52 protein-coding genes and 1 riboswitch (1 of these 53 running past the window's edge) are annotated in these 57671 nt (G+C 42.7%); of the genes, 27 read left to right on the forward strand and 25 right to left on the reverse strand.

What is annotated here, in order from left to right; all coding sequences use genetic code 11:
• The first annotated feature begins 229 nt into the window (after nucleotides 1-229).
• The 4 genes from ACKI5J_RS04790 to ACKI5J_RS04805 all read left to right on the forward strand — a co-directional run bounded on the left by ACKI5J_RS04790 (nucleotide 230) and on the right by ACKI5J_RS04805 (nucleotide 4888).
• The gene (locus ACKI5J_RS04790) at nucleotides 230-577 is read left to right on the forward strand and encodes a DUF3024 domain-containing protein (RefSeq protein ID WP_407427051.1); all 348 of its coding nucleotides are present in this window, start codon (nucleotides 230-232) and stop codon (nucleotides 575-577) included.
• Nucleotides 578-646: 69 nt separating this feature from the next.
• Nucleotides 647-3256, forward strand: a complete 2610-nt coding sequence (gene mutS, locus ACKI5J_RS04795; protein WP_407427053.1) for a DNA mismatch repair protein MutS — start codon at nucleotides 647-649, stop codon at nucleotides 3254-3256.
• Between the two features lie 8 nt (nucleotides 3257-3264).
• Complete coding sequence (locus tag ACKI5J_RS04800) at nucleotides 3265-3798, forward strand: C40 family peptidase (protein WP_407427055.1); 534 nt, start codon at nucleotides 3265-3267, stop codon at nucleotides 3796-3798.
• A gap of 118 nt (nucleotides 3799-3916) precedes the next feature.
• Entirely contained in the window at nucleotides 3917-4888 is a 972-nt protein-coding gene (locus ACKI5J_RS04805; RefSeq protein WP_407427057.1) for an exonuclease domain-containing protein, read from the forward strand.
• Nucleotides 4889-4916: 28 nt separating this feature from the next.
• Here the strand turns inward: ACKI5J_RS04805 and queG are convergent, their stop codons facing one another.
• A complete protein-coding gene (queG, locus tag ACKI5J_RS04810; RefSeq protein ID WP_407427059.1) occupies nucleotides 4917-5855 on the reverse strand; it encodes a tRNA epoxyqueuosine(34) reductase QueG in 939 nt (312 codons plus the stop codon).
• A 69-nt stretch (nucleotides 5856-5924) separates the two neighbouring features.
• On the opposite strand from queG, the gene ACKI5J_RS04815 reads away from it, so the two are divergent.
• Nucleotides 5925-7097, forward strand: coding sequence for an MFS transporter (locus ACKI5J_RS04815; RefSeq protein WP_407427061.1), 1173 nt, complete (start codon nucleotides 5925-5927; stop codon nucleotides 7095-7097).
• A 72-nt stretch (nucleotides 7098-7169) separates the two neighbouring features.
• On the opposite strand, the gene ACKI5J_RS04820 is transcribed toward ACKI5J_RS04815, so the two are convergent.
• The 3 genes from ACKI5J_RS04820 to ACKI5J_RS04830 all read right to left on the reverse strand — a co-directional run bounded on the left by ACKI5J_RS04820 (nucleotide 7170) and on the right by ACKI5J_RS04830 (nucleotide 12511).
• Complete coding sequence (locus ACKI5J_RS04820; protein WP_407427063.1) at nucleotides 7170-8708, reverse strand: malate:quinone oxidoreductase; 1539 nt, start codon at nucleotides 8706-8708, stop codon at nucleotides 7170-7172.
• 331 nt (nucleotides 8709-9039) lie between these two features.
• Entirely contained in the window at nucleotides 9040-10872 is a 1833-nt protein-coding gene (gene yidC / locus ACKI5J_RS04825; protein WP_407427065.1) for a membrane protein insertase YidC, read from the reverse strand.
• A 19-nt stretch (nucleotides 10873-10891) separates the two neighbouring features.
• Nucleotides 10892-12511: a CTP synthase gene (locus tag ACKI5J_RS04830; RefSeq protein ID WP_407427067.1), complete on the reverse strand. Its 1620-nt coding sequence runs from the start codon at nucleotides 12509-12511 to the stop codon at nucleotides 10892-10894.
• 186 nt (nucleotides 12512-12697) lie between these two features.
• Between ACKI5J_RS04830 and ACKI5J_RS04835 the strand changes: the two genes are divergently transcribed.
• Genes ACKI5J_RS04835 through ACKI5J_RS04855 form a run of 5 tightly spaced genes read left to right on the forward strand, consistent with a single transcriptional unit; the run spans nucleotide 12698 to nucleotide 18211 of the window.
• Nucleotides 12698-13936 (forward strand): M16 family metallopeptidase, encoded by a 1239-nt coding sequence (locus ACKI5J_RS04835; RefSeq protein WP_407427069.1) that lies wholly within the window; start codon nucleotides 12698-12700, stop codon nucleotides 13934-13936.
• Nucleotides 13933-15207: a M16 family metallopeptidase gene (locus ACKI5J_RS04840; RefSeq protein WP_407427071.1), complete on the forward strand. Its 1275-nt coding sequence runs from the start codon at nucleotides 13933-13935 to the stop codon at nucleotides 15205-15207. The genes ACKI5J_RS04835 and ACKI5J_RS04840 overlap by 4 nt, the downstream gene beginning before the upstream one ends.
• 24 nt (nucleotides 15208-15231) lie before the next feature.
• Nucleotides 15232-15459 carry a hypothetical protein gene (locus tag ACKI5J_RS04845; protein ID WP_407427073.1) on the forward strand — a complete coding sequence of 76 codons (228 nt, stop codon included), beginning with the start codon at nucleotides 15232-15234 and terminating at the stop codon, nucleotides 15457-15459.
• A 43-nt stretch (nucleotides 15460-15502) separates the two neighbouring features.
• A complete protein-coding gene (gene guaA / locus ACKI5J_RS04850; protein ID WP_407427075.1) occupies nucleotides 15503-17032 on the forward strand; it encodes a glutamine-hydrolyzing GMP synthase in 1530 nt (509 codons plus the stop codon).
• A 3-nt stretch (nucleotides 17033-17035) separates the two neighbouring features.
• Nucleotides 17036-18211 (forward strand): RsmB/NOP family class I SAM-dependent RNA methyltransferase, encoded by a 1176-nt coding sequence (locus tag ACKI5J_RS04855; RefSeq protein ID WP_407427077.1) that lies wholly within the window; start codon nucleotides 17036-17038, stop codon nucleotides 18209-18211.
• 8 nt (nucleotides 18212-18219) lie between these two features.
• Here the strand turns inward: ACKI5J_RS04855 and ACKI5J_RS04860 are convergent, their stop codons facing one another.
• Genes ACKI5J_RS04860 through cmoA form a run of 5 tightly spaced genes read right to left on the reverse strand, consistent with a single transcriptional unit; the run spans nucleotide 18220 to nucleotide 24122 of the window.
• Nucleotides 18220-18798: a MarC family protein gene (locus ACKI5J_RS04860; RefSeq protein WP_407427079.1), complete on the reverse strand. Its 579-nt coding sequence runs from the start codon at nucleotides 18796-18798 to the stop codon at nucleotides 18220-18222.
• Between the two features lie 46 nt (nucleotides 18799-18844).
• The gene (locus tag ACKI5J_RS04865; RefSeq protein WP_407427081.1) at nucleotides 18845-20305 is read right to left on the reverse strand and encodes an amino acid permease; all 1461 of its coding nucleotides are present in this window, start codon (nucleotides 20303-20305) and stop codon (nucleotides 18845-18847) included.
• Nucleotides 20306-20349: 44 nt separating this feature from the next.
• Nucleotides 20350-22590: a sodium-translocating pyrophosphatase gene (locus ACKI5J_RS04870; RefSeq protein WP_407427083.1), complete on the reverse strand. Its 2241-nt coding sequence runs from the start codon at nucleotides 22588-22590 to the stop codon at nucleotides 20350-20352.
• A 46-nt stretch (nucleotides 22591-22636) separates the two neighbouring features.
• Entirely contained in the window at nucleotides 22637-23359 is a 723-nt protein-coding gene (locus ACKI5J_RS04875) for a methyltransferase family protein (protein ID WP_407427085.1), read from the reverse strand.
• Nucleotide 23360: 1 nt separating this feature from the next.
• Nucleotides 23361-24122 (reverse strand): carboxy-S-adenosyl-L-methionine synthase CmoA, encoded by a 762-nt coding sequence (cmoA, locus tag ACKI5J_RS04880; protein ID WP_407427087.1) that lies wholly within the window; start codon nucleotides 24120-24122, stop codon nucleotides 23361-23363.
• A 136-nt stretch (nucleotides 24123-24258) separates the two neighbouring features.
• Here cmoA and ACKI5J_RS04885 point away from each other — a divergent pair, with 136 nt between their 5' ends.
• Together ACKI5J_RS04885 and ACKI5J_RS04890 are read left to right on the forward strand one after the other, a co-directional pair.
• Entirely contained in the window at nucleotides 24259-25131 is an 873-nt protein-coding gene (locus tag ACKI5J_RS04885) for a carbon-nitrogen hydrolase (protein WP_407427089.1), read from the forward strand.
• Nucleotides 25121-26206, forward strand: coding sequence for an agmatine/peptidylarginine deiminase (locus tag ACKI5J_RS04890; RefSeq protein ID WP_407427091.1), 1086 nt, complete (start codon nucleotides 25121-25123; stop codon nucleotides 26204-26206). The genes ACKI5J_RS04885 and ACKI5J_RS04890 overlap by 11 nt, the downstream gene beginning before the upstream one ends.
• Before the next feature lie 65 nt (nucleotides 26207-26271).
• Here the strand turns inward: ACKI5J_RS04890 and ACKI5J_RS04895 are convergent, their stop codons facing one another.
• Entirely contained in the window at nucleotides 26272-28455 is a 2184-nt protein-coding gene (locus ACKI5J_RS04895) for a S46 family peptidase (protein ID WP_407427093.1), read from the reverse strand.
• Between the two features lie 51 nt (nucleotides 28456-28506).
• Between ACKI5J_RS04895 and ACKI5J_RS04900 the strand changes: the two genes are divergently transcribed.
• Together ACKI5J_RS04900 and ACKI5J_RS04905 are read left to right on the forward strand one after the other, a co-directional pair.
• Nucleotides 28507-28980, forward strand: a complete 474-nt coding sequence (locus ACKI5J_RS04900) for a GAF domain-containing protein (protein WP_407427095.1) — start codon at nucleotides 28507-28509, stop codon at nucleotides 28978-28980.
• A gap of 3 nt (nucleotides 28981-28983) precedes the next feature.
• Complete coding sequence (locus ACKI5J_RS04905; protein WP_407427097.1) at nucleotides 28984-29586, forward strand: DNA-3-methyladenine glycosylase; 603 nt, start codon at nucleotides 28984-28986, stop codon at nucleotides 29584-29586.
• A gap of 43 nt (nucleotides 29587-29629) precedes the next feature.
• Here the strand turns inward: ACKI5J_RS04905 and ACKI5J_RS04910 are convergent, their stop codons facing one another.
• The 4 genes from ACKI5J_RS04910 to ACKI5J_RS04925 all read right to left on the reverse strand — a co-directional run bounded on the left by ACKI5J_RS04910 (nucleotide 29630) and on the right by ACKI5J_RS04925 (nucleotide 34828).
• Entirely contained in the window at nucleotides 29630-30832 is a 1203-nt protein-coding gene (locus ACKI5J_RS04910; protein WP_407427099.1) for a homoserine dehydrogenase, read from the reverse strand.
• Nucleotides 30832-31893: a homoserine O-acetyltransferase gene (metX, locus tag ACKI5J_RS04915; RefSeq protein ID WP_407427101.1), complete on the reverse strand. Its 1062-nt coding sequence runs from the start codon at nucleotides 31891-31893 to the stop codon at nucleotides 30832-30834. Before metX ends, ACKI5J_RS04910 begins: the two co-directional genes overlap by 1 nt.
• 63 nt (nucleotides 31894-31956) lie before the next feature.
• On the reverse strand, nucleotides 31957-33264 hold the full coding sequence (locus ACKI5J_RS04920; RefSeq protein ID WP_407427103.1) for an O-acetylhomoserine aminocarboxypropyltransferase/cysteine synthase family protein: 1308 nt from the start codon (nucleotides 33262-33264) through the stop codon (nucleotides 31957-31959).
• Nucleotides 33265-33497: 233 nt separating this feature from the next.
• A riboswitch (SAM riboswitch) is annotated at nucleotides 33498-33608 on the reverse strand.
• A 98-nt stretch (nucleotides 33609-33706) separates the two neighbouring features.
• Entirely contained in the window at nucleotides 33707-34828 is a 1122-nt protein-coding gene (locus ACKI5J_RS04925) for a trans-sulfuration enzyme family protein (RefSeq protein WP_407427105.1), read from the reverse strand.
• A gap of 128 nt (nucleotides 34829-34956) precedes the next feature.
• Between ACKI5J_RS04925 and mqnE the strand changes: the two genes are divergently transcribed.
• The 5 genes from mqnE (at nucleotide 34957) to ACKI5J_RS04950 (ending at nucleotide 38916) form a co-directional block, all read left to right on the forward strand.
• A complete protein-coding gene (mqnE, locus tag ACKI5J_RS04930; protein ID WP_407427179.1) occupies nucleotides 34957-36177 on the forward strand; it encodes an aminofutalosine synthase MqnE in 1221 nt (406 codons plus the stop codon).
• A gap of 2 nt (nucleotides 36178-36179) precedes the next feature.
• Nucleotides 36180-36797, forward strand: a complete 618-nt coding sequence (locus ACKI5J_RS04935) for a histidine phosphatase family protein (RefSeq protein WP_407427107.1) — start codon at nucleotides 36180-36182, stop codon at nucleotides 36795-36797.
• Nucleotides 36794-37513 (forward strand): menaquinone biosynthetic enzyme MqnA/MqnD family protein, encoded by a 720-nt coding sequence (locus tag ACKI5J_RS04940; RefSeq protein ID WP_407427109.1) that lies wholly within the window; start codon nucleotides 36794-36796, stop codon nucleotides 37511-37513. Before ACKI5J_RS04935 ends, ACKI5J_RS04940 begins: the two co-directional genes overlap by 4 nt.
• Nucleotides 37514-37652: 139 nt before the next feature.
• Nucleotides 37653-38123 carry a ferritin-like domain-containing protein gene (locus ACKI5J_RS04945; RefSeq protein ID WP_407427111.1) on the forward strand — a complete coding sequence of 157 codons (471 nt, stop codon included), beginning with the start codon at nucleotides 37653-37655 and terminating at the stop codon, nucleotides 38121-38123.
• 13 nt (nucleotides 38124-38136) lie between these two features.
• Nucleotides 38137-38916, forward strand: a complete 780-nt coding sequence (locus ACKI5J_RS04950) for a Ku protein (RefSeq protein WP_407427113.1) — start codon at nucleotides 38137-38139, stop codon at nucleotides 38914-38916.
• Nucleotides 38917-38986: 70 nt separating this feature from the next.
• Here the strand turns inward: ACKI5J_RS04950 and ACKI5J_RS04955 are convergent, their stop codons facing one another.
• From ACKI5J_RS04955 to ACKI5J_RS04975, 5 genes are all read right to left on the reverse strand, one after another.
• Nucleotides 38987-40156, reverse strand: a complete 1170-nt coding sequence (locus ACKI5J_RS04955; protein ID WP_407427115.1) for a tetratricopeptide repeat protein — start codon at nucleotides 40154-40156, stop codon at nucleotides 38987-38989.
• A gap of 5 nt (nucleotides 40157-40161) precedes the next feature.
• Nucleotides 40162-41190, reverse strand: a complete 1029-nt coding sequence (locus ACKI5J_RS04960) for a tetratricopeptide repeat protein (protein WP_407427117.1) — start codon at nucleotides 41188-41190, stop codon at nucleotides 40162-40164.
• 89 nt (nucleotides 41191-41279) lie between these two features.
• Entirely contained in the window at nucleotides 41280-43910 is a 2631-nt protein-coding gene (gene gyrA, locus ACKI5J_RS04965; RefSeq protein WP_407427119.1) for a DNA gyrase subunit A, read from the reverse strand.
• A 162-nt stretch (nucleotides 43911-44072) separates the two neighbouring features.
• The gene (hemF, locus tag ACKI5J_RS04970) at nucleotides 44073-44969 is read right to left on the reverse strand and encodes an oxygen-dependent coproporphyrinogen oxidase (RefSeq protein WP_407427121.1); all 897 of its coding nucleotides are present in this window, start codon (nucleotides 44967-44969) and stop codon (nucleotides 44073-44075) included.
• Between the two features lie 73 nt (nucleotides 44970-45042).
• On the reverse strand, nucleotides 45043-45564 hold the full coding sequence (locus tag ACKI5J_RS04975) for a DUF2911 domain-containing protein (protein ID WP_407427123.1): 522 nt from the start codon (nucleotides 45562-45564) through the stop codon (nucleotides 45043-45045).
• Between the two features lie 142 nt (nucleotides 45565-45706).
• On the opposite strand from ACKI5J_RS04975, the gene ACKI5J_RS04980 reads away from it, so the two are divergent.
• Both ACKI5J_RS04980 and ACKI5J_RS04985 read left to right on the forward strand, forming a co-directional pair.
• Nucleotides 45707-46186 (forward strand): DUF4442 domain-containing protein, encoded by a 480-nt coding sequence (locus ACKI5J_RS04980; protein ID WP_407427125.1) that lies wholly within the window; start codon nucleotides 45707-45709, stop codon nucleotides 46184-46186.
• A complete protein-coding gene (locus ACKI5J_RS04985; RefSeq protein WP_407427127.1) occupies nucleotides 46183-46824 on the forward strand; it encodes a helix-turn-helix domain-containing protein in 642 nt (213 codons plus the stop codon). Before ACKI5J_RS04980 ends, ACKI5J_RS04985 begins: the two co-directional genes overlap by 4 nt.
• A gap of 1 nt (nucleotide 46825) precedes the next feature.
• Here the strand turns inward: ACKI5J_RS04985 and ACKI5J_RS04990 are convergent, their stop codons facing one another.
• Together ACKI5J_RS04990 and surE are read right to left on the reverse strand one after the other, a co-directional pair.
• Nucleotides 46826-47191 (reverse strand): PleD family two-component system response regulator, encoded by a 366-nt coding sequence (locus tag ACKI5J_RS04990; RefSeq protein ID WP_407427129.1) that lies wholly within the window; start codon nucleotides 47189-47191, stop codon nucleotides 46826-46828.
• Nucleotides 47192-47368: 177 nt separating this feature from the next.
• Nucleotides 47369-48109, reverse strand: a complete 741-nt coding sequence (surE, locus tag ACKI5J_RS04995) for a 5'/3'-nucleotidase SurE (protein WP_407427131.1) — start codon at nucleotides 48107-48109, stop codon at nucleotides 47369-47371.
• Nucleotides 48110-48188: 79 nt separating this feature from the next.
• Here surE and ACKI5J_RS05000 point away from each other — a divergent pair, with 79 nt between their 5' ends.
• Entirely contained in the window at nucleotides 48189-49094 is a 906-nt protein-coding gene (locus tag ACKI5J_RS05000) for a diacylglycerol/lipid kinase family protein (RefSeq protein ID WP_407427133.1), read from the forward strand.
• 39 nt (nucleotides 49095-49133) lie between these two features.
• On the opposite strand, the gene pnp is transcribed toward ACKI5J_RS05000, so the two are convergent.
• Nucleotides 49134-51293, reverse strand: a complete 2160-nt coding sequence (gene pnp / locus ACKI5J_RS05005) for a polyribonucleotide nucleotidyltransferase (RefSeq protein ID WP_407427135.1) — start codon at nucleotides 51291-51293, stop codon at nucleotides 49134-49136.
• A 129-nt stretch (nucleotides 51294-51422) separates the two neighbouring features.
• Nucleotides 51423-51701 carry a 30S ribosomal protein S15 gene (rpsO, locus tag ACKI5J_RS05010; protein WP_106294410.1) on the reverse strand — a complete coding sequence of 93 codons (279 nt, stop codon included), beginning with the start codon at nucleotides 51699-51701 and terminating at the stop codon, nucleotides 51423-51425.
• Between the two features lie 114 nt (nucleotides 51702-51815).
• Between rpsO and ACKI5J_RS05015 the strand changes: the two genes are divergently transcribed.
• Complete coding sequence (locus ACKI5J_RS05015) at nucleotides 51816-52238, forward strand: acyl-CoA thioesterase (RefSeq protein WP_407427137.1); 423 nt, start codon at nucleotides 51816-51818, stop codon at nucleotides 52236-52238.
• Here ACKI5J_RS05015 and ACKI5J_RS05020 read toward each other — a convergent pair.
• The gene (locus ACKI5J_RS05020; protein ID WP_407427139.1) at nucleotides 52231-53226 is read right to left on the reverse strand and encodes a D-alanine--D-alanine ligase; all 996 of its coding nucleotides are present in this window, start codon (nucleotides 53224-53226) and stop codon (nucleotides 52231-52233) included. The genes ACKI5J_RS05015 and ACKI5J_RS05020 overlap by 8 nt on opposite strands.
• Nucleotides 53227-53294: 68 nt before the next feature.
• Here ACKI5J_RS05020 and ACKI5J_RS05025 point away from each other — a divergent pair, with 68 nt between their 5' ends.
• The 4 genes from ACKI5J_RS05025 to ACKI5J_RS05040 are packed head-to-tail and all read left to right on the forward strand — an operon-like array spanning nucleotide 53295 to nucleotide 56584.
• A complete protein-coding gene (locus ACKI5J_RS05025; RefSeq protein WP_407427141.1) occupies nucleotides 53295-54074 on the forward strand; it encodes a PASTA domain-containing protein in 780 nt (259 codons plus the stop codon).
• 37 nt (nucleotides 54075-54111) lie between these two features.
• Nucleotides 54112-55167: an endolytic transglycosylase MltG gene (mltG, locus tag ACKI5J_RS05030; RefSeq protein WP_407427143.1), complete on the forward strand. Its 1056-nt coding sequence runs from the start codon at nucleotides 54112-54114 to the stop codon at nucleotides 55165-55167.
• Nucleotides 55167-55574, forward strand: a complete 408-nt coding sequence (locus tag ACKI5J_RS05035; RefSeq protein ID WP_407427145.1) for an acyl-CoA thioesterase — start codon at nucleotides 55167-55169, stop codon at nucleotides 55572-55574. Before mltG ends, ACKI5J_RS05035 begins: the two co-directional genes overlap by 1 nt.
• A 5-nt stretch (nucleotides 55575-55579) precedes the next feature.
• The gene (locus tag ACKI5J_RS05040; protein ID WP_407427147.1) at nucleotides 55580-56584 is read left to right on the forward strand and encodes a YihY/virulence factor BrkB family protein; all 1005 of its coding nucleotides are present in this window, start codon (nucleotides 55580-55582) and stop codon (nucleotides 56582-56584) included.
• Between the two features lie 22 nt (nucleotides 56585-56606).
• On the opposite strand, the gene ACKI5J_RS05045 is transcribed toward ACKI5J_RS05040, so the two are convergent.
• Nucleotides 56607-57671, reverse strand: partial view of an alkaline phosphatase gene (locus tag ACKI5J_RS05045; protein WP_407427149.1) — the 3' portion only. 348 nt of this gene lie beyond the right edge of the window; the window shows 1065 of its 1413 coding nt (coding positions 349-1413); the start codon falls outside the window, past its right edge; its stop codon occupies nucleotides 56607-56609.

Raw genomic sequence — 57671 nt, forward strand, 5'->3', positions numbered from 1 at the left:
GTTCTACCGGTCTTTTTTGTGGGTTATGCTTTTGTTATTTTTGTATTTTTAACCAATATATGTGCAGAGACCGGGGCGGGGGGAAGGCTTCAATACCTCTAAAACGGTGTTCAGAGCCTAGCTCGGAACCATCGGGCTTGAATCGAAATATTATAGTTTTAATTAATTTTAACTAATTATTTCATATTGTAGGATATTTTTCCATATTTGAGCAGAAACCTATGGCAAAATGGCAATTGAAACATTACATACTCTGGAAATAATTGAGGCGATGGAGAATTTCCTCGAACGCAAAAGACCTAAGGAAGAACTTAGATCGAAGATAGATCTTTCCTATGTTATCGAAAAGCAAAGTGTCATCATTCGAGAGGTACGCCCCCGATGGGATAGACCTGAAGAGATTGTAGAGATACCAGTAGCTAAAGCGACCTATGTCACTTCAAAAAAGATGTGGAAAGTGTTTTGGAAGCAGGGAGATCTCAAGTGGCATGCCTATACGCCCGAACCCCTCGTCCCCAATATTCAGGATTTCGTCGTATTGGTGGAACAGGACGAGTATTATTGCTTCTGGGGCTAATGTATCATTTTTCAACATATACTATAAAGCTGGGGAATCTGATTAATTTAGCGGCTAAAACGAGAGGTATTGGCTAAGAGTACTACGAAAGAAACCCCGCTAATGCAGCAATACAACACGATCAAGGCGAAATATCCTGGTGCTTTATTGCTGTTCCGCGTCGGAGATTTTTATGAAACATTCGGAGAGGATGCCGTTAAGGCTGCCGGAATTTTAGGTATTGTGCTTACCAAAAGGGCTAATGGCTCGGCTTCGCATATCGAACTGGCAGGTTTCCCTCACCATTCGATAGAGACCTACCTCCCCAAATTGGTTAGGGCAGGTCAACGGGTTGCCATATGCGATCAGCTGGAAGATCCAAAAACAGTCAAAACTATAGTAAAACGTGGTGTGACCGAACTGGTAACGCCGGGAGTAGCATATAGCGATAATATACTTCAGCAGAAGTCCAACAATTACCTTGCTTCGGTATACTTTGATAAGAATGTAACGGGTATTGCATTTATAGACATCTCCACTGGTGAGTTCTTAGTTGCTCAGGGAACGAACGAATACATAGACAAGCTCTTGCAGAGCCTGAAACCGAGCGAAGTGATCTTTCCAAAAAGCCGGGCACGGGAGTTCACAGAGGCTTTCGGCGACCGTTTTTATACCTATACGCTGGATGAGTGGGCATACTCCGGCGACTTCGCACACGAAAATTTGCTTAAGCATTTTGAGGTAAGGTCTCTGAAAGGTTTTGGTATCGATAGATTGGCTGTAGCCAACACAGCCGCGGGTGTTGCCTTGCATTATCTTAATGAGACTGAGCATCGAAACCTTCAGCATATATCATCGATTGCACGCATTGAAGAAGACCGTTATATGTGGCTCGATAGGTTTACCATTCGGAACCTGGAGCTTATCGGGTCTGCCAATGAGAATGCTGTAACGTTGGTTGATGTTTTGGACCAAACACGTTCTCCAATGGGCGCCAGGATGCTGCGTCGCTGGATCGTCATGCCGTTGAAGGAGCGCAGACCGATTGAGGAGCGACTGAATGTTGTTGAATTTCTAGTCAATAATGAGGCTTTGCGCGAATCTTTGCTTCATGAAATAGCTCAGATCGGCGATCTGGAACGGCTGATATCTAAGGTGGGGCTTCAGAAAGCAAATCCAAGGGAAATCTGTCAGTTAAAGAGAGCGCTAATAGCCATTGAAAAGATTAAAGGCCATTGTGATATCGCTGAAAGCGAAGCTTTGAATCGTATCGCCGAGCAACTCAACCCCTGTCTTCTGATCAGGGAGAGGATTGAAAAGGAACTCCATCCTGAACCTCCGGCTTTGGTTCTGAAAGGTGGTGTTATCGCAGACGGTATCAACGAGGAACTTGATCGTCTTCGTAAAATTGCATTTGGAGGTAAGGGCTACCTGGTGGAGATCCAAAAACGCGAAGCAGAGCTAACGGGGATACCGTCACTGAAAGTCGCCTTTAACAACGTCTTTGGATACTATCTTGAAGTGACTAATTCTCATAAGGACAAGGTGCCTGCTGAATGGATAAGAAAACAGACGCTTGTGAATGCAGAGCGTTATATCACTCCGGAACTGAAGGAGTATGAAGAACAAATTTTAGGAGCTGAAGAGAAAATACATGCGCTTGAGAGCCGTCTTTATGCAGAACTTGTTTATTCTCTTTCAGACTATATACGTCCGATTCAACTGAATGCGCAACTGACCGCTCAACTGGACGTACTTCTTTGCTTTTCAACGCTTGCCATTAAAAATTTTTATGTGAAACCAGTTATCACCGATGACCATGTTTTAGATATCAAAGGTGGACGGCATCCGGTGATAGAGAAAAATCTTCCCTTGGGAGAGGACTATATTACAAACGATGTCCATCTCGACAATGAATCGCAACAGATCATCATTATAACGGGGCCTAATATGGCTGGTAAGTCGGCACTCCTTCGACAGTGTGGTTTAATAGTGCTAATGGCGCAGATTGGTTGTTTTGTTCCAGCGAAGGCAGCCCGTATCGGGATTGTTGATAAGATTTTTACCAGGGTAGGAGCGTCTGATAATTTATCTTCTGGTGAGTCTACCTTTATGGTCGAGATGAATGAAACGGCTAGTATTATGAATAACCTTTCAGAACGAAGCCTTATTCTTTTAGACGAGATTGGTCGCGGTACATCTACCTACGATGGAATTTCCATTGCATGGGCGATTGCTGAGTTTTTGCATAATCACCCGACGGCTAAGGCGAAAACGCTTTTTGCCACGCATTACCATGAATTGAACGAGCTATCAAACTCATTCAGCAGGATCAAAAATTTCAACGTGACGGTTAAAGAGGTAGGAAATAAAGTTATATTCCTACGCAAGCTTGTTCCTGGTGGAAGTGAACATAGCTTTGGTATTCATGTAGCGAAGATGGCTGGGATGCCCCCGAAACTTATTTCGAGAGCAAATGAAATCCTTAAAAGGCTCGAGCAGGAGAGAACAGGGGGCGAACATATTAAAGACAGCATAAAAAAGGTACAGCAACAAGCCTATCAGCTTCAGATGTTTTCCATAGATGATCCTGTGCTGGTTAAAATACGCGATATGCTGAACAATCTAGATGTGAATACACTGACGCCGGTAGAGGCGCTGATGAAGCTGGACGATATTCAACGTATTTTAAAAGGATGAAAGTGGCTATGTTGAGTTTAAGATCCCTATTCTTTTTTTTGATCGCTTGCCTGGTTTTCACATCCTGTAAGTCGAGGAAGATTATCACTGATGCTTCCAGCGCACGGGGGAAGGAATTGAGCGGCACCCTAGAACAACGTTATTCTACGTTGTTGGGCGTTCGTGAGAAAGATATCAAGGATCAACGTTTATACAAGTTTATTGATAGTTGGATGGGCGCTCCTCACCGCTTGGGTGGTATGGACAAGGGTGGAATAGATTGTTCAGGCTTCACCACGATCTTGCAAAAAGAAGTGTTCAGTAGGAGTGTCGCCCGGACAGCACGGGAAATGGCAGACCAGGTTAAGCGCCTGTATGAAGAGGATCTGAAAGAAGGGGATCTCGTCTTCTTTAATTTCGGAGGCCAGCCTTTTAATCACGTTGGCGTGTATCTCCATAATAACAAATTTGTGCATGTTTCTACAAGTAAAGGGGTAATTATCAGTGACCTTAAGGATCCATGGTACTATAAATACTTTTCACGTTGCGGTTCCGTTAAATAGACAGTCTTTGCCATAATAATCGCTTCTTTAACGGATACCAAACATAATAGATTATTTTTACGACTTTTGCGGTAGTGGCGGAGAAAGATTAAACTCTAAGCCTTTAATGATTTAATAAATGAAACTTAATCTGAAACGCCCTCTTGCTTTCTTTGACCTTGAAGCTACAGGTACAATTATTGGCTTTGACAGAATCGTCGAAATTGCTGTGCTGAAGGTTTTCCCTGATGGTTCAAAGGAGATGAAAAATGCTCGTATCAACCCGGAAATGCCGATCCCTTTGGAGACCTCATTGATTCATGGAATATATGATGAAGATATAAAGGACGCCCCAACTTTTAAGCAGGCAGGTCCTGAGTTCGCAGCGTTTCTTGATGATTGTGACCTGGCAGGATACAATTCAAATAAATTTGATATACCGATGCTGATGGACGAGTTCCTTCGCGCGGGTGTTCCTTTTGATATCGACAACAGGAAGTTCGTTGATGTACAGAACATCTTTCATCAGATGGAGCAGCGTACACTTAAAGCTGCATACAAGTTCTACTGCGGAAAGTCACTTGAGAATGCACATAACGCCGATGCTGATACCTTGGCGACGTATGAGGTTCTTCTGGGTCAGTTGGAACGGTATAAAGATGTGGAGTTCGTTGATAAGAAGGGTAATGTCTCTGTTCCGGTGAAGAATGATGTGGATGCGCTCCACGAGTTTACGAACCTGCACAATCCGGTCGACTTTGCTGGTCGGTTAGTTTTTAATGACCAAGGTGTGGAGGTTTTCAATTTCGGAAAACATAAAGGGAAGTGCGTGGAGGAAGTATTCCAGGCGGAGCCTAGTTATTACGCATGGATGCAGAATGGCGATTTTCCTTTATACACGAAGAAATGTCTGGAGAAGATCTGGGTGAGATGGAATGAGAAAAAGGTTCTTGTTAAGAAGACTACAGAAACCAAAATTGAGGTAGATAGCCCGCGGACGATTACCCCTAAAAAGGATACTGATTCGAGGCCTATGTTTAAAAAGAAAGAGCCAGTGGCTCCTGTTACAGATTCCATGCTGGATGAATTAAAAAAGAAGTTTGGCAAATAGCTTAAAAGGTCGGTTTAACCGACCTTTTTTATTTAATAGGCTTTAGGAAGTTTATATTTCGCTTAAGTCCCGCAAATTTTGTACGCTTAACTGCGGAGCCTTTAAAGAGCTGTTTAAAAACATCCTCTGTAATTTCTTCCCAATCAGTTGCAGACATTTTGAGTAAATTTGATGAAGGTTCCAATGAAGGTTCATCATGACGTCTGGAAAATCGGTTCCACGGGCAGACATCCTGACAAATATCACATCCAAACATCCAATTATCCATTTTACCACGAAATTCAGTCGGTAAATCATCTTTCAGCTCGATGGTGAGATAAGAGATACACCTGGAGCCATCCACCACTTGTGGGGATATTATAGCGTCTGTGGGGCAGGCATCTAAACACCTTGTACATGTACCGCAGTAATCCTTATCTGAGGCAATGTCAAATTCGAGGTCAAGGTCTACAATGAGTTCGGCGAGAAAGAAGAACGAGCCTGCTTTTGTATTTATCAGATTACCATTTTTTCCTATCCATCCGAACCCGGACTGCATAGCCCAGGCGCGGTCGAGCACAGGTGCAGAATCTACAAACGCTCTTCCAGAGACGTCGCCTATCTGCTCTCTCATGAATTGGAGGAGATCTTTTAGCTTTGATTTAATTACATCATGATAATCGGCACCATAAGCATATTTTGAGATGCGGGGAGCAGATGGATCGTCCTGTTTCTGATCTGTATAATAGTTTAAGGCCAAAGAAATCACTGAACGCGATCCCTCAACTAATTTAGTTGGATCGAGTCGCTTGTCGAAGTGGTTTTCCATATAGGACATTTTTCCGTGATATCCGCTTTTTAGCCAGGTCTCAAGCCTGGGTGCTTCCTTCTCGAGAAATCCGGCTTTTGCTATACCACAGAACATAAAGCCCAGCCTACGTGCTTCTTCTTTAATGAGTTGACTGTATCTCCGGGCATTATTGTGCATCGTGCAAAGATATAGAATAACGAATTAGGGCTCCGAGCTATATTATGACTATTTTTGCGTCGATTTTATATGTCGGATTCTAATACTCGCCTTTATACATGGCCGTTTGGCCTTCTATGCGTAAGTTCTTTACTTTTCTCCGCTAGCTTCAATATGTTGATACCCGAGTTGCCTGCCTATTTGAGTGGCCTGGGAGGTGCTGAATATAAAGGGTTGATAATCGCATTATTCACATTAACCGCTGGTATTTCGAGGCCTTTCAGCGGAAAGCTGACTGATACTGTAGGGCGTATTCCGGTGATGGCTGTCGGTTCAATTGTCTGCTTTGTTTGCGGTTTCTTATACCCGGTTCTTGGCACGATAAACGGCTTTTTATTTCTAAGGCTTCTGCACGGTTTTTCTACGGGATTTAAGCCCACTGCAACTGCCGCTTACGTAGCAGACATCGTTCCTGTAAAAAGGTGGGGAGAAGCTCTTGGCATTCATGGCTTATGCTTTAGTACTGGTATGGCCATCGGTCCTGCGATTGGTAGTCTTATTACGAGCCACTATTCGATCAATGTTTTGTTCTACAGTTCTTCCGTCTTCGCAATGCTTTCTATCCTGATATTGCTCAATATGAAAGAAACCTTAAAGTTGAGAGAGTCGTTTAAACTGTCTCATCTGAAGATCTCAAGAAGTGAAATCATTGAGTGGCGCGTCATCCCGGCGGCATTGATTATTCTTCTTTCCTATCTTGGTTATGGTGTGTTGCTGACGCTTATCCCAGATTGGGGCGAACATTTGGGTATAACAAACAAAGGTTTGTTTTTTATGACGTTTACCATTTCATCGCTTATGATTCGTTTTGTTGCGGGCAAGGTATCCGATCGCTTTGGTCGTGTAGCTGTAATAAAAGTTGCGCTCATAATGCTTTGTATCTCATTCTACCTGATAGGACACGCCCAATCAGTCGCTGATCTGTTGGTTGGTTCAGTCGCTTATGGAATTGCCGGGGGAATATTTTCTCCAGCAACCAATGCCTGGACAGTTGATCTAAGTCATCCTGACCACAGAGGAAAGGCTATGGCAACGATGTATATTGCGCTTGAAATCGGTATTGGTGCGGGCGCACTTTTGGCCGGTGCATTGTATAAAGATAAGATAGGGATGATACCAATCATCTTTTACATTTCTTCGGGTGCATGTGTGGTAGCGCTCTTATATATACTACTGCGGGAAAGGTTTCAAGGCGCTTATTAAATCGGCCTTATAAAAATGATAGGCTGTCCCTGCAAGGGACAGCCTATCATTTTTATAAGGGAATAGGGCTATTTAGTGCGTAATCTCGTTGCTTTCGGGAGCAGCAACCACATTTTTCAGGTTAAGAACCTGGCTGGTCCATGATCTGAGTTCAGCACATAGTTCCGGATCTTCGTTCAACGATTTACCAAAAGAAGGAATCATCTCTTTCAACTTTGCTTGCCATTCGGCGGAATTGTATTTTTCCGGAAAGCAGGTTTTAATTAAACCGAGCATGATAGAGACTGCAGTGGAAGCACCCGGAGAAGCTCCTAAGAGAGCTGCGATACTGCCCTCAGATCCAGTTACAACTTCAGTCCCAAATTCAAGAATACCGCCCTTTTTAGCGTCTTTCTTAATAACCTGAACTCGTTGACCGGCAACCTCAAGTTTCCAATCTTCCATTTTAGCATCGGGAAAATAGCCCCTTAAAGCGTCCATTCTTTCGTCTCTGGACTGTCGTACCTGATCAATCAAATACTTAGTCAGGGGGATGTTCTGGATACCAGCTGCCAGCATGGGAACTATATTACTAATGCGAAGAGATGACAGTAAATCAAAGAATGAACCTTGTTTGAGGAACTTGGTTGAAAACCCCGCGTATGGACCGAATAGTAGGGCTTTCTTACCATTTATGACCCTTGAATCGAGATGCGGCACGGACATTGGTGGTGAGCCGACCTCAGCCTTTCCGTAGACTTTTGCTTCGTGCCTTCTGATGACATCAGGATTTGTACAAACCAGCCACTGCCCACTCACCGGGAAACCGCCGAAGCCTTTTCCTTCCTTGATTCCTGACTTTAATAGTAAATGTAATGAACCTCCTCCTGCACCAATAAATACGAATCGTGCCCTGACTTTCCGCTTCTTGCCTGTTTTATCGTCCCTGAGTGATACAGTCCAACGGGAGCTGTCATCTTTTTTTAGTTTCGTCACTTCCTGACAGAAATGCATATTAACTCCGTCTAATGCCTTAACAGCTCCGAACATACACTTGGTAAGGGAACCAAAGTTAACATCGGTTCCGATCGACATCCGGGTAGCAGCTACTTTCTGATTCTCAGGACGGCCTTCCATAACAAGAGGAATCCACTCCCTTAATTTGGCAGTGTCTTCAGAGTATTCCATTCCCTGAAACAATGGAAGCTGGCTAAGTGCTTCATAGCGCTTGCGAAGGAACTCGACGTTTTCTTCGCCCCATACGAAGCTCATATGCGGTATGCTTTTGATGAAGTTCTTTGGCGGACAGATAAATCCTGTCTCAACAAGATGCGCCCAGAACTGGCGGGATATTTCAAATGACTCACCTATTTTGACAGCTTTAGATGTTTCAATCGTGCCGTCTGCTAACTGAGGAGTGTAATTTAATTCGCAGAATGCAGCGTGTCCCGTACCTGCATTGTTCCATGCGTCTGAACTCTCGGCAGCAACGGCATCCAAGCGTTCAAATATCTCAATCGTCAGATTAGGCTCTAACTTTTTAAGCAGCACTGCAAGAGTGGCGCTCATTATCCCGGCACCAATCAATACGACGTCGGGTTCGTTCTGCAAAGAATTTTTATTCGTATCCATTATAATGTTTGCTTTGGGTAAAGGCTAAACACTAATACAGTGTGTTTACCTTATGCTTCCTTCTCTCGGTTGATGTATTTCGTTGAGAATGATTGTATAAAATTACGTATAAATTGAAAATATGTCAAATTATCGGATGTTCTTTTGATTAAATTAAAATGCTATGACTCTTCTTCTCTTTAGTCTACAAACTTACTGTGTCTCTGCTAGAGCGGTTTATGTATTCAAGAGACCTTACCGGCTCATTTACATATATTTAGAAAGTTTCTGCAGCGAAATTGTTTGCACAAAAAAAAGGCCGGATTAACCGGCCTTTCACATAAATTTGAGATTATTTATTCTTCTTTTTAGCTGCTTGCTGCTGTTGTCTCATATAATCGTCCATTCGTTGCTGAAACTTAGATTTTTTCTTCTCCGTTTCAGGCTTCTTTTTGTTTTCCTGTATGCGAGCATGAATTTTTTCATCATTCACAAGCTGTCTGATGATTAACTGTTGAACGAATGTGAGTACGTTGGCACAGAAGTAGTAATAATTTAAACCAGAAGGATAACTGTTCAAGACCGTCAGGAAAATAATCGGAGTGATGTAACCGATATATTTCATTTGTCCTGTTACCCCAGATGTCTGATTGTTTATGTAAGTAGTTGCTAGTGTGGATATCGTCATCAGCAAACACATCAGACTGATGTGGTTTACATTCAATAAAGGTATTGTTGGGAAATTGATGACTGAGTCATAAGTTGACAGGTCTTTCATCCAGAGGAAGCTCTCCTGTCGCAGTTCGAACAAGTTTGGAAAGAAGAAGAAGAATGCCATTACGATAGGTAGTTGTAACAGCATTGGGATACATCCTCCGAGCGGGTTGACTCCAGCTTTCTTATAAAGCTTCAAATATTCTTGCTGCAGCAATGTGGGGTTATCTTCACCAACTTTACCTTTGATCTCGTCCATCTCTGGTTTTAGAACTCTCATCTTTGCCATTGAAAGATAAGACTTATAGGTAAGTGGGGTGAGGACCACCTTCAAGATGATTGTCAGGATGAGAATGATCAGTCCATAGTTCCATCCCATTCCTTCGAGGCCATTGAAGATCGGCAATACCGCAACGCGGTTTATCCACTTCAAAGGGCCCCAACCCAGATCGACCTGTTTTTCTATATTGTAACCTTGATCTTTTAATGTGTTAAATCTATTAGGGCCAAAATAAAATTCAAGTGGATAGGAGTTTGCATCTTTTCCTTTAGCCAGTTGCATATTGGCGGAAAACGATTTTACCAGGCCTAACTGAGCCGGAACTTTTACATCCAGCGTGCCTTTCTCAAAGCCGTTTTTCGCAATCAGAACATTAGAGAAAAAGTGTTGCTTAAATGAAATCCACTGAATTTTGCCATCCTCGCCCAGTTCTTTCTTTTCATCTTCACTTACCCCTATGTGGTCTACTTCATTTTCGCCGTGATTGAAATATGCGCTTGAATAGCGTTGTTCACTTGCCAGGTCCTTTTCTTTCTGCTTAAGCGTAGCCTGCCAGTTAACGGTAATCGGTTTAGACCCGATAATGTTGTCTAAGCCATGCGTTACAATGGTCAGTCCTAAATTATAGCTATTTCCCTTAAGTGAATAGATGTAATCGACATACTGATTATCGGAATAGCTAAGACGCATTGTAAGGCTTGATGAATCACTTTGGGCAACTGTTAGCGCTCTGGCTGAAGGTGTAAAATAGAAATTCTCCGTATTGACGTCCTGGTTGGAAGCTGATAGACTCAAGCTGAATTTATTGTCAGCACTATCGAGCATAACCAAGGGCTTACCATCAAAAGTCTTCATCCCTTTTAACTCGACTGAAGCTATGCGGCCACCCTTTGTACTCAGGTTGATTTTTAGCAATTCGTTCTGTAGTACTATCGTTTCACTTACTCCGGTAAGCGCAGTTCCAAAAGGCCCCCGAAATGCATTGGAGTCTATGGCTACAGCTTTGGCTGCTTCTTCTTTCGCTTTGTCAGCTGTTTTGGCAGGAGCAGGGCTACCTGCTTTTGCACGGGCTATAGAGTCTTGTAATATTCTCTCTCTTTTAAGTTCTGCTTCTGACGGGTTCATCAGATACATAGAACCTATGAAAATGATTAAGATTAAAAAGAGTCCCGTGAATGTATTTCTATCCATTTATTCTTGATATCTGTTCTTATTTTTTACTGTTTTTCCTTGAATGTGCTAAAGAAGCGGCGACAAAGTTAACAAAAAGCGGATGTGGATTGGCAACTGTTGATTTTAATTCGGGGTGAAACTGCCCGGCAACGAAAAAGGGATGGCTTTTGAGCTCTACTATTTCAACAAGGCCATTGTCTGGATTGATACCAGATGCTATCATTCCCGCTTCTTCAAATTGCTTAAGGTATTCATTATTAAACTCGTATCGATGCCTGTGTCTCTCTGTAATTTGAGATTTTCCATAGATGTGGTACGCTTTAGTTCCTTTCTTGAGATCACAGATATAAGATCCGAGGCGCATTGTACCTCCTTTATTTTTTATTTTTTTCTGTTCTTCCATCATTGAAATTACAGGATCAGGAGTATTTTCGTCCATTTCACTGCTATTGGCATCTTTTAACCCCAATACGTTACGCGCAAATTCCACTACTGCGCACTGCATGCCAAGGCAGATACCGAAGAAAGGAATGTTATTCTCACGGACATGCTGAATGGCTATAATTTTCCCTTCGATTCCACGGCTTCCGAAGCCCGGTGCAACGAGTACACCATTTAATCCTCCCAGACGTTCCGCAACATTTTCGGCTGTAATGCTTTCTGAGTGTATGGATACAACCTTTACTTTACATTCATTACTAGCTCCCGCATGAATAAATGCTTCGGTTATGGATTTGTAGGCGTCAGGAAGTTCAACATATTTTCCTACCAAACCTATTTTAATCTCCGAAGTAGGGTTTTTAAGTCTGCCGAGGAAGTTTTTCCAATTATCCAAATTTGGATCACTTTTTAAGGGAAGCTTTAATTTCGAAAGAACCGTTTTATCAAGCTGTTCTTTAAGCATCATCAATGGAACGTCATAGATAGTAGAAGCGTCAATTGACTCAATTACAGCATTGATGTTCACATTGCAAAACAGGGCGACTTTTCTTCTTATGTCAGCAGATAGCTGGTGCTCTGTGCGGCAGACGAGAATGTCGGGTTGAATCCCATATTCAAGCAGCATTTTCACGGAGTGCTGAGTTGGTTTCGTTTTTAACTCTCCTGCAGCAGCCAGGAAAGGCACGAGTGTAAGGTGTATAACAAGTGAGTTGCTGCTACCCAATTCCCAACGTAGCTGGCGAACTGCTTCAATGAATGGTAGAGATTCAATATCACCAACGGTTCCGCCGAGTTCAGTTATCACAATGTCAAAATCTTCACCCTGGCCAAGAAGGACCATGTTGCGCTTAATTTCATCAGTGATATGAGGAACAACCTGAACTGTTTTGCCAAGATAAGCACCCTCACGTTCTTTATTTATCACGTTTTGGTAAATCCGCCCAGTGGTGATATTATTGGCCTGGGATGTCGGTACGTTTAAGAATCGTTCATAATGACCCAAATCCAGGTCGGTCTCTGCACCATCCTCAGTTACATAACACTCGCCATGTTCATAAGGGTTGAGAGTTCCTGGATCAATGTTGATATAGGGATCGAATTTCTGAATTGTGACACGATAGCCACGGGCTTGTAACAGTTTTGCTAATGAAGCGGAAATAATGCCTTTTCCTAACGACGAAGTAACGCCGCCCGTAACAAATATGTATTTGGTCATGAGTGTGATGGATTTAAACGTAAAGCACGAGTATAAATGCGTGTTTCTACGTTCTTTTGTACGGGTTACAAAACTACGAAAAAAAGGACGATCTAAAAGAATTGATTACATTTCTAATCGGTGATTTTGTTACACCACTTAATTTAAATCGTTTACCTTTGCTGCCTTAACCTGAAATTGACCTTAATGGTAAAATTTGACAGATTCACACTAGATAACGGATTAACGGTTCTCGTTCATGAGGATCCAACTACACCGATGGCGGTAGTTAATATATTATATGATGTAGGAGCGAGGGATGAAGACCCTTCTCAGACCGGCTTTGCTCATCTTTTTGAGCATCTGATGTTTGGGGGATCTGTGAATATTCCATCGTATGATGAGCCACTGCAGCGCGTCGGAGGGGAGAATAACGCATTTACCAGTAACGATATCACCAATTATTATGTGACTCTGCCTGCCGTAAATCTCGAGACAGCATTTTGGTTAGAAAGCGACAGGATGCTTAGTCTGGCGTTTTCGGATAAAAGTCTCGAAGTGCAGCGTAATGTTGTTTGCGAGGAATTTAAACAACGTTATCTCAACCAGCCCTATGGCGATGTGATGCTTAAATTACGGCCGCTTGCGTATACAAAACATCCCTATTCCTGGCCAACAATAGGAAAGGAGCTTTCCCATATTGAAAATGCCAGAATGGAGGACGTTAAGGCTTTTTTCAAGAAACATTACAGTCCGGTTAACGCAATAATGGTGGTAGGCGGTGCCGTGAAAACCGAAGAGGTTGAAAGGCTGGCAAAAAAGTGGTTTGGCGACATTCCTTCAGGCCAAAAATACAACAGAAATCTTCCGGTGGAGCCGGTACAGGTTGAACCCAGACGTCTTGTTCACTACGCGGATGTACCTGTGAATGCCATATATATCGCCTTCCATGTTCCCGCCAAGAACGACCAGGGATATTACGAAGCTGATCTAATTGGTGATTTGCTATCACGAGGGAACTCCTCGCGTCTGTATAATAGTCTGATTAAGGACCGCAAATTATTTACGGATATAAATGCCTCATTAACCGGAAGTTCTGATCCAGGTCTTATGATCATAGATGGACGCCCATCAGAAGGTGTCAGTATTGAAAAGGCCGAAGCGGCGATCTGGGAGGTACTAAATCGCCTATCCAATGAGCGTGTTTCTGAGGCTGAACTTAACAAGGTCAAGAATAAGATTGAATCAACCATGGTTTTTGCTGAGATGAGCCTATTGGATAAAGCTATGAACTTAGCCTATTTCGAAGTGCTTGGCGACGCAGACGACTTAAATAAAGAGACTGATCGTTATCTGGGGGTTACGTCAGAAGACATTCAACACCGTGCCAAGTCTATTTTTAGAAAAGAAAATTCTTCTACCTTATTATATCTGTCCAATTTATGATTAACAGAACCATAGCACCGGAATTTAAGCAGATAGAAGAGATAAGCCTCATTCAGGCTTCTCCGAAGCTTCTTGATAATGGGATAAAACTTTATGTTGTCGATGCAGGAGAGCAGGATCTTGTTCGCATAGAGTTTCTTTTTCGTAACATTAACTGGGACGTATTACGCCCACTTCAGGCCTATGCCACTAACGCACTGCTAATAGAGGGTACATCCACACTATCTTCATACCAAATCTCGGAAAGTATCGACAGCTATGGCGCTTTCGTGCAACCCGAATATAGCTTTGATTATTCATCATTTACGCTATATACATTAAGTAAACATTTGGATGCGGTTTTTCCCATCATCAAGGATATCCTTACTGACGCGGTGTTTCCACAGGAAGAACTGGATACTTTGATCCGGAACCAGAAACAAAAGTTGCTTGTGAGCCTGGAGAAAAATGATGTCGTTACCCGGCGCGTATTTAACCATTCATTATTTGGGAACTCCATTTATGGTTATCTTGTAGAAGCTGAAGATTACGACAGAATAGATCGGGATCAGTTACTTAATTATTATAAAAAAGCCTATCAACCGAATAATTGCACCATTATCGCTTCTGGAAAAGTCGATAATAATACTGTGGCAAAGATTAATTCCTTCTTTGGATCGAATTGGAACGCTGACGATGATTTTGTCGTGAACTCTTTTCAGTTCCCTGAGACGACAGGAGGCATCTTTTATACCGAGAAACCTGATTCCCTGCAGTCCGCAATCAGGCTAGGTCAGATTTCAGTATCCAGAACGCATCCTGATTTCCCAGCTCTCCAGTTTCTTAATACTGTGTTGGGTGGGTATTTTGGATCGAGACTGATGGCCAATATTCGCGAAGAAAAAGGGTATACCTATGGTATTGGCTCTGCACAGGTATCACTTTTGAATGCAGGATACTTCTTGATCGCGTCGGAAGTGGGTGCAGAGGTGTGCTCTTCCACAATGACCGAAATTGAGAAGGAAATTAATGTACTCAGAACGGAACTTATACCGCCTGATGAGCTTGAGCTCGTTAGAAACTATATGCTCGGCTCGTTTCTTGGAAGCCTCGAAAATGCATTTTCACATGCAGAAAAGTTTAAAAGTATCTTTCTTTCCGGGTTAGACTATGACTACTATACGCGTTATATTCAGATCATTAAAGGAATAAGTTCGGAAGAACTTCTCGATCTGGCAAACAGGTATTGGCACTTTGATCGTTTTAACAAAGTTATTACCGGGAAAAAATAGGTAATTTTATATTTTAGCGCTCCTATGGAAAGACCTGTTAACTTCATTCTTGCTGATAAGTTTGTAAATACGAAGATCTATTATGTTAAGTCATTTGAAGATTTTCCGCTCGGTATTATCCGGTATTCACTTTCCCAGAAAGAATATGTTTTTAATCCGGATGGTGCCTATCTGAACTTCGAAGTGATGATTCAGATAGGGTCATTTCTGAAGAACTTAATGGACGATCACAATCGTAGTTCAGTGTCCTAAGCCTAATATTTGTGTATTTTATTGATATTTTGTAGTTTCGCCCATGCAAGAGAAAATTATCATTCTTGACTTCGGTTCGCAATATACTCAGCTTATTGCTCGCCGGGTTAGAGAACTAAACGTTTACTGTGAAATCCATCCGTACAACCACCTTCCACCGGTTGATGAAAGTGTTAAAGGTATTATCTTTTCAGGTAGCCCTGCGTCGGTAAGACAACCTGACGCTCCACAGATTGACTTCAGTTTGTTTCATAAAAAATTTCCTCTCTTAGGAGTTTGTTATGGCGCACAGTATCTGGCCTATAAATTAGGTGGCGATGTAGTTCCCTCGACTATACGGGAATACGGACGTGCACATTTACACTATGTAAATGATAATAATCCTCTTTTAAAGAATATAAGTCCCAACTCGCAGGTATGGATGTCTCACGGGGATACTATCGCAGAGATCGCCGATGATTTTGAGGTAATCGCAAGTACTGATACCGTGAGGGTTGCTGCGTATCAGATCAAAGGAACTCAAACTTTCGGTATACAGTTTCATCCGGAGGTTACCCATAGCACAGATGGGAAGCAGCTATTGGAAAATTTCCTTGTGGACATTTGTGGCTGTTCTCAGAACTGGAATCCTGATTCATTTATTGATAGCACTATAAGCAGCCTCAAAGAAAAGCTCGGTGATGATAAAGTAGTACTCGGTCTTTCCGGCGGGGTTGACTCATCTGTAGCAGCTGTTTTATTACATAAGGCCATCGGCAAGAATCTGCATTGTATTTTTGTTGACAACGGATTATTGAGAAAGGGTGAATTTGAAGAAGTGCTCGATTCTTACCAGCATATGGGTCTTAATGTTCGTGGGATCAATGCCCGGGAGCTGTTTGTCGGACAGCTAACAGGCGTTAAAGATCCCGAACAAAAGAGGAAAATTATAGGTGCAGCGTTTATTGAAGTATTTGACAATGCCGCACATGAGGTTCAGGATGTTAAATGGTTAGGACAAGGTACAATATATCCGGACGTAATAGAGTCGGTATCTGTTAATGGACCATCAGCTACTATTAAGTCACATCATAATGTTGGTGGCTTGCCTGATTTTATGAAACTTAAAGTTGTCGAGCCTTTGAATACTCTCTTCAAAGACGAAGTCAGGAGAGTTGGTAAAGCTTTAGGACTTGACCAGGCACTTTTAGGCCGCCATCCGTTCCCTGGACCGGGCCTGGCTATTAGAATACTGGGTGAGATCACTCCGGAGCGTATCGCCATCCTTCAAGAGGCCGATGCGATTTATATTAATAACCTCAAAAGTTCCGGATGGTACGACAAGGTATGGCAAGCAGGTGCAATCTTTCTTCCGGTTCAGTCTGTGGGTGTGATGGGTGATGAGCGAACATATGAACACGTTATCTGTCTGAGGGCTGTAGGTTCAATGGATGGGATGACGGCTGATTGGAGCCATCTTCCCTATGACCTGCTTGGTAAAATATCTAATGAAATAATCAATAATGTAAAAGGGATCAATAGAGTCGTTTACGACATATCGTCGAAACCGCCTGCAACTATTGAGTGGGAATAAAAAATGTCAAACAAATACGAAAACCAGCTTAGAACTTTTCTTAGGATTTTGGAAGCTTACCCCGGCGCGATACAACTTTCGCGATTTCTTCCGGGATATTTTCGTGAACATAGACAAATGGGATCAGGCGACAGGCGTACAGCCAGTCGCCTTCTTTATAATTACTATAGGCTGGGAAAGGCATGTAGCTCTCTTCCGCCGGAAGAGCGACTCATGCTTGCAGAGTTTCTTTGTGAAGGTAAACAAAGTGTCTTTCTGCAGTCCCTGCGCCCTGCGCTTTATGCTCAGGCAGGTGATTCTCTCGCGGATCGCATATCATTTCTAGAGGCCTCCGAACCTGATTTTCTTCTGGCGGATATCTATCCCTTTGCCAATCACCTTTCTGACGGCATACAGCATCGTGACTTCCTTAGCTCCTTCTTTCAGCAACCGGATCTATTTATCCGTGTACATCCTGGAAAATTGCCTCTGGTTATAGCGAAGCTTCGTGAAAGCGGAGTACTATATAAAGAAATTGCCGACCATTGTCTCGCCATGCCAAATGGAACAAAACTGGATCAGTTGTTTCCAGACTCAGTGATGAAACGGCCATTCGAAGTGCAGGACCTGGCATCGCAACGTTCAGGTGATTTTTTTAAGCCTTCAAAATACGACTATTGGTGGGATGCATGTGCGGCATCAGGGGGGAAATCATTGCATTTGTTCCATCAACAAAAGGATATCAAACTTCTGGTTTCTGACGTTCGGGAAGGCATCCTCGAAAATCTCGATGAACGCTTCGCGAATGCTGGGTTTAAAACATACCAAAAGAAGGTTTTAGATCTTACAAAAGATCCCTCGCTGTTCATGCATAGTTATCAGTTTGATGGAATTATTCTGGATGCACCGTGTACGGGTTCGGGAACGTGGGGCAGAAGCCCCGAGCTCATTAGCCAGTTTGAAGAAAGGCAAATTTTGACCTTTCAGCGTCTGCAGCGCATAATTGCGGGTAATGTTATAAAGTTTCTAAAAGAGGGTAAGCCACTTGTTTACATTACGTGCTCGGTTTTCGCGGAAGAAAACGAAGCTAATGTAGACCACTTTGTAAAGACTTACAATCTGAAAGTCGAAGATATGGAGCTGATCAAAGGTTACGATAGGCGAGCAGACAGTATGTTTGTGGCCAGACTCATCCGGTAGTTTTACACCTACAATCCTGTATTGTTTTTGAACAGCTTGATTGCGATTGCGAGCAAAATAATACCGAATGCTTTACGCAATACGTTCAGCCCTGATTTTCCTAACAAGCGCTCTAGCCATATAACTTTTTTCAGAACGAAGTACACAAAAACCATGTTTAGGACGATACCAACGAGAATGTTTTGAGTATCGTACTCTGACTTCAATGATAGAAGTGTAGTCATCGTTCCGGCGCCAGCGATAAGAGGAAAAGCCAGCGGAACTATCGATACACTTTCGGGTACATCCTCCTTAAAGAGGTTAATCCCTAGAATCATTTCCATCGCAATAAAGAAAATAACAAACGAACCGGCTATTGCAAAGGATGCAACGTCAAGCCCGATTATATTTAATAGTTCCGTTCCTAGAAAAAGGAACAGAATCATTAATATCATAGACACGAACGTCGCTTTCTCCGATTGTATATGCCCTGCTTTTTTTCTTAGTTCAATTACTACTGGAATGGAGCCAATTATATCGATGATGGCAAACAAGATCATCGTTACAGATATAATCTGTTTGTGGTCGAAATCGAAGTATTCTGTCATTCTTTGTGGACTGATATGTCCGCAAAGATATTAAGTTTACAGAGTTTTATATATTCTTTTCTTCGCGCAGCTGTCTTATTTTGCTATGGCGCTTCCCATAACTAAAATACAGTACTATCCCGAGGAACATCCATCCGGCCAATCTGATCCAACTTTCTGATGGTAGCGAATACATCAGATAAACACAGACCAGTATACCCAGAACAGGTACAACAGGAACCCAGGGGGTTCTGAACGGACGCTCAGCATTCGGCAGTCTTTTTCGAAGCACAAGAATACCGAAGCATACTAGTGCAAAAGCAAACAAGGTACCTATACTTACCATGTGACCGAGATCAGATACGGGAACAAATCCGGCGAACAGGCTCACGAAAACCATAAAGAAGATGTTCGTTTTCCAGGGTGTGTGAAACTTCCTGTGTATCGAGCTGAAAAACCGTGGTAGTAAGCCGTCTTTCGCCATTGTATAAAATACGCGTGACTGACCCATAAGCATTACCAAAAGCACAGACGTATATCCTGCGAGAATTGCTACTATCAATCCATCCTGTAAGAAGGTATAGCCCGTCATGGCAAATGCTGTGGCTGCTGGCTTAGCATCACCCGCAAAGTCCTTGTAATTTACTAAGCCTGTCATCACATGGGCGAATAGAACATACAGAACCACACACACCAATAGTGAACCAATAATCCCTATTGGCATACCTTTTTGGGGGTCTTTAGCCTCCTGAGCCGCAGTTGATACAGCATCGAAGCCAATAAACGCAAAGAAGACGACGGCAGCTCCGGTGGATATACCTGTCCAGCCGAAATTCTCAAATGCTCCAGTGTTTTCAGGAATATATGGGACATAGTTTTCAGGGTTGATATGACTCCATCCGAGGGTTATAAATAACACTACTACAGCTATTTTAACTACTACCAGAACGTTGTTTATGGCTGCTGATTCGCGGGTTCCTCGCATTAAAACAAAAGACAGGAGGAAAACTATCAATACAGCGGGCAGGTTGATCAATCCTCCGGCTATCACCGTTCCATCTCCAAGACGCACCGTCTCCCAAGGTGAGACAGCAAGCTGATGAGGAATTGTAATATTATACTTATGGAGGATTTCTAACAAGTATCTTGACCAACTAACCGATACGGTAGCGGCTCCGAGCGCATATTCCAGAACGAGGTCCCACCCTATAATCCATGCCATGAACTCTCCTAGTGTGGCATAAGAATACGTGTAGGCACTTCCGGCTACTGGAATCATTGATGCGAACTCCGCATAGCATAATCCAGCAAAAGCGCAGGCTATAGCTGCAAGGACAAAGGATATTGTTACAGCCGGCCCTGCATTTTCTGCAGCTGCAATGCCCGTGAGGGAAAACAATCCGGCACCTATTATAGCGCCAACACCCAGGGCTATCAGGTTGAAACTCGAAAGGGTTCGCTTAAGATGACCTTCGCCACTCGCACCTGCTTCTAACAGTAGCTGTTCAATAGACTTTTTATGGAACATAGATAGTAAAATAGAAATCAAACCTAATGCTTTTTCCTTTTAAATCACAAGTGAATTGTAATCAAGTCGCTTTTTTCGCTGTCAGGAATTACATATACAGGCGATGTTGCAGAGCGGAGGTGGATCTTTTTATCTTGCACTTGACGTGATCTGGATGTATGAGTGTTTTGTGAATCAGCTATATGTGGAGCAATAATTAAAGAGACAATCGACATAAGCTTGATAAGAATATTCATTGAAGGACCGGACGTGTCTTTGAAGGGATCTCCGACAGTATCGCCGGTTATTGAGGCCTTATGTGGTTCTGAATTTTTGTAGAACGTCTCGTCGTTGATCAAGGCTCCCTTTTCGAATGATTTCTTTGCATTGTCCCAGGCTCCACCGGCGTTGGATTGGAACATACCCATAAGCACTCCCGAAACAGTGACTCCAGCCAGCACTCCACCCAGGACTTCAGGCCCAAGGGTGAAGCCAACAAGCACAGGAACCACCAGAGCAATAGCTCCGGGAAGCATCATTTCTCTAAGGGAAGCTTTAGTAGATATCGCAATACATTTTTCATATTCGGGTCTTGCCTCGTATTCCATTATACCGGGGATGTCACGGAACTGCCTGCGAACCTCTTGTACCATGTCCATGGCAGCCCTACCAACAGCGGCGATGGCGAGGGAGGAAAAAATATAGGGGATCATACCGCCCACAAATAGCCCTGCAAGAACATCCGCTTTATAGATATCAATAGAATCGATCCCCGCAATGCCGACAAATGCAGCAAAGAGTGCGAGCGATGTAAGTGCAGCGGATGCTATTGCAAAACCTTTTCCCGTAGCCGCAGTTGTATTTCCGACTGCGTCGAGATTATCTGTCCGCTCCCTTACTTCTGCTGGTAATTTGCTCATCTCTGCGATTCCACCGGCATTGTCTGCGATCGGTCCAAATGCATCAATAGCCAATTGCATTGCTGTAGTAGCCATCATTCCTGCTGCTGCTATTGCAACGCCATAGAGTCCTGCGAAATGGTATGATCCGTAAATTCCACATGCAAGAACCAGTATTGGAAGTAAGGTGGATTCCATCCCAACCGATAGTCCGCCAATGATATTTGTAGCATGTCCTGTTGATGACTGATTAACAATTGACTGGACTGGTCTTTTGCCCATAGCGGTGTAATATTCAGTAATCAAACTCATGAGCGTTCCTACTAGAAGACCAACCAAAATAGAATAAAAGACATCCTCTTTGGTAAATGAGAAGCCTCTTATGAGCATGGTGTCTGGTAGCATCCAGATAACTGCGAAGTAAGAGGCCAGCGCTGTTAATATTATCGAAGACCAGTTTCCCAGATTAAGAGCAGCGAGAACACTATCCGATTCATTTTTTATCCTTACAAAAAAGGTAGATACGATCGAAAAGATCAGCCCTAACCCGGCAATCAGCATGGGAAGCAAGATAGGAGCAATTCCACCGAAATTATCTACCGAAATAATCTCGCGGCCCAATACCATTGTTGCGAGTATTGTAGCTACGTAAGACCCGAAAAGATCAGCTCCCATACCCGCTACATCGCCTACGTTATCACCTACATTGTCGGCAATGGTAGCTGGATTTCTTACATCGTCTTCCGGAATACCGGCTTCCACCTTGCCAACGAGATCGGCTCCAACATCTGCAGCTTTGGTATATATCCCGCCCCCTACACGCGCAAAAAGTGCTATTGACTCGGCACCCAGTGAAAATCCCGCGAGCACTTCAAGGGCTTTCTCCATACTCTTCCCATTAACCTCGGCACCAGTCTGAACCACATACATTTGATAAAAAACAATGAAAAGAGAACCCAAGCCGAGAACCGCGAGGCCAGCGACACCGAGTCCCATCACACTTCCTCCGTTGAATGCTACCCTGAAAGCCTTCGAAAGGCTCGTTTTGGCCGCCTGAGCGGTGCGGACATTTGCTTTGGTGGCAATATTCATTCCGATATATCCGGCAAGCGCTGATGTAAAAGCACCAATCAGAAAAGAGACGGAAATCATCCAGCTTGAAGTCTCCACAAGCGTACCCGACCAACACAATATTGCACCAGTAACAAGCGCAAAATAACTGAGGACCTTCCATTCTGCTTTTAAAAAAGCCATAGCACCGGCAGCGATGTATCCGGAAAGTGTTTGCATTTCAGCATCTCCGGGATCTTGGCTGATTACCCATTTTGATTTCGAGAACATTACAATGATCCCAAGAATACCCATCAATGGGATGAGATAGATTAAGTTTGCGTACAGAAAGTTCATATTGGTAGCTGGTTAGTTTATGCATGTTCATAGGTGCTGCTTATAGCTAATCGACCATCTTACCTGATTTTTTAAGATATCTTACAAATAGGTATAGGAGAGTTAGCGCTGCGAGGAAAACTGCGATTAAAATATTCCTTAAGTCGTTGTCATTGCTGGTGATCTGCGGATAGTAGAGAAGAAGGATAAGGGTGATTCCCACCAACCAAATAAACTGCGTATTGTATTCCTTTAAAATCCATCTCCTTACATTAAAGTGCATACCATGGAGTGTAGAGCCTATACCTTTCCAATTAATCCACCATCGATCAACTCGATCACAGTACATTTCAAAGTCCTTCCCGAATTTGTTTCTCAGAAAGTTTTCTTCAGCAAGGACGATGGCTTGGTATATAAAGAGAAAGACAGGCATGAACAGACCTACGAACAAAGCAGAATTGGAGAGAATCCCCACACCTAGAAGCATTAAAATATTACCCACGTAAAGTGGATTTCTGCAATGACGAAAGACGCCTTCTGTGACCAGATTGTCCGCATAGACTTTCTTATTTTGCCCTCCACGAACTATATAGGCGAGCCCGATTGTGAGGCCTCTGATAAGTTGTCCGCTAACAGTGATTATCAATCCCAATACAATCGGCCAGATATAATAATTTTGTCCAAATGCGTCTTCGGTAAAAATCCGGGGAGAAGGAATAAAGAGAGCCAGATACAGAAAAATGAAAAGCACATTTCTGTACCTGAAGAAAAAGTTGCCAATAGAAACCATGTTAATTTTTTACTGCTACGATGCCTGAAAAATTATACCATTTGAAAAAAACTTCGCATTGAGAAAAGCCAGCCTCTTTAAGCAGGAGGATATTTTCCGACAGCTTATAAGGAATTAATACATTTTCCAGTGCTTCACGCTTCTGGGATATTTCCATCTCGCTATAATGATTCCGTCTCTTGTAGTCGTAATAGTATTGGATAAAGCTGCGGTTAAAAGAGCTTTCCTCTGCTAAAATTTTTTCGACCAGAATAAGTACACCGCCAGGCACCAAGCCCTCTACAATTTTCCTTAGTACTTTTTCGCGACATATGGGTCTTATAAATTGTAAGGTCAGGCATAATACAACAACCGATGCATTCTTTATTTCAAAATCCTGCTGAATGTTTGCTTCAATCAATTCGTAGGGGCGCTGAAAACCCGCCTCTTTAAGTTTACCATCGCATTTCTTCAGCATCTCTGATGCGTCATCAATACCTACGAATTTGATATCTTCCGAAACGGTCTCATTCATTCCTATCAGAGTAGTTCCCGTGGAGCAGCCAAGATCATAGACTACTGTTTCGGGAAGTGCATGTTCGGCTGCGAGTTCTGAGATCATCCTTTGCATTTCGTCATAAAAAGGTACCGAGCGACTTACCATGTCATCGAAGACGCTGACAACCTTGGTGCCGAACTTAAAGTCTGAGACCCGATTGATCTGGTCTCGGAAAACCTCGTCTCTTGGAGGCTCCGCGTTGGTGTTTTTAATATCGGTTTTCAAGTTTATAAAGTTGGTATGCAGTAAACGGATATTCAGGTGGATAGTTTTTTATCTAATATATTAAATTGCTTTGGTTTAATACTATAGACGATTATTATACAAGTTTGATTATTTTTGTGGAACATACAAATATTAGATGGATCAGAAAGTCAAAGTAGGACTGGTGCAGATGAGCTGCACTTCGGGTAAGGAAGATAATCTTAAAAAAACTATTTCAAAGATCAGAGAGGTTGCAGGCCAGGGTGCTCAAATAGTTTGCTTACAGGAATTATTTACTTCGTTATATTTTTGTGATGTTGAAGATTATGACAACTTTTTGTTAGCAGAAACGATTCCTGGTCCTTCAACCGATTCACTTTCGGAAGTGGCAAAGGAGCTCAACGTCGTAATTATAGCTTCATTATTCGAAAAAAGAGCTCAGGGTTTGTATCATAATACAACAGCAGTTTTGGATGCAGATGGTACTTATTTAGGTAAATATCGAAAGATGCATATCCCTGATGACCCAGGTTATTATGAGAAGTTCTATTTTACGCCAGGGGATATGGGGTATAAGGTATTTGATACCAAATATGCCAAAATCGGTGTGCTTATTTGTTGGGATCAATGGTATCCTGAAGCGGCACGTATCACTGCCCTGATGGGTGCAGAAATATTGTTTTTTCCTACAGCAATTGGCTGGGCGTCTTCTCAGGAAGTAAATACAAATACGGAGCAATATAATGCATGGCAGACCATACAGCGTAGCCACGCGGTCGCAAACGGAGTTCATGTGGTTTCTGTTAATCGGACTGGTGATGAGGGCCATATGAAGTTCTGGGGTGGATCTTTTATTGCAAATCCATTTGGAACAGTATTATACCAGGCACCTCATACTGAGGAAGAAAACCATGTGCATGAATTAGACTTAAGTAAGTCTGACCGTTATCGCACGCATTGGCCATTTCTTCGCGATAGAAGGATCGACTCTTATACACCTATAACCAAACGTTATATCGATGAAGGGTAATTTTATTTCAGCAGGATTTCCTCCCTTTGCAAATGGCTCTACCCCGAAATCGCTAGGCTACACTTTCCCCGCAGAATGGGCGCGGCATGAAGCTACCTGGCTGAGCTGGCCACATAAAGAAGCGAGCTGGCCTGGGAAGTTAGATGCGATATTCACTCCGTACGCGCAGTTTATCAAAATATTATCTTTAGGTGAGAAGGTACGGATCAACGTTTTAGATGAAGCAATGAAGAACTTCGCACTGAAACATATTGAACCGACCGGTGCTGACCTTACTAAAATTGAGTTCTTTTATCATAAGACTGACGACGCCTGGTGTCGCGATCATGGTCCGGCATTTCTAATTAACCCCCATGCGGAGAACAAAAAAGTTATCGTTGATTGGGGATATAATGCTTGGGGAGGCAAGTATCCACCTTATGACCAGGATGATATTATTCCGACGCTCATCGGCCAATCGTTCGACCTACCAGTTTTTCATCCGGGAATTGTAATGGAAGGTGGATCCGTTGAATTTAATGGAGCTGGTACCATACTTACTTCAACATGCTGCCTTCTTAACGAGAATCGTAATCCCCACCTTAATCAGGGACAAATCGAGGAGTATTTATGTGAGTTTTATGGTGCAGATCAAATTTTATGGGTCAATGAAGGAATTGAAGGTGATGATACTGATGGACATATTGATGATACCATTCGTTTCGTGAACCGAGATACAGTGCTCTCAGTCGTGGAAACCAATATTTATGACGACAATTATTCGCTGCTGCAACAAAACCTGTCATCATTAAGTAAGATGCGTCTTCTGGACGGCAAACAACTTAACGTGGTTGAACTTCCTATGCCTGATCCGGTGGTTTATGATGATATGCGTTTGCCTGCGTCTTATGCCAATTACTATATCAGCAATGAACATGTTATTGTGCCTACATATCGTTGTGACAATGATGATAAGGCACTTGACATCATTGGTGCCTGTTATCCGGAGCGTAAGATAGTGGGTATTGATTCAACTGAGATTATTTGGGGATTGGGCAGCTTTCACTGCCTTAGCCAACAAGAGCCGAGTATTTAAACTATCCTATAAACAGAAAAGGGGTCCAAAGTTGGACCCCTTTTCTGTTTATAGGATAGTTTAAATTAAGGTTTCACTCCGATCTCTTCAAGAAGGAAATTTGCATTATCTACCTTGGAAGCGACCCATAGTACATATCTGATGTCTACACCGATTGAACGGCTGTAATTCTCATTCCATGCATAGTCATTAATGGTAGCTTCGTAGGCTCTATCGAAATTAACACCGATGAGTTCACCTTTGCTATTCATCACAGGTGACCCCGAGTTTCCGCCTGTAGTGTCAAGATTATACAAGAAAGAAACAGGGACATCGTTCAAGTCTTTCTTGGCAAATGGGCCGAAATCCTTAGCGAGCCATAGCTGCCTAATCTTAGGAGGATAATTAAACTCTGGATTGTCCGTACTGCCTTTTTCCAACAGTCCTTTAATTGTCGTAAAAGGCTTCATATAAGTGGCGTCTGCTGGTGAGAAGCCTCTAACGTATCCGAATGTAAGACGTAAAGTGCTGTTAGCATCCGGGATAAAATCCTGCTGTTTGAACCTTTCTTTGACAGCAACATAGTCTCCCATCAATTTGTTAAGTTGGCCCTCTCGGCGTTCTTTTTCGGGTCTTAGGATCTCTATCTGATCATGGATCTCTCTTTCAAACAATAATAGCGGGTCGATATATTCCGTCAACGACTTAGGCGATTTCAGAAGCACATTCATCACGTAGTTCTGATCTTTCAGCCGCGTGTATTGGTAACGACTATTTACAAATTTATCAATTTGTTCTTCGGCATTGAATCCTTTTATCACCTGCTTGTCTACAACAGCAATTCTCTGGTTTTTAGGAAGCTTGGCGGCATCCTCCAGCATTCGTGCGAATAGCTCTTTGTCCACGTCAATGTCGAAGCTATCATAGCGGTCGAGGAGTGACTTTTTCAGGCTGCCAATATTATCTGAGAAATACTTAGCTTTCTCAGCAACCGGCTTGGATGTAAGGTCAGTTTTAAAATCGTTTAACCGCTTGGCTATTTCTAACAGACTGGTGCTACTATAGATCTGTGTAAGCCACATATCACGATAGGCATCATTAAAGATCAGTTTGTATAAGTTGTCAATGTCAGACATCAAGTTACCATATTTGGCCTTAAGCTCAACGTTCTCATTGATATATGAAGCCAAAGCTTCATCTTCCTGTTTCTTTTCTTTAACGAGGTCTAAGCCTTTCAGCCCTTTTAACTTACCGTTATAATTTTTCATTACATTAGCATTTCGCTTTATACGCGTAGCCAGTTTTATGTCTATAGCCCTGCTTTTCTTTCCGGCTTCAGTCATCGCTTTGTTTTGGAACTCATAAAGGTTCGAGACGTATGGGAGAAGGAAGTTTTGCTGATGCATTATGAATTGCGAAGGGCGATGTCTGAAGGTCCTGCCTGGGTATCCGAGGATGAATACAAAGTCGTCTTCGCTAACGCCATCTGCATTTACCTTCAGAAATTTCTTTGGCTTGTAAGGAACATTGTTTTTAGAATAAGTAGCGGGTGAGCCGTCTGGTGCTACGTATGCACGCATAAACGAAAAATCGCCTGTGTGTCGAGGCCAGACCCAATTATCAGTCTCGCCGCCAAACTCGCCTACATTACGGGATGGGACATATACGAGCCGAACGTCTTTTATAGTCTTGTAACGAAAAAGGACATAGGTTTTACCAATGAACATTTCGGAAACCTCGGCTTCAATCGTTGAATCCTGCGCCTCAGCTTCAGCCGCTAATTTTTTCATTTCTGAATTGATCACCCTGATACGCGATGCAGGATCCGACACATTGGCTACCGAGGACAAGATTTTATCTGATACATCTTCATAGCTGTCTGTAATCCGGCAAGTCATGCCTTTAGCCTCAATCTCAGATGTTTTGTCTTCCGCTACAAATCCGTTTTCCAGATAATCATGTTCAGGAGTACTGGCGAGTTGCACAGCACTGAATGCGCAATGGTGATTGGTAATAATGAGGCCGGCGTCAGAAATGAATGAGCCAGTACAACCACCTACGCGTACAAGAGCATCAACAAGGCTTGCAGTTTGGGTCTCGGTATTATAAATTTCCTTTTGGTCGATCTTCAAGCCTGCTTTGTTCAAGTTGACATTTTTAAGTTCGCTTAATGGGAACATTCCCTCGTCAGGCGGGACGTAAGCTGAGCCTGAAATCAGTAGAACGAGTAATGATGTAATCAAAATCCTCTTCTTTTTGTTGGTCATCATATATGTGTTTATCAATTCACAAAAATAAATTTAATAAAGTACTTTTACGGCATGGCAGAGGATCTGAATATAAATACGGGTAGTAAGGAAGAGCAGTACAGGTCACTTATCCCACAAATAAGCGCTTTGTTGGAAGGAGAGAACGACCTCATAGCAAACCTCGCTAATGTAAGTGCTGCTTTAAAAGAGCAGTTCAATTTCTTCTGGGTAGGCTTCTATCTCGTTAAAGAGGAGGAGTTAGTTCTCGGGCCTTTTCAAGGGCCGGTTGCCTGCACACGTATCGCCAAAGGGAGAGGTGTTTGCGGCGCAGCATGGGAGAGAAGCGAAGCCCTAATAGTACCTGATGTGGACGCTTTTCCCGGACATATTGCATGTAGTTCCCTCTCGAAATCCGAAATAGTTATACCGTTGTTTAAAGCAGATAAGGTAGTAGGTGTCCTGGATGTTGATAGTGCTGAGTTTGGTAAGTTTGATGAAATCGATCAACGCTATCTTGAGGATATTATTAGAATGATCGAAATTTAACTCATGTCATCATTTGCAAAATTATCTCCTGACTTCTATACGCAGGAAAATACTCTTTCAGTTTGCAGACAATTACTCGGAAAAAAGCTATGTACTTTGATTGACGGAATTTTGACAGGTGGAATAATCGTCGAAACCGAAGCGTACAGGGGACCCGAAGATCTAGGTTCGCATGCTTATAACAATAGGAGGACTACAAGAAACGACGTTATGTACGCCGAGGGCGGAGTAGTTTATATGTACATCTGCTATGGCATACATGATATGTTAAATATTGTAACGGGAAAGGAGGGCAGCTCACATGCCATATTAATCAGAGCACTTCAGCCGACTGAAGGCATTCCTGAGATGCGCGCGCGGAGAGGAACTCAGGATCTAAAGCGTTTGTGCAAAGGTCCCGGCGCACTAGCTAAGGCTCTTGGGCTTAGCAAAAAACATAACGGGACGTCTCTGCAAAGCGATGTTATATGGGTGGAGGATACTCCAGCCTTAAGCGCAGAGCACATTGTCGAAACGTCAAGAGTGGGCTTGAACATTCAGGGGGTGTATAGAGATATTCCCTGGAGATTCTATATCAAAGGCAACCCATTTATAAGTAGGAAGTAATAGCAAAGCTCAAACGTGTCTGAGCTTTGCTACAGCAAAAGTTTTAAACGGTGGCGGTGAATACTGTACCTATTTCTGCTATAAAGGTGTCCCGATTGTCCAATAGGTCTGCGTTGGCAAACAGCTCGCTTAGAGCAACTTTTCCAATGACATAACTGAAATCGGGAGAATAGAATCTTTCCGTTACTTCTGAAAGCTTAAGCTTCGAGAGAAGAGTATCATCTGAGTAGCGTAGATACACGTTCAACTGATAATCGTTAGATAATACGAAGCCTTTGTTTGATCGATATTTCTTATACTCATATTTATAGTCATATCGTAACGCGGTTATGTCGGAGAGAACAGCAGAGCCTGTCGGATGACCACCTGCACCTTTTCCAAAGAAAAACTGCTGGTCCGCGAAAGCTGCCTGAACAATAACGCCATTATATTCATTTTCTACATTAAACAGAAAATCGTCCGCTTTAATCATTTTTGGCAATACATATAGTACCACCTGCTTTTCTCCAAACTCCAGTGCCGTGGGAACAAGTTTGATTTTGTAATTTTTCTCTTTGGCATATTGTATATCCTTGGCCGACAGATTTTGAATTCCGATGTTGAATACGTCCTCCGGATTTGGAAGTACGCCATATGCATGTGAAGCCGCAATCACCAGCTTATACTTTGCATCAAAACCTCCAACGTCAAGAATCGGATCCGTCTCTGCAAAGCCTAGGTCTTGTGCCTGTTTCAGCGCAGTTTCATAGTCGAGGTTCTCATTAAAGGTTTTTGAGAGAATATAATTAGACGATCCATTGAAAATTCCTCTAATTGAATATAAAAGCTCGTTGTCGTAATATTCTTCAAGATTTCTAATGATAGGAATACTGCCGCAAACGGCCCCTTCGTACAAAAGAGAAGTTCCGTGTTGTTCCTGAATATGAAGAAACTCCTCCAGGTGAGTAGCAACCATCTTCTTGTTTGCCGAAACAACATTTTTCCCACTCTGCAAGGCCGCTTTTACAATCAAATAAGCTGCATCAGCGTCGTTAATGAGCTCCACAACGGTGTTAATTTCCGGGTCGTTAAGAATTACTGATGCATCGGTTGTGAAAAGAGATTCAGGAAGAGACCGCTTTTTATCGGGGTTCTTAATTGCTATTTTTTTAATCTCCAGATTAAGGTCTTTAGTCCGAATAATGTCATTCAATCCTTGACCTACTACTCCAAAGCCGAATAGTCCGATAGTTAATTTTGTACTCATTAATGATGTAATTTAGTATAATGGCTGACTGTGGTCGCGCCGCCTGTACTTTTTAGAAAATTGCGTATTTCATGTGTAAGGGTTTCCGTCTCTACAAGGAATCCATCATGTCCATAGAAGGAGCTGATCTCCAGGTATTGGGCTCCGGGAATCTGCTCTGCTATGGAGCGTTGTTCGGCCGGTGGAAATAGAATGTCAGACGTGATGCCTAATACAAGCGTTTGGGCTTTTATGTTATGCAAAATATTTTGATTATGGTCCCTCCCCCGATAGATGTTGTGACTGTCCATTGCCTTGGTAAGATACCAGTAGCTGTAAGCATTGAATCTCTTAACTAACTTCTCGCCTTGATAGTTCTGGTAAGATGAAGCCTTGAAATTGTCAGTCTTATCATGCGTGATCTCTTTTTGAGAAATTGCATATGTATCATAGTGTCTGTAGGAGAGGAGCGCTATACTTCTTGCAGCTTTTAAACCGTGACTGCCTCCGTCAGGCGTATTAGAATAAAATGTGGGATCCGCACTTAGTGCCAATCTTTGACTTTCATTGAAGGCAATGCCCCAGGGAGAATGTTGCGCATTCGTTGCCATAATGATCAGCCTGTTAATTCTATTTGGCTCAAGTATTGCCCATTCAAGGCTCTGTTGCCCTCCAAGGGAACCTCCAATCAGGACATCAATTGTCTTGATGTCAAGGTAATCAGCCAACAGCTTCTGAACGTTTACAAGGTCCCTGATGTTGAATGGAGGAAAAGTTAAATACCAGGGCTGACCAGTCGTAGGATTAATAGAAAGAGGACTGGTTGTTCCGTAGCTGGAACCGAGAATATTCGCACATACAATAAAATGTTCCTGAGGATTGAATAGCTCGTTTTCCCCAAATAGGCCCTTCCACCAGTCAAACACATCAGCGTTTGCTGTTAACGCATGACATACCCAAACAACATTGTCTTTCTTTTCATTGAGCGTACCGAAGGTCTGATAAGCAATTTCAAGTTCTGTAAATTCTGAACCGTCTTCGAGCTTAAACGTCCCTTTGTATGTGTATTTTTTAATGTTCATTCATTTAATAGCAGGTCCCGGTGTGTGAAACCGGGACTTTGTTTGAGTACAGAACTTCTTGTTCTATGCCGTTATTTTGGAGAAGGCCTGTTCAAAGTCAGCCTTAATATCATCAATATGTTCAATTCCAACCGAGACTCGAAGTTCGGCAGGTTTTACCCCGGCCAGTAATTGGTCGCTCTCGCTTAATTGCTGGTGTGTAGTCGCTGACGGCTGGATAATTAGTGTCTTAGCGTCACCAACATTTGCAAGGTGGCTTGTAAGTTCTAGTCCGTCCACAAATTTGACGGCATTGCCTTTGTCGCCTTTCAGCTCGAATGACAATACTGCCCCGAACCCGTTGCGGAGATATTTCTTAGCGTTTTGGTGATACCGGTTGCTCTCCAAACCAGGGTAATTGACGCTTTCGACCTGAGGATGCTGCTCCAGCCACTTTGCTAGTTCCAATGCATTGTCGACATGGCGCTGAACACGCAGAGAAAGCGTTTCGAGGCCCTGAATAAATAGGAAAGAGTTAAAGGGCGACAAGGCCGAGCCAAAGTCTCTTAAACCTTCCACACGTGCGCGAATGATGAATTGGATGTTACCGAAGGGGCCGCCTATGCCGAATACGTCATTGAAAACTAGTCCATGGTAACCTTCTGAGGGCTCCGTAAAAGCTTTAAACTTGCCGTTTCCCCAATTATAGGTACCACCGTCAACGATTACACCACCTATACTGGTACCGTGACCACCTATCCATTTAGTAGCTGACTCGACAACTATGTGTGCTCCATGCTCCAGTGGTCTGAAAAGATATCCTCCTGCCGCAAAGGTATTATCCACAATAAGAGGGAGGTCATATTTCTCAGCAAGCTGTGCGAATTTTTCAAAATCAGGAACGCTGAAGCTCGGATTGCCGATTGTTTCGAGATAAATAGCCTTAGTATTATCGTCAATATGTTGCTCAAAGCTCAAAGCATCATCGCCGTTCGCAAACCGCGCTTCAATGCCCAGGCGCTTAAATGAAACCTTAAACTGATTATATGTTCCACCGTAAAGAAAAGACGAAGCAACAAAGTTGTCTCCCGCCTCAAGTATGTTATTAAGCGCAATAAACTGAGCAGCTTGACCAGAAGCTACAGCTAATGCAGCAATCCCTCCCTCCAGTGCAGCGATTCTTTTCTCGAAAACGTCTGTAGTGGGATTCATGATGCGGGTATAGATATTGCCAAACTCCTTCAGTGCAAAAAGATTAGCACCATGTTCCGAGTTTTTAAAAACGTATGAAGATGTCTGATATAAGGGAACTGCCCTGGATCCGGTTGTCGGATCAACTTCCTGGCCTGCATGTACCTGTAATGTTTCGAATCTTAAATTGTTTAATGACATAACGAAGGTTTATTTTTAATGAAGTGATATTAGGAGACATGGATTGCTTCAAACAACTCCCATATAAGAGTCGCTCAATTGTAGTAATAAAACAATTGAGATTAACAGCAACAGCATTGACCGGTATTAAGCACTTCGATGAAAAGCGTAGCTTTAAAACCAGTAACCAGGGCTAAACCCTTGGGGTCCGCGGAGGGACGATAATGAATCTTTTCTTTGTTCATGGTTGTATCAATTTATATTTTTCCGGCTACAAGCCAGAACAGGATTTGGCACCTTTTCCGTTTCTAGGAAGGTTGTCAGCGGGTCACGGAGCCTGATCTCTCACCGCTTCTTTATAAATCAAAACCTTTATGGAGGTGTTGACAGATTGATATTACTATCAATTGGTGTCAAATATAATCTTGATTTTGATATTCGCAAAATATTCTTGAAAAACGGCTCAAGATTTTGAAAGCGCCTGTGCAAGATCAGCAATAAGATCATCACAGTGCTCCAAACCAACAGATAGTCTAAGCAGATTTGATGGAGTCCTGGTGTCGGGCCCCTCCACGGAAGCACGATGTTCTACCAGACTCTCAACCCCGCCTAAACTTGTTGCCTGAGTGAAAACTCTAAGCTTAGCAGCGATGTCTCTGGTTTGCGCCTCAGATCCATGGATAGTAAACGACATCATACCTCCAAAGTCTGACATCTGACTTGCGGCAATTTCATGCATTTCATGTTCATTCAGGCCCGGATAATATACTTTTTCTACAGATGGATGGGCATTTAGAAATGAGGCGATTTTTCTGGCATTTTCTGCGTGACCGCGCATCCTGTATGGTAATGTCTTTATTCCCCTTACAGTCATGTAGCAATCAAAAGGAGAGGGGACCGCTCCAGAAAGCGACTGAACACTACGAATTTTGCTCCAAAATGGCGTTAGTTCCTTTGTGACGAGAATTCCGCCAAGTACGTCGCTGTGCCCCCCCATGTATTTTGTAGAGGAGTGCATGACGAAATCTGCACCAAGGGCCAGAGGTAGCTGAAAGACTGGTGTCGCAAAAGTATTATCGCAGCAGACCAGCACCTTCATCTCTTGTGCAATGCTGCAAATACCTCGTATATCAGTCACTTTAAGCAGTGGGTTAGAAGGAGTTTCTATCCAAATAAGCTTTGTGTTCTCCTTTATAGAATCATGTACTGTAGCGAGATTGGAAAGATCTACAAAATCAACTTCGAGGACACCAGCGTAAACTTCCTTTAAAAGATTTCGCAGACCGTGGTACATATCTTCGGGGGCAATAATGTGGCTTCCCGGTTCAAGAGCTTGAAATATTGCCGATCCAGCAGCGTTTCCTGACGAAAAAGCAGCTGCTTCTACGCCTCTCTCTAATTTAGCAACCACATTTTCCAATGACGACCGGTTCGGGTTACTAGCCCGGGTGTAGACGTGACCGCCTGGATAGCTTCCGTCCAAGCCCCGCTCAAAAGTGGTAGATAGTGTAATTGGCTGAATGACCGCTTTATCCGATGAGTCCGATTTATTTCCCTCATGAATAGCTATTGTCTCAATTCTCATTTAATGTCGCTCGATGTTATCTGTGTGAATATGAATATAACAAATATGCAAATTCATATTCAGCTACTTATTCATTCTTACAAGAAAATGATAGACTAAGTACGCCGTTTGTTGTATTTTTGGAAATGATGGATACCAATCAAAATGCATTGAATCTAATCTTAAGTGATTTGTCAATTGATCCTGACCTTAAAAGGATTGCAGAAAAGGTTGAAGCCGGTGAACGTATCTCTTTCGACGAGGGCGTAATCCTTTATGAGAAAGGCGAATTAGGATACCTGGGGGTACTGGCAAACTATAATCGTGAAAAGCTTCATGGCGATAAAACCTATTTCAACCGGAACTTTCATATTGAGCCAACCAACCTTTGTGTTTACGATTGCAAATTTTGCTCGTACTCACGCCTAATCAAACATCGCTCCGATGGTTGGGAATTTACCATGGACGAAATGGTCGACATGGTGAAGAAATATGACAATCAGCCGGTTACTGAGGTTCACATAGTTGGCGGCGTTCTACCTCAGTATGATATGAAATTTTATACTGATTTATTCAGCGCGATAAAGAAACATCGTCCTGAACTGCATGTCAAGGCACTGACTCCTGTCGAATATCATTACATTTTTAAGAAAGCGAAATTGGATTACGCTACAGGAATGCGTCTTATGAAGGAAGCCGGACTGGAGTCTATGCCTGGTGGTGGGGCAGAGATATTCCATCCTGAAGTGAGAGATGTCATTGCGAAAGATAAATGTACAGGGGATCAATGGTTGCAGATACACGAGGAATGGCATAAACTTGGCCAGCGTTCCAATGCTACTATGCTATACGGACATATCGAAAAGTACTGGCACCGAGTAGATCATATGGAACAGCTCCGGCAGCTGCAGGATCGCACTAAGGGCTTTCAAACCTTTATCCCGCTGAAGTTTAGAAATAAAGATAATCAGATGTCCGGCATAAGTGAGGTGTCTGTTATTGAAGATCTCCGCAATTATGCGATCTCCAGAATTTACCTGGATAATTTTGATCACATCAAGGCCTACTGGGCGATGATCAGCCGCAGTACAGCTCAGTTATCGCTCAATTTTGGTGTTGATGACATTGATGGAACACTGGATGATACCACCAAAATCTATTCAATGGCTGGTGCTGAAGAACAAAATCCTGCGATGTCTACCAAAGAACTCGTCGACTTAATTAAGCAAGCAGGACGCCACCCGATTGAAAGAGATACATTATATAATGTGGTAACAGACTACGAAAACTACAAATTTGAGGAAGAAGAGGAAACAAAGCCTCAGTTTTATAAGCTCCCTGTAATAGACTCGGCAGGAGCGCAGGTATAAAAATGAACAAAACGATATACATTATCCGCCATGGACAAACAGACCTCAACTTTAGGGGAGTTGTTCAGGGAAAAGGGATGGACACTGATTTAAACGACCTTGGCCGACGCCAGGCGGAGGCATTTTATCAATATTATAAGAATATTCCGTTCGATCACATATATACCTCTACCTTGAGGAGAACACACCAAACCGTTAGCAGGTTTATTGATATGAATATCCCCTGGACCCAGCTTTCCGGTCTTGATGAGATAGGATGGGGGGTATACGAAGGAGTGGAGAGTAGCGAATCTGTGAAATTGGCGTTTTCAAATATGCTTGGTGACTGGGTATCTGGAAAACTCACGCAAAAGTTCGAAAATGGTGAAAGTCCTGAAGATGTCAAAATCAGACAGTTGGAGGCCTTTGAACATATACTTGAAAACGAGCTTGCAAAGAATATTCTTGTGTGCATGCACGGACGTGCTATGAGGATACTTTTATGCGTTTTACTAGACAAGCCTCTTTCCGATATGGAACAATTTCCTCATTCGAACACTACTCTCTACAAATTAGAGCATGATGGAAAAAAGTTTTCACTAATTGATTTTAATAACACTGACCATCTGAATTTAACGTGAGTAGAATAAGAATTTCAGCAGTTTCATACACCAATTCAAAACCATTCGCATTCGGAATTGAACATTCGGATATCCGGGACAAAATAGATCTAACGTATGATATCCCTTCAGATTGCGCGCAGAAACTAATTGATAACGAGGCGGATATAGGCCTTGTTCCGGTGGCTGCGTTACTGAGCATCCCAAACTATCATATTTTAGGAGATTATTGTATAGGTTCTGTCGGCCCAGTAAATTCTGTATTTATATTTAGCGAAAAGCCAATCAATGAAGTCAAAATCATTCGACTGGATCCTCAATCCAGAACATCTAATAACTTAGCTAAGGTCTTGCTTAAAAATTACTGGAAGTTACCAGTGGAGTTTGTTTCAGAAGGCGACGCAGATGCATTTGTCGAAATTGGAGACCGTACTTTTTCCCATATCAATTTTTTTCCTTTTTCTTATGATCTTGGTGAGCAATGGCTTAAATTTACAGGATTACCATTCGCATTTGCCGTTTGGGCATCTAACAAGCCGATAGACGTTGACTTTGTTGAGGAATTGAATGTGTCCCTAAAATTAGGTGTTGATAATATAGATACGGTTCTTAGACAACTTCCTGAACGTGAAGACTTTGATCTGCACGACTATTTTTATAACCGCTTGGACTTCAATCTAACTGAAGATAAAAGAACGGCAATTAACAGATACCTGCAATTCGTAAAAGATCTTTAATACTTCTTGAGTATATAATCATGTGCCATAATGTTTCATAATTAGTATTATGTTAAATAGCTATTTCCGTCGCTAGTCGTCCCCTCCATCCATAAAACTATTTCTGGCATCGTTCGTTTAGTTCGTATAACTAAATACCATGACTTACTCAGAAAATTATAACAAACAATTACAACGTCTCTATAAAATTCTTAAGGACGGTCAAAAAGGCTATACGGAGGCTGCTGAACACGTCAAGTCCCCAGATTTAAGAGAGCTTTTCGCAAAAATTGCTTCTGAACGTGAGGGCTTAGCTAATCAAATGGGCTCCAAAATGGCTGAATTCGGATATAGTCCAGATATGCATGACGATGCGCTGGGGGTTCTTCATCGAGGTTGGATGAATTTCAAGGCATCGATGACATCCAACACGGATCAGAATATATTGGAAAGCTGCCGCAATGGCGATCAAGCTGCTCTTGATGCATTTGACGACGTTTTACAAGGTGAAATTCTATATGATACTGAGCTTAAATCTTTTCTGATGGAGCCGCGTCTGAAGATCAATGAAACGTTCGTTGATCTGGACAAGCGCTATTTTGATATGTTTAAAAAAGACCCAAGCTTATAGGAGGCTGTTACCAATGAGATCAATTTGGAAGGGCTCAATAGGATTTGGACTGGTGAACATTCCAGTCAAGTTATTCTCCGCTGTTCAAAACAGTGGTCTTAACCTGGATATGCTTGATTCAAGAGACCACTCCAGAATAAAGTATCAGCGGGTGAATGAAAAGACCAGAAAAGAAGTTCCGTATGATAAAATAGTCAAAGGATATATGATGAATGACGACTATATTATATTGGAAGATAAGGATTTCGAGGATGCCAGTCCGGAAAAGACAAAGATAATCGAAATTGAAAATTTTGTAGAGGTTAATGAAATTAACCCTATGTATTATGAAACGTCTTACTACGCACAGCCAGAAACCCAAGGTCGAAAAGCCTATACCCTCCTACTCAAATCTCTTCAAAAATCCAAAAAAGCAGGCCTTGCCCGATTTGTCCTGAGGAGTACGGAAAACCTTTGTGTTATACATCCTGTGGATGAGATTATAGTAATTACCAAGATCAGGTTTGCAGAAGAAATCAGGTCTTCTCAAGAGTTGGTTCCTGCAGAAGGGCAAGAGGTCACCATCGGAAAGAAAGAGCTGGATATGGGCCTGGCACTCATCAACCAGTATAGTAGCAAATTTGATATTACCAAATTTAAAGACGAGTATCACAGTGAACTCTTGAAGATCATTAAGGCGAAAGCGAAGGGTAAACGCCCTACCATTAAAAAACTTAAGCCTCAAAAAGCCGCTGGCGATGATCTTTACGATCAGCTGATGCAGAGTTTGAGCGGATCAAGAAAGGGTGCTTAATTTCATGTAAATCGAATAAAAAGTCAGAGCCGCTAGACTCTGACTTTTTATCTTATATAAGTGGACTTAACTATAGTGCATTAATCTTGGCGTCAATTTCATCAATCTTCGCTTTGTTATTTTTAATGGTGTAATAAGTCTTTAGATTCTTTAACGAAAGCTCCGATTTAGGGTTTAATTCCACTGCCTTTGTTAGATACGGTAAGGCGCGGTCAAATTCTTCCTGAGCTTTTTTCATCGTTGCTGTATACTCAGCCTGCTTGTTAGTTGGCAATTTATTAGCTTTGTTGTAGATCACAATGCCATTATTCATAATCAAACCACCTATGTTAATATAGGCGTCGGTGTATGAAGGATCAAGCTCAATGGCTTTTTTGTACGCTTCTTCAGCCTTGACATTGTCTTCCAATGAATTGTAAGCGATGCCTAAGTAAAAAGGATATAGCTTGTTGGTTGGCTCTTTGGCGGCTTGTGCCGTGATCTTTTCAATCACCTCTTTTTGCTTTCCTGTCATCAGACTAAACTCAATTTCTCTGGTTGCAAGATCTGAGCTCTGCGGAAACTTAGCGGCACCCTCTCCCGCAATTCTAATTGCGCTGGCGGTGTCTTTTGTAGCCGCGTAAAGCACCGAAAGATTAGAGTATACATTTTCCAATGCAGAATAGTTGGTAGGAAGCAGCTCAGTAAATCTTTTTATAGCACTAGGGTAATCTTTCCCGTTCATGGCCGAGATTCCCGCAGCATAGTTCAATAAAGTGTCTCCAGGAGCATAGTCTAATCCTTTAGTAAATTCAGTATAGGCATTGGAATAATCCCCTTTGTCAAGAAAGCGTTTACCGGCCGTGAATTGGCTGATGTAAAGGAGATTGTTGACTTTGGCAATATTTTCCTTATTTTTTCCTTCTTTGTCCAGCTCTTTAGCTTTGGCTAACGCTGTTACTGCTTCAGATGCAAGATTCGCTGAAGCGCTCGTTGTATCGCTAGTAGCAAGATCGGCATATATTAACGCCTTATAGGTCCATGCCGTTGGGTCAGCCGCAGTTTTCTCGTGTGCAACAGCCTTGTCTACAGCTTCCTTAGCTGCTGTGATCTTCGGAGCTGCAATCTGTGGACTAGCTGACTTCAATGCTGCATAACTATCATATTCAGATTTTGCAGTGTTAACTGCAGATTTTTGTGCAAAGGTCGTAGCAGATATTCCTGATACAGCTAATGCAAGTAAAAGAGACTTGGTTTTCATATATTTCAATTTGTAAGAATAAATTGTTTTAGTTTCTCGTTAACCCTTTCCAGTTCTACCATATCCCCGGTATTATTATATAGAACGGCTAAAGATTTTAGAACATTAACTGAGTTAGGGTTGATTTCACCTGCTATATTCAGGTACTTCTTTGCCAGGCTCAGACTCGATTCTTGGTCATTGTTCGGTTTGATGTATGAATTAAGATAGAATAACCCCAGGGCATAATTCCCTTCATAATTATTGGGCTCTAACGCAATTACTTTTTCGTAATATTCAACCGCCTTGTCTTTCTTACCCATGGTCTCATAGGAGAAACCAGCAAGGTAATTAAGACTGACATTCTCCGGATCCAACTGAAGCGCCGCACCTACGATTCGTTCCACCTCGCTGTATGCGCCGGTCTCCACATAGATATTAATTTCCTTGAAGAGAAGGTCCTTGTTACCTGGAAACTGCGTCCTTCCCTCTCTGATCACTTCCAACGATCTGTTGCTGTTCTTGAAATCATATAAGTTAGACAACGCAAGGTAATACGCTGGTAGTGACCGCTTTTTGTCATCAATCAACTGTTCATAGTAGTAGATCGCGCGATTACTGTAACCCAGCCTTTCACTTAAAATCGCCAGATTGTGTTTAACAAAGTAGTTATTCTTATCAAGTGAATCTACCGATAGATAGGCATTAAACGCTTCATTGTATTTTTCAGATGCAGACGCCTTGTTCGCTATAACGAGATAAGCTTTGACCAATTGATTAATCACGAAGTCAAGTTCCGGCTTGTTTTCGTCGTTAAGTTTCGGACTCTTCAGTCTTCGGAACGAAAACTTCGTCTCCTCAATCGGATCTTTTGCGTATTTCAACCTCCGGGTTGAATCTGCATATGCCAATGATGAGTAAACGAGACTTCGGATAAGGTTGTTTTTGTAATTAAAAGAATCTTTTCTGGTTTTGTAAGCGCCGTCAATTGCGGTCCTGGCCTTCTCCAAATGTGAAAACTCCGCCGTCGATGTATAAAGGGCAAAGTTATTCATCGCTTCTTTAGTAAGTGTTTGTGCAGAAAGATAACTTCCTGCACAACACAAAACTGTGATTAATATGATTTGCCTTTTCATTACTGACATTAATCTTCTAACGTATCCTCGTCTGAATTCGTATTAGTATTATCGTCTGATTCGTCATCATCCACCACTTCATCCTCATCAATCTCTTCGTCCAGTGGTCCAGCTTCTAAATCTTCTTCGTCTCCAGGCTCATTGAGAATTTCCGCTTTTTCCGCTTCTTCTTCATGCTCCACTTTGGCGATCGAAGCAATTGCATCATCACCTTTCAGCGAAATCAACCTCACTCCTTGCGTGGCGCGGCCCATCACCCGAAGTTCGCCAATTGCAATACGGATGACAATACCTGATTTGTTGATAATCATCAGGTCATCAGTATCAGTAACGTCTTTAATCGCGACAAGCTCGCCTGTTTTTTCAGTTACATTAAGTGTCTTTACTCCCTTTCCGCCCCGGTTGGTAACCCGATAATCTTCAAGGTTCGTACGTTTTCCGTAGCCCTTTTCGGAAACAACCAATACTGTCGATTCAGGATTGTTAATACTTAACATTCCGATAACAGCGTCTTTCTCATTCGCTAACGTTACGCCACGTACGCCAGTTGCCGTTCTTCCCATCGGACGTACGGTACTTTCGTTGAAGCGTATAGCACGTCCGGAACGTAACGCCATAATTATTTCACTGCTACCATCTGTCAGATTTGCCTCTAGCAGCTGGTCACCATCATTGATGTTGATCGCGTTGATGCCGTTAGCGCGTGGGCGGGAATAAGCCATAAGGGACGTCTTCTTTATCGTTCCCTTTGCAGTACACATGATAATGAAGTTACTCTCTAAATATTCCTGATCCTTGAGGTTTTTAACCTTGATATAGGCCTTGATCTTTTCTTCTTTCGGAATATTGATAATATTCTGGATTGCTCTACCCTTGCTCGTTCTTGACCCTTCAGGAATTTCAAAAACACGCAGCCAGAAACATCTGCCTGCTTCTGTAAAGAAGAGCATATAATTATGGGCTGAAGCAATGATGATGTGCTCAATGAAATCCTTATCTCTGGAATTAGAACCAATCGATCCTTTTCCTCCTCTTCCCTGTGTACGATACTCGGTAAGTGGTGTACGTTTGATATATCCTTCGTAAGAAATAGTGATAACTACCTCTTCATCATCAATGAAATCTTCCATCGACATGTCTTCGGCAGAATGCACAATTGACGTTCTTCTCGCATCACCATACTTTTCCCTAACCTCACGAAGTTCGTCTTTGATAATATTCATACGCAGGCCCTCATCCGCAAGTACAGACTTCAAATACTCGATGGACTTCATCAGTTCATCATATTCGTCCTTGATTTTATCACGCTCCAGGCCTGTCAAGCGGCGCAGCGTCATATCAAGAATGGCCCGCGCCTGAATGTCTGATAATCCAAACGTTTCCATCAAGCCAGTTCTTGCTTCCTCTGGGGTATTTGATGAGCGGATCAGGCGTATCACTTCTTCGATATGATCAAGCGCGATCAGCAAGCCTTCCAGTACATGTGCCCGCTTCTCCGCTTCTGCAAGTTCGTAACGGGTACGACGAATTACCACCTCATGGCGATGATCCACAAAATGCTTGATAAGATCCTTCAGGTTTAACAGCATCGGGCGGCCTTTTACGAGCGCAATATTGTTAATACTGAAAGGTGTTTGCAAAGCCGTGTACTTAAAGAGATTGTTCAGGACAACAGATGAATTAGCGTCACGCTTAATCTCGTAAACCACGCGCATACCATCGCGGTCAGACTCATCTCTGATCTCAGAGATGCCTTCCAGCTTCTTCTCATTAATGAGCTCGGCAGTCCGCTCAATCATCGTAGCTTTATTTACCAGATACGGTATCTCACTAACAATGATTCGCTCCCTGTCGTTACCATAGGTCTCAATCTCCGCTTTTGCCCTGACAACCACGCGACCACGCCCAGTCTCATAAGCATCTTTCACTCCCGCATGGCCATATATAGTTCCTCCGGTAGGGAAATCAGGTGCTTTGACATGGTGCATTAGCTCAGAAATCTCAATATCTGTATTATCGATGAAAGCTATAGTCGCATCGATAACTTCGTTAAGATTATGGGGCGCCATATTCGTCGCCATACCTACAGCGATACCGGATGCGCCGTTCACCAGCAAATTCGGAATCTTCGAAGGAAGAACGGACGGTTCTTCGAGGGAATCGTCAAAGTTGAGCTGATAATCAATCGTATCCTTGTTAATGTCAGCAAGCATCTCTTCGGCGATCTTTTTAAGACGGGCCTCAGTATAACGCATTGCTGCCGGACTGTCACCATCGATAGATCCAAAGTTCCCCTGTCCGTCAACGAGAGGGTATCGAAGGCTCCAGTCCTGGGCCATACGTACCATCGTGCCGTAAACGGATGAATCACCATGTGGGTGGTACTTTCCTAATACATCTCCGACAATACGTGCCGATTTTTTATGAGGTCTCCCGCTGGTTACTCCGAGGTCCAGCATACCGTAAAGTACACGGCGGTGAACGGGTTTCATACCGTCCCTTACATCAGGAAGCGCACGAGAGACAATTACAGACATTGAATAATCAATGTATGCAGACCTCATTTCTTGTTCGATGTTTATGGGAATAATGCGATCGTGGGTGGGTTCTAAGTTTTCGTTTTCTGTTTCTTCAGCCATCGTATGATAGTTGGTTTTTGAAATGTAGAGTCGTAATAAATTGCGACTTGCGAAGATAAGAAATTATTACAGATTACATGCTTATAGGTGGGAAAATGACCGCCTATCGGTTCTGAACTGAAGCAAAATATTGATAATGAAGGCAAAGTTCAAACGCCTTTATCAAAATGTCCAGTTAATTCCTTTTTTTAAATATTGGAGGGTCTTTTTCTCTTCAGATCCATCCTCGGGAACGTGATTATACGCCCAGTTCGCCTGGGGTGGCAAACTCATCAGAATCGATTCAATACGGCCGTTTGTCTCCAGCCCGAACTTCGTGCCGGCATCATATACCAGGTTAAATTCGGCGTACCGTCCGCGACGTATGTATTGCCACTGCTTTTGCTTTTCTGTAAACACCTGATACCGGTGCCGCTCCACAAGTTCCTTGTAGATGGGCACGAATGCACGTCCGACAGCTTTCGAAAACTCAAAGATAGACTCCCAGGTAATACCTGCGTTATCGGGATTTAAACGGTCGTAAAAAATCCCACCTATTCCTCTGGTTTCGTCCCTGTGCTTAATGTAAAAGTAATTGTCTGCCCAGGTTTTGAATTTGTAATAGAATTCCTGGCTGAATTGATCGCATACACCCTTTATGTATTCATGAAAGAATCTGGCATCGTCCTGATAAACATAATGCGGTGTCACGTCGATTCCCCCACCAAACCAACGAATGTCATCGTTCATTTCAAAATACCTGATGTTCATGTGGATGATCGGTATCAGCGGATGACTCGGGTGTATGACAATGGAAACACCTGTTGCAAAAAAGTCACTTGAGTTAACTTTCAACGAAGCTTTTACCACTTCGGGTAACTGACCGAATACTGCGGAAAAGTTTACTCCACCTTTTTCTATAATGGTACCGTTCTGTATAATCCGGGTTCTTCCTCCCCCGCCTCCCTGGCGTGACCATACTTCTTCTTCGAATTTTCCTGATGTATCAAGAAGCTCCAGACCCTCACAAATTTCATTTTGAATAATCTGGTATTGGGCAGAAATCTCTTCTTTTGTCATTTTTCACTTGTTTAAATTTGCATGTTGCAAGTAACGCAACATGCAAATTTAAAATTATAATTGCAGATCCTGTCTATTTAATGGTAACAGGCACTTCCATATTCTCCCATTGAAGTGCAAATCCGTTCTTCGTAATGACGTAGGCCAGCTGTTCTTTAGAAGCGGATACTTTCTTTGGTTTTACCGATACTCGTAACGCATCCTGGCCTTCCTCATATTTGTACGCCCCCCATTGGTCAGACGTTTTATTAAATATCACTGTCCAGTTAAGCGCAGTCGGTATCATGAAAAGAGCATAGCTTCCAGCAGCCAGGGGTTTGCCCTCCACGCGGATATCCTCGCTGGTGGTAAAAATCGTGGCTTTATTAGCTCCGGCTCTCCAAACCTTATCAAACGGCACCAGCTCTCCCCAGATTTTACGCCCTTTAACAGATGGGCTGCTGTATTTAATTTCAATCGTGGCTTTCCCTACTTTAGCAGTCACGCTGTCAGCAGGGCTCGCTACCGGCTTTGCCTGCCCGTTAACGCCTTTAACTGAAAATAAAAGAGCACATACAACAAAAGTGAATGTGCCTAAAACTCCTGTCTTTTTCATTGTTTTTCTGGATTATTATGATTTAGTATTTCATACAAGATAGATTAATTTTTCGCCGCCCACAAACAAATCTATTTTGGATCGGTAACATCTATGCATACAGATTATGCTTAGTTTAGCAAAATTTCTGATATTCGTTTAAATGCTGGTATCTGAAAACTTGCTCAAGTGGGCCATGCGACTCTATCCGCCGATGCTCTTTCAACGCATCTGGGTGAAGAGGTTTCATCCTGGCTTCCGGGGAGTAGAAGTTAAGGTTTTCAAGAGCGTTTTCAATATTAACTATAACAAGTCAATCTTCGGCGGGACTATCTATGCCGCCGCAGACCCCTTTTATGCGGTTCTATTCTATCAGCTGATGCGCCGAAGAGGATACAGAATAATTGCTTGGCAAAAAGCAGCTGAAATTTTTTATCTGAAGCCCGGAAGGTCAGATTTATATTTTAAAATCGATATCAGCGTTGAAGAAATAAATCACATTTGTTCTCTGATCGAGACCGATGGAAAGGCAGAGCATCGTTGCACGCTGGAAATAAAAGACAGTGAAGGCGATGTAATTGCACGGGTTTCCAATCTCGTATATATACGGAAGCTGGATTCCCCAAAGTACCCAAAGCTATGAACAGAATCAGACCACATCATATAAAGCAAATGATTTTTGGAGGAGAAAACATGGTCGTCGATTTCAAAAAGACAATAACCTCCTGTTCAAAAATTTCTAAAACACTTGTTGCTTTTGCCAATAATAAGGGCGGTAAGCTTTTAATAGGCGTTGCTGATAATGGCCTGGTTAAAGGGGTCAGATCAGAAGACGAAGAGAAATATATGATCACTAAAGCCGCTACTTACTTTTGCAGACCCATGGTCGACGTAGCGTTTGAAGAAGTATACGTCGACAACAAACTCGTATTAGTGGCGGATGTTAAGGAAAGCGAGACCAAACCGCATTACTCATTAGGAGACGATAATAAATGGTGGGTATATGTCAGAGTCAAAGACAAGAGCTTACTGGCCAGTAAAATAGTTGTTGACGTGCTCAGGGCCAGTCAGCGCGAATCGGGTGTGCTGATCGAATACTCCGAAAAAGAGCGGGCGCTATTACAATATCTCGACGTCAATGAGCGCATATCTGCCAGAGACTCAAGCAAACTCTTGAATTTGCCCCGAAGACGCACGCAGAAGCTTCTTGTAACGCTTGTTCTATCTGGTGTTATCCGATTACACACAACCGATACAGAGGAATATTATACAGCTTCATGAATCAGGCAGCAAGCTGATGATTAACTTTTGATATCAGATAGTAGATATCGAAAGGTTTGGCGATAAAGTCGTCGGGTGCTCCCGGCTGATTAAGTAAGCTCATCAGATCATGTGTAGCGGAAATCATTATCACCGGAATATCACTAAAAAACCGGTTCTTCTTGAGTGCACGGCATATCTCCCGTCCATCGAGATCATCCAGCATCACATCGAGTAATATTAAGTCGGGATGCATCTTCTCCACCGTATCAAACACCTTCCTTCCATCAGAGATGGTTACCACCTCATACCCCTCAAACGATAGTATCTCATTCAGTATATCTAAAATCGCAGGGTTATCATCTATCGCCAAAATTCGCTTTCCCATAGTGACCAATACTAACCAACATGCATGCCAATCTTTTCAAAATAAACTCGTTACCTAATACATTTCCTTAAAATAAACGGGCTTATTCCAGAACGGCATACACAATATGTACAGAAAAAAGAACTTTATGTACCATTGTGTACGCCGTAACTTAATCTATAAACGTATATAAATACGTTAAATCGGCAAATTATGGCTTTGAAGTGCCTTCGCCAGTTCCGCTTCGTTGGTGAGGTCAAGCCTCAAAGGCGTGATCGAAACAAAATTGTTTTCAACCGCCCATCGGTCGGTTCCTTCTTCCGCCGGCTCTAGTGGCGATACGGTAAACCAATAGTGCTTTCTGCCTAATGGATCTTGCCCGGGTATAATAGTGCCGTCATATAGGCGAACCGACTGCCTCGTATATCTCATGCCCTGAGGGTTTTCGGGGAAGTTTACATTGAATAGTGCCAGCTTTGGATCCTCCAGGAGTAAAGCCAGCGTTTTTTCAACGAACGGCTCCAACTTTCTAAAATCAGGCTCTGTCTTTCCAACAGGCGTGCTGAAGGCGATACCCTTGATCCCGAAAAGTACCGCTTGTTTCGCTGCCGCCAGCGTTCCTGAATGCCACATGCCGTTTCCCAGGTTTGGCCCCATGTTGATGCCTGATAAAACAACATCAGTTTTCGACCATAGGTGTGTTCCTAAGGCAACGCAATCCGCTGGTGTTCCATTTACTCTGTAAGCCTCTATTCCAGGAAATTCGATGGGAGACTTTTTATAGCTTAGCGGTCTGGAATGGGTAACAGCATGTCCCATAGAAGATTGTTCAACGTCTGGTGCAACAACTCTTACTTCCCCAAACTTTTGTGCGATACGTGCTAGCGCGGCGATTCCGGGGCTATAGATCCCATCATCATTTGTTATTAATATCCTCATATATAAATATTCCTCCTAAGTGCCAACCAAAAAAGCCCTATCATGTTTGAATTAGATAGAATTCGCATGAAAACCATACATGAAGACAGCAAAACTAGTGCATAATCCAGACGCTGGAGATGAATCTCACAGCAAGAAGAAACTAATCAGACTGATAGAGTCTGCGGGATATGATTGCATCTACCAATCCTCAAAAAATAAAAGCTTACTCAGAAGAATTGAAAAGGAAGTCGATTTTCTGATCGTTGCAGGAGGAGATGGCACGGTTCGTACCGTTGTAAAAAAGCTGCTTGAGCGGAGCCTCTTGGATAAGAGGTATCCTATTGCTGTACTGCCTATGGGAACGGCGAATAATATATCGGCGAGCCTTGGATTAGATGCAGATCAGAAAACCATAATCAGCTCCTGGACAAGGTGCAACCTCCGGCAGTTGGACGTAGGGAAGATTGAAGATTTCGCTCCCGCAAACTTCTTCGTTGAAGGAATGGGCTTTGGCGTCTTTCCCCGGCTTATTAAAGATATGAAAGAAGTTGACCCTTCGTCGATCGATACGCCAAAAAAGAGCCTCGGTGTGGCTCGGGAGAAACTGCATGATATAGTACAAACCTACGAAGCAAAATTTTGCCATATCGAGGCGGATGGGCGTGACTATTCAGGAAATTACCTGATGGTAGAGCTGATGAATATCGCATCGATAGGTCCTAATCTTGTTTTAGCTCCTATGGCCGATCCGGGTGACGGTTTTTTTGAATTGATACTTATTGCCGACAGCCAAAAGGATGAATTTATTTCCTACATAGAAGACAAACAGAAAGGAAAGGAAGGAATGATAGATGCCCAGGTGATAAAAGCGAAGAATGTAACCTTTAAATGGGAGGGCAAACTCGCCCATATCGACGATAACCTGATCTTTATGGAAAAAGGTCAGAAATTAAAAATTGAAATGTTGCAGGGAGTGCTTGATTTTCTTGTACTGCCTTCTTAATAAAAAAGCCGCTCTCAGAGCGGCTTTTTTATATTTATTTTACTGAGGTTTTTCAGAAGAAGCAGGCTTCTTATCATCTCTCGGAGGACGAGGTAATAAAGCTTTTCTTGAAAGTTTTAGTTTACCTTGCTTGTCAACCTCAAGAAGTTTAACTCTTACTTCATCTCCAACCTGGAAAATGCCGTCCATCGATTCGTAACGTTTCCAGTCTATTTCCGAAATATGCAGAAGACCATCTTTGCCCGGCATAATCTCAACGAATGCACCGAAAGGCATGATTGACTTCACCTTACCTTCATAGATCTCACCAACATCCGGCTTAGCAACAATGCTTTTGATACGCTTTACAGCTTTATCGATAGCATCTTTTCCTGGCGCGAAGATACTGATAACTCCCTGATTGTCTTTTTCTTCAATAGTGATCGTCGTATTCGTCTCGCGCTGCATCTCCTGGATGATCTTTCCGCCGGGTCCGATTACAGCACCAATAAATTCTTTATCAATTCTCAGTACTTCAATTCTTGGAGCATGTGGCTTAAGCTCAGGGTTAGGTTCAGCAAGCGTCTTCTTGATCTCGTTTAAAATGTGAAGGCGTCCCTCTTTAGACTGCTCTAAAGCGGCGCTTAATACTTCCCATCTCAATCCGTTGATTTTCAAATCCATCTGGCAAGCTACAATACCTTTATCAGTACCTGTAACCTTAAAGTCCATATCACCCAGGTGATCTTCATCTCCTAAGATGTCAGAAAGAACTGCATATTTACCGGTTTTCTCATCCGTGATCAGTCCCATAGCAATACCTGAAACTGGCGACTTAAGCTTTACACCAGCATCCATGAGTGCCAGCGTAGCTGCACACACAGTTGCCATAGAAGAAGATCCGTTAGATTCAAGGATATCCGAAACTACACGAACAGTGTATGGATTCTCCTCGTCAGGAGGCATTACCTTTTTCAGTGAACGTTGAGCCAGGTTGCCATGACCAATTTCACGACGTCCCGCTCCGCGGTTAGGTCTCACCTCTCCTGTCGAAAATCCAGGGAAGTTATAATGAAGAATAAATTTCTGGTAACCATTAAAGAAAGCACCGTCAATCATCTGCTCATCAAGCTTGGTGCCCAAAGTAACAGATGTCAAAGACTGCGTTTCACCACGTGTGAACACGGCAGAACCATGTGCAGCAGGTAGATATCCTACCTCGCTCCAGATCGGACGAACGGTACGTACATCACGACCATCTAAACGAATACCTTCATCAAGAATAAGGTTACGTACAGCGTCATATTGTACATCATGGAAATATTTCTTGGCCAGCGACTTCGTAATATCATCGGCATCTTCTCCAAGAGAAGCAACAAATAAATCCTGAATTTCCGCAAACTTATCAGAACGCTCATGTTTAGACACTCCTGACTTCGCTACTTCATAGACTTTCTCGTATGTCTCAGCAAACACACGCTCTCTCAACTCTGGATTGCTGTGTTCATGAGAGTAAACCCGCTTTTCAGTTTTTCCAGCTTCTACAGTCATTTCTTTCTGTACCTGTACCTGGATTTTGATCGCACGGTGGGCAAACTCGATCGCTTCGATCATCTCTTCTTCCGAGATTTCGTTAGCTTCTCCCTCAACCATCGTAATGTCATTCTCAGAGCCCGCAACGATAAAATCGAGAGACGCACGAGTTAAGTCACTTAGATAAGGATTGATCACTAACTGGCCATCTATCTTCGCTACGCGTACTTCTGAAATTGGACCGTTAAACGGAATGTCGGAAACAGAAAGAGCAGCCGAAGCAGCAAGACCTGCAAGGCAATCCGGCATAATATTCGTATCAGCCGAGATCAATGAAATCATTACCTGCGTGTCGGCATGGTAATCTTCCGGGAACATCGGGCGTAATGCGCGATCTACTAAACGGGAGATCAGGACTTCATAATCAGATAAGCGGGCTTCACGACGCAGGAAACCTCCTGGAATACGTCCCGTTGCGGCATATTTTTCTTGATAGTCTACTGATAATGGAAGAAAGTCAACACCTTCTTTAGCATTTTTTGATGATACTACAGTAGCCAAAAGCATGGTATCACCCATTTTAACTACTACAGAACCGTCGGCTTGCTTGGCTAGTTTACCCGATTCAATTTCGATTATGCGACCATCGCCTAAATCGAAAGACTTTTTAATTAGATTGTAACTCATTTTATCGTCATTGCAATGTACTCTTCCTCTTTGAAGTACATTTGAATGTATTTATTTTATTTGATGCAAAAATAAAATAAAAAAAGCCATTCGCATCAACGAACGGCTTTTTAATTTCTGGATGATGAATTATTTGATGATATCTCTTAATTCAAGAGCTTTAATGATCGCACGGTAGCGGTTAATATCTTTCTTAAACAAATAAGCAAGTAATGCCCGACGCTTTCCTACTAATTTTTGAAGTGCTAACTGAGTAGAAAAATCCTTTCTGTTTTTCTTCAAATGCCCGGTTAAATGAGCGATACGAGTAGTAAATAATGCAACCTGTCCTTCAGCAGAACCTGTATCAGTTGCCCCTTTTCCATGTTTGGCAAAAATCTCTGCCTTGTTTTCTTTACTTAAATACATTACCTGAATAATATTAAAGCGTTATAAATTTTTGTGAATAATCCCGCAAAGGTAGGATTATTATATGTCAAAAACCAATATTTTAACCAATTTTGCCCGTAAATAAATCCTTATATGCACCACAAGCGTCCTTATAGCAAATTTCAAACTGAATTTAAAGTTAGGCCGGATGATATAGATATGTTTAATCATGTCCATAACAGCACCTATTTCGATTATGTTCTTGCTGCTCGTTACGAACAGATGGAAACTCATTATAATATGCCAATGGAAGAGTTTCTTAAACAAGGATTCGGATGGGTAGTTAAGACAGCCTATGTCGATTACAAACGTCCCTTGACTCTTGGCGATTCCTTTATCGTAGAGACAGGTATCAGCGAGCTTCAGGAGCGCGGATGCAAAGTTAGCTTTACCATTAAAAATAAAAAAACAAATAAAATCTGCTGTGACGGCTGGTTTGACTACGTCCTGATCGAAATTAAGTCAGGACGTAGCGCCAAAGTCACTCAGGAGATGCTCGAGCGGTACTCTATTTGAGGCTGTCGAGAGACATCTCAATTAACTCTGAATAAAAATCCTTGATGGTTTTCCCGGCGGCTCGTACTTGCTGCGGTATAAAACTTGTCTCGGTCTGCCCCGGTACAGTATTAACCTCTATGAAGAAAAATTTACCAGTACCTTCTTCAAGGAAGTAATCGACTCTGATCACCCCGCGGCAGTTCAGCTTGTTATAAACTGCCTTTATAATGGCTTCAACCCTTTCCAGTTCCTCTTCCGTCATTCTGCCAGGAGTAATTTCTTCTGTAGCTCCTGGTGTGTATTTAGCCTCAAAATCGAAAAACTCGCGCGTGGTCACCACTTCGGTAGCCGGAAGAACCTGCACTCCTTCTTTTCCCTTGTATACACCGATAGAAAACTCGCGGCCCGAAATAAACTCTTCAACTAACACCTGCGTATCTTCGTTAAATGCACGCTCAAGCGCTCCCGGTAATTCTTCCGCTGTCTTGACTTTTGTCATGCCAATGCTGCTTCCGCCGTTATTGGGCTTAATGAATAAAGGAAGATTCAAATGTGCAAGGATTTCTTCTGAAGAAAGCGGGCTATGAGAAAACAGCTGAAGAGATCTCGCGATATGGAGATCTTTCACTCCCTGTACAATGGCCTTGGTGTAGCCCTTATTCATGGTGATCGCAGACGTTAAAGCATCGCATGTGGTGTACGGCATTCCCAGCATATCAAAATACCCCTGCAGCTTCCCGTCTTCTCCCGGGGAGCCATGTAAGCCGATAAATACAGCGTCAAAGCGAATAACCGAATCATCCAGAACGATCGAAAAATCGTTCTTATCAACCGGGTGTTTTACAGCATTCTCATCAACGTAATACCAGCTTTCGCGGGTTACCACAATCGTGTAGACATCAAACTTATCACGATCTATATTTTTTTCAATTACTTCAGCACTTTTAAACGACACGTAAGATTCTCCGGTGAAACCTCCGGTGACCAGGGCAATGGTATTCTTCATCCTCCAAATATATTTTAAAATCCGCTTTTTTATTTAAGTTTAGCCATCTTTGCCAAAGATTTTAATCCATGAGTAAGTTTTTATCATACCTTAAAACAAGTACATTTCGTAAAAACCTGATTATCGCAATAGTATCAGTCGTCGCCTTGCTGCTGCTGATTTTTTTCTGTCTTCGGTTCTATACGCGTCACGGTGAAGGTGTTGCCGTTCCGAAGCTGAAGGGATTGCCGGTTGGCCAGGCTATTGCGCTATTGGAAGAACAAGGCCTCAGGTACCAGATCGACTCCGTCTATCAGATGGACAAAGCTCCGGGAATGGTAGTCGAACAGGATCCTGATGAGAGTACCAATGTCAAGCTCAATAGAACCATATACCTGACCATCATTACGTTGAATGCGCCCGATGTAGGTTTTCCGGATATCTTTGACACCAGCTACCTCGAAGCGAGGGCTGTACTGAGCAACTACGGTATTAAAATAGCAGATACCAGTTATACCTCAGATATCATGCGCGACAGGGTTCTGCAGGTATCATATAAGGGAAAATCCATTCAAAAAGGCGATCCTATTCCTAAAGGATCGTCTATCTCCATGGTTCTCGGTGACGGAAAAGGCGCTTCCGAAGTGGATCTGCCCAATCTGGTGGGACTCTCCCTCCCTGAAGCTATATTCTCATTGAAGGGCTCCTCACTAAACCCAGGATCGATATACTACGAGGGAACGATTACTGACTCCGTAAACGCCAGGATTATCAAACAATATCCGTCTGTTAGCGATTCTTTGTATAAGGTGGCGATAGGAACTTCGGTAGACATTATTTTGTCTAATGACCCTGCTCCTGTCCCTTGACACTGAACCTGTACTAATTTTTAAGTATTCCTAAAAAATGACTGAAGAACAAAAGAAAGGGCTCTCTCCCTTCCGGAAATTTCTGATTGCCTTTGCATTGATTATAGTGGTTATCCTGGGTATAACCTTGTTCAATTACTATCTGCGATACATGGGAAAGAGCGTTACTGATAACGAAAAGTACCTCTACATCAAAACAGGTTCGTCTTTCGACGATGTTTATCGCACCATTCGTGAGAAAGAGATCGTCAAAGACTCGATCGTTTTCCTTTGGGTAGCTCAGAATATGGATTATCCGCTCGCTGTAAAACCGGGTAAATACAGACTTAAAGAAGGTATGAGTAACCGGGTGCTGATCAATATGTTAAAGGCAGGAAACCAGGAAGAGGTTAGCATGCGGTTCCGCGGCTATCGCCTGAAGGAGGATTTCGTGGCATACGTTTCTAAGCAAATTGAACCTGACTCTGCTTCCCTGATCAAGTTGCTCGACTCTACAGCATTTATCAGCAAGTATGGTTTTAACAAGGACAATGTATATGCCATGTTTATTCCGAATACTTACAATATGTACTGGAATATTAGTGAAGACGCTTTTTTTAAACGCATGTATGATGAATACCAAAAGTTCTGGACAAAGGAGAGACTTGATAAAGCTAAGGGAATTGGACTCGATCCTATTCAGGTAAGTACACTTGCCGCAATCGTGGACGCTGAGGCATTGCATGATAAAGAAATGCCCACCATTGCAGGCCTTTATCTCAACAGGCTCAGGAAGGGCATCAAATTGCAAGCAGACCCAACCGTTATTTACGCCAATAACGACTTTACCATCCGCCGCGTATTGAACCGGCATCTTACTAAAGACTCGCCATACAATACCTATGTCTACAAAGGGTTACCTCCAGGTCCAATTATGATGCCGAGCATCAATGCCATAGATGCGGTGCTCAATTACGAAACGCATAACTACATTTACATGTGTGCTAAGGAGGATTTTTCCGGTTATCATAATTTCGCCGTAACCGTAGCTGAACATCAGGCAAATGCAAGGCGGTTTCAACAAGCTTTGAACGAACGCAATATTAAAAGATAATGTTTATACACGAAACCAGAGTGCGGGTGCGATACGGTGAAACGGATCAGATGGGTTATATGTATTATGGAAATTATGCTGAATTCTATGAAGTCGCCCGTGTAGAGATGCTGCGGAGCTTAGGGATGACCTATCGTTCGATGGAAGAATCAGGAATTATGATGCCTGTTCTCGAAATGCATTGTAAATACATCAAACCAGCACGTTATGATGAAGAATTACTCATCAGGACCATCGTGTCTAAAATGCCTGGCGTACGCATTGAATTCAAATACGAATTTTTCAATGAGCAGAACGACTTTATTCACGTCGGCGAAACGACACTTGCGTTTGTAGACATGAAAAGAAATCGCCCATGTATGCCTCCTGATGACTTTCAGGCGAAGATGAAACCCTTTTTTGATTAAAATTTATGCCAGGTATTCAGCACTTTCTACTGAAATTCAAGCCTTATTACAGGTTTATCGAGTGGACAAAAACCGCTGTCTTTCCTGTGTTCAGTCCATTGCCAATCTACACAATTGGAAGCTTCTTTTTTCAGGAGATCGGCAGGGACTCATTAGTCAATAAAGCTTCGGCTCTCGCCTATAATTTCATGCTGGCCATTTTTCCCGGAATAATATTCTTGTTCACTCTTATTCCTTATATCCCAATTGAAGGATTCCAGGAAAAATTGTTGTCATTGATTGAGATGGTTCTGCCTTCAACAGCTTACCTCGCGGTACAATCCACCCTTGAAGATATAATCAAAAAGCAGAACGGCGGACTGCTGTCATTCGGTTTTTTCGCTGCTTTATTCTTCGCAACTAATGGTGTAACGAACCTGATGGCGGCGTTTAACAAATCATCCCTGCAAATGGAAACACGCGGATGGGTAAAGCAGAGGATAGTCGCGATAACTTTAACTTTCGTTATCGTCACTGGCCTGATCTTAGGATTATCCATCATCACCGTGGGCGAATATGTCATATCAGAGGTGCAGTCACGCTTATCCTTTAAAGGAACCGACTGGATCTGGGTCTATGTCATCGCTGCAACCAGATGGCTTATCCTCATGGTTGTATATTTTCTTACGATCAGCGTTATATACAGATATGCACCCGCCAACCCCAAAAAGTGGAAATTGTTCAGCCCGGGTGCATGGCTGGCAACGCTCCTCACTATTCTGATTTCCTGGGGATTTACTTACTACATCAATAATTTTGGAAACTACAATAAACTGTACGGATCCATTGGAACGCTCATCGTAATCATGATCTGGATGTTCCTGAACTCACTGATTATACTGATCGGTTTTGAGCTCAATGCCAGTATCGATCTGTCCAAAAGAAGCATTAAGATCGTCAGACCGCGATTCAACACATTTCGTAATGAGGAAACGTCTGTTCATATTCACAAAAAGAACCAGCCCAGGTAAAAGAAGACCGATCCCTGCTTCCTTAAGCTGTTTTCGTGTCCACTTCAGCTGCCTCCAGCATGAAGTTATGAAGGTCAGTATTCTTCACGAAAGGCTTTAATCGCTCACTTCCAGGGCCGAACATGGCCAGTTCTACATGGTCAGCCGAGTGGTTCATGCTTCCCCATCCAATAGAAGTGTGTTTAAACTGAATGTCTGCCAGCTCTTTAAACGGGAGCTTATAAGGGTTGTATAAGCCTGCTGAATCGGTTTTTTCGTAGTGCTTCAGCAGCGAATAGGCTTCTTCTTTCGTGATAACGATCCCCTGTGCCCCCTCCAGTCGCTCAACTATTTGTGAGGCGCTGAAAGTACGGTCAATTCCCCTAAGAAACCAATCGTTTGTTTGTTTGAAGTGTTGTAGCTTGTCAAAATTAGTGTCCGGACCGAATAAACCGGGATTGGCGTTTCCATGATCCGTTGTTATAATCACCAGTGTCTCCCCGTCTTTTTCAGCGAAATCAATCGCCGCCTTAACGGCATCGTCAAAAGCGATTTGATCGAATATCAAAGCAGCCGCATCATTAGCATGTGCTGCCCAGTCAACCTTACCTGCCTCAACCTGCATAACAAAGCCCTTCTTATTCTTATTTAGGTGGTTAATCGCCTCTTTCGTCATCTCTGCAAGAGTCGGTATTGCAGCAACCAGTGTTTGATCGTGCTCGCGGTCCAGCGAGTAAGGTAAGCCATCCTCATGGAAAATACCAATGACAGGGCGGTTGCCCCATCTGGAAGAGTCCATAACTTGGGATCTTTTTTCAAGCACAGAGAATCCACCTCTCTCGTAAGTCTTCAGTAGGTTTTTCTTGTCCTTTCTTTTTTCTTCAGAAAAGAACTCGAGCCCCCCTCCCAGCATCACGTCGAACCTCAACGATAAATACTGCAAAGCGATATCCTCCTGTGCAGATCGTTTGTTAGAATTGACACTGAAGCCAGCGGGTGTAGCATGTGTTATCGGAACCGTTGTCACGCAACCTACAGACTTTCCTGCTGCTTTGAACTTCTGAAGAATGGGTTTATGGTGCTGCCCCTGCGGTCCAATATTTAACGA

Origin of the sequence: Arcticibacter sp. (genome assembly GCF_045629565.1) — a bacterium.
In the GTDB taxonomy this organism is placed as follows: Bacteria; Bacteroidota; Bacteroidia; order Sphingobacteriales; family Sphingobacteriaceae; genus Arcticibacter.

Excerpts from the sequence above, each read along its gene's own strand:
- ACKI5J_RS04790 (WP_407427051.1), top strand. The coding sequence starts at position 230 with ATGGCAATTGAAACATTACATACTCTGGAAATAATTGAGGCGATGGAG.
- ACKI5J_RS04800 (WP_407427055.1), top strand. The coding sequence starts at position 3,265 with ATGTTGAGTTTAAGATCCCTATTCTTTTTTTTGATCGCTTGCCTGGTT.
- ACKI5J_RS04805 (WP_407427057.1), top strand. The coding sequence starts at position 3,917 with ATGAAACTTAATCTGAAACGCCCTCTTGCTTTCTTTGACCTTGAAGCT.
- queG (WP_407427059.1), bottom strand. The coding sequence starts at position 5,855 with ATGCACAATAATGCCCGGAGATACAGTCAACTCATTAAAGAAGAAGCA.
- ACKI5J_RS04815 (WP_407427061.1), top strand. The coding sequence starts at position 5,925 with ATGTCGGATTCTAATACTCGCCTTTATACATGGCCGTTTGGCCTTCTA.
- ACKI5J_RS04820 (WP_407427063.1), bottom strand. The coding sequence starts at position 8,708 with ATGGATACGAATAAAAATTCTTTGCAGAACGAACCCGACGTCGTATTG.
- yidC (WP_407427065.1), bottom strand. The coding sequence starts at position 10,872 with ATGGATAGAAATACATTCACGGGACTCTTTTTAATCTTAATCATTTTC.
- ACKI5J_RS04830 (WP_407427067.1), bottom strand. The coding sequence starts at position 12,511 with ATGACCAAATACATATTTGTTACGGGCGGCGTTACTTCGTCGTTAGGA.
- ACKI5J_RS04835 (WP_407427069.1), top strand. The coding sequence starts at position 12,698 with ATGGTAAAATTTGACAGATTCACACTAGATAACGGATTAACGGTTCTC.
- ACKI5J_RS04840 (WP_407427071.1), top strand. The coding sequence starts at position 13,933 with ATGATTAACAGAACCATAGCACCGGAATTTAAGCAGATAGAAGAGATA.
- ACKI5J_RS04845 (WP_407427073.1), top strand. The coding sequence starts at position 15,232 with ATGGAAAGACCTGTTAACTTCATTCTTGCTGATAAGTTTGTAAATACG.
- guaA (WP_407427075.1), top strand. The coding sequence starts at position 15,503 with ATGCAAGAGAAAATTATCATTCTTGACTTCGGTTCGCAATATACTCAG.
- ACKI5J_RS04855 (WP_407427077.1), top strand. The coding sequence starts at position 17,036 with ATGTCAAACAAATACGAAAACCAGCTTAGAACTTTTCTTAGGATTTTG.
- ACKI5J_RS04860 (WP_407427079.1), bottom strand. The coding sequence starts at position 18,798 with ATGACAGAATACTTCGATTTCGACCACAAACAGATTATATCTGTAACG.
- ACKI5J_RS04865 (WP_407427081.1), bottom strand. The coding sequence starts at position 20,305 with ATGTTCCATAAAAAGTCTATTGAACAGCTACTGTTAGAAGCAGGTGCG.
- ACKI5J_RS04870 (WP_407427083.1), bottom strand. The coding sequence starts at position 22,590 with ATGAACTTTCTGTACGCAAACTTAATCTATCTCATCCCATTGATGGGT.
- ACKI5J_RS04875 (WP_407427085.1), bottom strand. The coding sequence starts at position 23,359 with ATGGTTTCTATTGGCAACTTTTTCTTCAGGTACAGAAATGTGCTTTTC.
- ACKI5J_RS04885 (WP_407427089.1), top strand. The coding sequence starts at position 24,259 with ATGGATCAGAAAGTCAAAGTAGGACTGGTGCAGATGAGCTGCACTTCG.
- ACKI5J_RS04890 (WP_407427091.1), top strand. The coding sequence starts at position 25,121 with ATGAAGGGTAATTTTATTTCAGCAGGATTTCCTCCCTTTGCAAATGGC.
- ACKI5J_RS04895 (WP_407427093.1), bottom strand. The coding sequence starts at position 28,455 with ATGATGACCAACAAAAAGAAGAGGATTTTGATTACATCATTACTCGTT.
- ACKI5J_RS04900 (WP_407427095.1), top strand. The coding sequence starts at position 28,507 with ATGGCAGAGGATCTGAATATAAATACGGGTAGTAAGGAAGAGCAGTAC.
- ACKI5J_RS04905 (WP_407427097.1), top strand. The coding sequence starts at position 28,984 with ATGTCATCATTTGCAAAATTATCTCCTGACTTCTATACGCAGGAAAAT.
- ACKI5J_RS04910 (WP_407427099.1), bottom strand. The coding sequence starts at position 30,832 with ATGAGTACAAAATTAACTATCGGACTATTCGGCTTTGGAGTAGTAGGT.
- metX (WP_407427101.1), bottom strand. The coding sequence starts at position 31,893 with ATGAACATTAAAAAATACACATACAAAGGGACGTTTAAGCTCGAAGAC.
- ACKI5J_RS04920 (WP_407427103.1), bottom strand. The coding sequence starts at position 33,264 with ATGTCATTAAACAATTTAAGATTCGAAACATTACAGGTACATGCAGGC.
- ACKI5J_RS04925 (WP_407427105.1), bottom strand. The coding sequence starts at position 34,828 with ATGAGAATTGAGACAATAGCTATTCATGAGGGAAATAAATCGGACTCA.
- mqnE (WP_407427179.1), top strand. The coding sequence starts at position 34,957 with ATGGATACCAATCAAAATGCATTGAATCTAATCTTAAGTGATTTGTCA.
- ACKI5J_RS04935 (WP_407427107.1), top strand. The coding sequence starts at position 36,180 with ATGAACAAAACGATATACATTATCCGCCATGGACAAACAGACCTCAAC.
- ACKI5J_RS04945 (WP_407427111.1), top strand. The coding sequence starts at position 37,653 with ATGACTTACTCAGAAAATTATAACAAACAATTACAACGTCTCTATAAA.
- ACKI5J_RS04950 (WP_407427113.1), top strand. The coding sequence starts at position 38,137 with ATGAGATCAATTTGGAAGGGCTCAATAGGATTTGGACTGGTGAACATT.
- ACKI5J_RS04955 (WP_407427115.1), bottom strand. The coding sequence starts at position 40,156 with ATGAAAACCAAGTCTCTTTTACTTGCATTAGCTGTATCAGGAATATCT.
- ACKI5J_RS04960 (WP_407427117.1), bottom strand. The coding sequence starts at position 41,190 with ATGAATAACTTTGCCCTTTATACATCGACGGCGGAGTTTTCACATTTG.
- gyrA (WP_407427119.1), bottom strand. The coding sequence starts at position 43,910 with ATGGCTGAAGAAACAGAAAACGAAAACTTAGAACCCACCCACGATCGC.
- hemF (WP_407427121.1), bottom strand. The coding sequence starts at position 44,969 with ATGACAAAAGAAGAGATTTCTGCCCAATACCAGATTATTCAAAATGAA.
- ACKI5J_RS04975 (WP_407427123.1), bottom strand. The coding sequence starts at position 45,564 with ATGAAAAAGACAGGAGTTTTAGGCACATTCACTTTTGTTGTATGTGCT.
- ACKI5J_RS04980 (WP_407427125.1), top strand. The coding sequence starts at position 45,707 with ATGCTGGTATCTGAAAACTTGCTCAAGTGGGCCATGCGACTCTATCCG.
- ACKI5J_RS04985 (WP_407427127.1), top strand. The coding sequence starts at position 46,183 with ATGAACAGAATCAGACCACATCATATAAAGCAAATGATTTTTGGAGGA.
- ACKI5J_RS04990 (WP_407427129.1), bottom strand. The coding sequence starts at position 47,191 with ATGGGAAAGCGAATTTTGGCGATAGATGATAACCCTGCGATTTTAGAT.
- surE (WP_407427131.1), bottom strand. The coding sequence starts at position 48,109 with ATGAGGATATTAATAACAAATGATGATGGGATCTATAGCCCCGGAATC.
- ACKI5J_RS05000 (WP_407427133.1), top strand. The coding sequence starts at position 48,189 with ATGAAGACAGCAAAACTAGTGCATAATCCAGACGCTGGAGATGAATCT.
- pnp (WP_407427135.1), bottom strand. The coding sequence starts at position 51,293 with ATGAGTTACAATCTAATTAAAAAGTCTTTCGATTTAGGCGATGGTCGC.
- rpsO (WP_106294410.1), bottom strand. The coding sequence starts at position 51,701 with ATGTATTTAAGTAAAGAAAACAAGGCAGAGATTTTTGCCAAACATGGA.
- ACKI5J_RS05015 (WP_407427137.1), top strand. The coding sequence starts at position 51,816 with ATGCACCACAAGCGTCCTTATAGCAAATTTCAAACTGAATTTAAAGTT.
- ACKI5J_RS05020 (WP_407427139.1), bottom strand. The coding sequence starts at position 53,226 with ATGAAGAATACCATTGCCCTGGTCACCGGAGGTTTCACCGGAGAATCT.
- ACKI5J_RS05025 (WP_407427141.1), top strand. The coding sequence starts at position 53,295 with ATGAGTAAGTTTTTATCATACCTTAAAACAAGTACATTTCGTAAAAAC.
- mltG (WP_407427143.1), top strand. The coding sequence starts at position 54,112 with ATGACTGAAGAACAAAAGAAAGGGCTCTCTCCCTTCCGGAAATTTCTG.
- ACKI5J_RS05035 (WP_407427145.1), top strand. The coding sequence starts at position 55,167 with ATGTTTATACACGAAACCAGAGTGCGGGTGCGATACGGTGAAACGGAT.
- ACKI5J_RS05040 (WP_407427147.1), top strand. The coding sequence starts at position 55,580 with ATGCCAGGTATTCAGCACTTTCTACTGAAATTCAAGCCTTATTACAGG.